Annotated in this window: 59 protein-coding genes (2 of these 59 only partly in view); 16 read left to right on the top strand and 43 right to left on the bottom strand. The window is 32.3% G+C overall.

Features of this window, described 5'->3' with window-relative positions; all coding sequences use genetic code 11:
• The 3 genes from NZD85_RS12375 to NZD85_RS12365 all read right to left on the bottom strand — a co-directional run.
• Positions 1 to 486, bottom strand: the 5' portion of a protein-coding gene (locus NZD85_RS12375) for an ExbD/TolR family protein (protein WP_260542069.1). Its footprint begins 54 nt before the window's first position; the window shows 486 of its 540 coding nt (coding positions 1–486); it begins with the start codon at positions 484 to 486; its stop codon lies beyond the left edge, outside the window.
• 19 nt (positions 487 to 505) lie between these two features.
• Complete coding sequence (locus NZD85_RS12370) at positions 506 to 1,096, bottom strand: biopolymer transporter ExbD (protein ID WP_171621920.1); 591 nt, start codon at positions 1,094 to 1,096, stop codon at positions 506 to 508.
• Between the two features lie 86 nt (positions 1,097 to 1,182).
• Entirely contained in the window at positions 1,183 to 1,995 is an 813-nt protein-coding gene (locus NZD85_RS12365; RefSeq protein ID WP_171621919.1) for a MotA/TolQ/ExbB proton channel family protein, read from the bottom strand.
• Between the two features lie 324 nt (positions 1,996 to 2,319).
• On the opposite strand from NZD85_RS12365, the gene NZD85_RS12360 reads away from it, so the two are divergent.
• Positions 2,320 to 4,461, top strand: coding sequence for a type IA DNA topoisomerase (locus NZD85_RS12360; RefSeq protein WP_225541117.1), 2,142 nt, complete (start codon positions 2,320 to 2,322; stop codon positions 4,459 to 4,461).
• A 39-nt stretch (positions 4,462 to 4,500) separates the two neighbouring features.
• On the opposite strand, the gene NZD85_RS12355 is transcribed toward NZD85_RS12360, so the two are convergent.
• From NZD85_RS12355 to NZD85_RS12330, 6 genes are all read right to left on the bottom strand, one after another.
• Positions 4,501 to 5,415: a helix-turn-helix transcriptional regulator gene (locus NZD85_RS12355; RefSeq protein ID WP_188319173.1), complete on the bottom strand. Its 915-nt coding sequence runs from the start codon at positions 5,413 to 5,415 to the stop codon at positions 4,501 to 4,503.
• A 149-nt stretch (positions 5,416 to 5,564) separates the two neighbouring features.
• The gene (locus tag NZD85_RS12350) at positions 5,565 to 6,215 is read right to left on the bottom strand and encodes an N-acetylmuramoyl-L-alanine amidase (protein WP_171621916.1); all 651 of its coding nucleotides are present in this window, start codon (positions 6,213 to 6,215) and stop codon (positions 5,565 to 5,567) included.
• Positions 6,216 to 6,423: 208 nt separating this feature from the next.
• Entirely contained in the window at positions 6,424 to 7,182 is a 759-nt protein-coding gene (tpiA, locus tag NZD85_RS12345; protein WP_171621915.1) for a triose-phosphate isomerase, read from the bottom strand.
• Positions 7,183 to 7,253: 71 nt separating this feature from the next.
• Complete coding sequence (locus NZD85_RS12340) at positions 7,254 to 8,336, bottom strand: ABC transporter permease (RefSeq protein WP_260542067.1); 1,083 nt, start codon at positions 8,334 to 8,336, stop codon at positions 7,254 to 7,256.
• 3 nt (positions 8,337 to 8,339) lie between these two features.
• A complete protein-coding gene (locus tag NZD85_RS12335; protein ID WP_225541113.1) occupies positions 8,340 to 9,464 on the bottom strand; it encodes a BT_3928 family protein in 1,125 nt (374 codons plus the stop codon).
• Positions 9,461 to 10,009 (bottom strand): DUF1599 domain-containing protein, encoded by a 549-nt coding sequence (locus tag NZD85_RS12330; RefSeq protein WP_188319176.1) that lies wholly within the window; start codon positions 10,007 to 10,009, stop codon positions 9,461 to 9,463. The genes NZD85_RS12335 and NZD85_RS12330 overlap by 4 nt, the downstream gene beginning before the upstream one ends.
• Positions 10,010 to 10,062: 53 nt before the next feature.
• Here NZD85_RS12330 and folP point away from each other — a divergent pair, with 53 nt between their 5' ends.
• Entirely contained in the window at positions 10,063 to 10,890 is an 828-nt protein-coding gene (gene folP, locus NZD85_RS12325) for a dihydropteroate synthase (RefSeq protein ID WP_260542063.1), read from the top strand.
• Positions 10,891 to 10,922: 32 nt separating this feature from the next.
• On the opposite strand, the gene NZD85_RS12320 is transcribed toward folP, so the two are convergent.
• From NZD85_RS12320 to NZD85_RS12310, 3 genes are all read right to left on the bottom strand, one after another.
• Complete coding sequence (locus tag NZD85_RS12320; RefSeq protein WP_188319178.1) at positions 10,923 to 11,351, bottom strand: hypothetical protein; 429 nt, start codon at positions 11,349 to 11,351, stop codon at positions 10,923 to 10,925.
• Positions 11,352 to 11,404: 53 nt separating this feature from the next.
• The gene (locus tag NZD85_RS12315; protein WP_188319179.1) at positions 11,405 to 12,427 is read right to left on the bottom strand and encodes a DUF4407 domain-containing protein; all 1,023 of its coding nucleotides are present in this window, start codon (positions 12,425 to 12,427) and stop codon (positions 11,405 to 11,407) included.
• Between the two features lie 107 nt (positions 12,428 to 12,534).
• On the bottom strand, positions 12,535 to 13,596 hold the full coding sequence (locus NZD85_RS12310) for a branched-chain amino acid aminotransferase (protein ID WP_260542060.1): 1,062 nt from the start codon (positions 13,594 to 13,596) through the stop codon (positions 12,535 to 12,537).
• Positions 13,597 to 13,676: 80 nt separating this feature from the next.
• Between NZD85_RS12310 and mnmD the strand changes: the two genes are divergently transcribed.
• From mnmD to NZD85_RS12295, 3 genes are all read left to right on the top strand, one after another.
• Positions 13,677 to 14,393 carry a tRNA (5-methylaminomethyl-2-thiouridine)(34)-methyltransferase MnmD gene (mnmD, locus tag NZD85_RS12305; protein WP_171621908.1) on the top strand — a complete coding sequence of 239 codons (717 nt, stop codon included), beginning with the start codon at positions 13,677 to 13,679 and terminating at the stop codon, positions 14,391 to 14,393.
• 72 nt (positions 14,394 to 14,465) lie between these two features.
• Positions 14,466 to 15,293 (top strand): 50S ribosomal protein L11 methyltransferase, encoded by an 828-nt coding sequence (prmA, locus tag NZD85_RS12300; protein WP_188319180.1) that lies wholly within the window; start codon positions 14,466 to 14,468, stop codon positions 15,291 to 15,293.
• Positions 15,294 to 15,299: 6 nt separating this feature from the next.
• Positions 15,300 to 15,596: an ATP-dependent Clp protease adaptor ClpS gene (locus tag NZD85_RS12295; protein WP_171621907.1), complete on the top strand. Its 297-nt coding sequence runs from the start codon at positions 15,300 to 15,302 to the stop codon at positions 15,594 to 15,596.
• Positions 15,597 to 15,603: 7 nt separating this feature from the next.
• Here NZD85_RS12295 and NZD85_RS12290 read toward each other — a convergent pair whose 3' ends face one another.
• The 17 genes from NZD85_RS12290 to mraZ form a co-directional block, all read right to left on the bottom strand.
• Positions 15,604 to 16,008: a hypothetical protein gene (locus NZD85_RS12290; RefSeq protein WP_260542057.1), complete on the bottom strand. Its 405-nt coding sequence runs from the start codon at positions 16,006 to 16,008 to the stop codon at positions 15,604 to 15,606.
• Positions 16,009 to 16,041: 33 nt separating this feature from the next.
• Positions 16,042 to 16,578 (bottom strand): RNA polymerase sigma factor, encoded by a 537-nt coding sequence (locus NZD85_RS12285; RefSeq protein ID WP_260542055.1) that lies wholly within the window; start codon positions 16,576 to 16,578, stop codon positions 16,042 to 16,044.
• A gap of 174 nt (positions 16,579 to 16,752) precedes the next feature.
• Positions 16,753 to 17,274 (bottom strand): septal ring lytic transglycosylase RlpA family protein, encoded by a 522-nt coding sequence (locus NZD85_RS12280; RefSeq protein WP_171621904.1) that lies wholly within the window; start codon positions 17,272 to 17,274, stop codon positions 16,753 to 16,755.
• 323 nt (positions 17,275 to 17,597) lie between these two features.
• Complete coding sequence (locus tag NZD85_RS12275) at positions 17,598 to 18,050, bottom strand: GatB/YqeY domain-containing protein (RefSeq protein WP_260542053.1); 453 nt, start codon at positions 18,048 to 18,050, stop codon at positions 17,598 to 17,600.
• Between the two features lie 101 nt (positions 18,051 to 18,151).
• Positions 18,152 to 19,972: a cell division protein FtsZ gene (ftsZ, locus tag NZD85_RS12270; protein WP_260544581.1), complete on the bottom strand. Its 1,821-nt coding sequence runs from the start codon at positions 19,970 to 19,972 to the stop codon at positions 18,152 to 18,154.
• Positions 19,973 to 20,028: 56 nt separating this feature from the next.
• Positions 20,029 to 21,471 carry a cell division protein FtsA gene (gene ftsA, locus NZD85_RS12265; RefSeq protein WP_171621902.1) on the bottom strand — a complete coding sequence of 481 codons (1,443 nt, stop codon included), beginning with the start codon at positions 21,469 to 21,471 and terminating at the stop codon, positions 20,029 to 20,031.
• On the bottom strand, positions 21,458 to 22,189 hold the full coding sequence (locus NZD85_RS12260; protein ID WP_225541109.1) for a cell division protein FtsQ/DivIB: 732 nt from the start codon (positions 22,187 to 22,189) through the stop codon (positions 21,458 to 21,460). Before NZD85_RS12260 ends, ftsA begins: the two co-directional genes overlap by 14 nt.
• Position 22,190: 1 nt before the next feature.
• Positions 22,191 to 23,531, bottom strand: coding sequence for a UDP-N-acetylmuramate--L-alanine ligase (gene murC, locus NZD85_RS12255; RefSeq protein ID WP_260542049.1), 1,341 nt, complete (start codon positions 23,529 to 23,531; stop codon positions 22,191 to 22,193).
• Entirely contained in the window at positions 23,531 to 24,637 is a 1,107-nt protein-coding gene (gene murG / locus NZD85_RS12250) for an undecaprenyldiphospho-muramoylpentapeptide beta-N-acetylglucosaminyltransferase (RefSeq protein ID WP_171621899.1), read from the bottom strand. The genes murC and murG overlap by 1 nt, the downstream gene beginning before the upstream one ends.
• Positions 24,609 to 25,808, bottom strand: coding sequence for an FtsW/RodA/SpoVE family cell cycle protein (locus NZD85_RS12245; RefSeq protein ID WP_225539373.1), 1,200 nt, complete (start codon positions 25,806 to 25,808; stop codon positions 24,609 to 24,611). The genes murG and NZD85_RS12245 overlap by 29 nt, the downstream gene beginning before the upstream one ends.
• Before the next feature lie 14 nt (positions 25,809 to 25,822).
• Positions 25,823 to 27,157, bottom strand: a complete 1,335-nt coding sequence (murD, locus tag NZD85_RS12240) for a UDP-N-acetylmuramoyl-L-alanine--D-glutamate ligase (RefSeq protein ID WP_225539372.1) — start codon at positions 27,155 to 27,157, stop codon at positions 25,823 to 25,825.
• Between the two features lie 2 nt (positions 27,158 to 27,159).
• Entirely contained in the window at positions 27,160 to 28,401 is a 1,242-nt protein-coding gene (mraY, locus tag NZD85_RS12235; protein WP_171621896.1) for a phospho-N-acetylmuramoyl-pentapeptide-transferase, read from the bottom strand.
• Between the two features lie 3 nt (positions 28,402 to 28,404).
• Positions 28,405 to 29,868 carry a UDP-N-acetylmuramoyl-L-alanyl-D-glutamate--2,6-diaminopimelate ligase gene (locus tag NZD85_RS12230; protein WP_260542045.1) on the bottom strand — a complete coding sequence of 488 codons (1,464 nt, stop codon included), beginning with the start codon at positions 29,866 to 29,868 and terminating at the stop codon, positions 28,405 to 28,407.
• Positions 29,865 to 31,847, bottom strand: coding sequence for a penicillin-binding protein (locus tag NZD85_RS12225; RefSeq protein WP_260542043.1), 1,983 nt, complete (start codon positions 31,845 to 31,847; stop codon positions 29,865 to 29,867). Before NZD85_RS12225 ends, NZD85_RS12230 begins: the two co-directional genes overlap by 4 nt.
• Entirely contained in the window at positions 31,825 to 32,184 is a 360-nt protein-coding gene (locus NZD85_RS12220; RefSeq protein WP_171621893.1) for an FtsL-like putative cell division protein, read from the bottom strand. Before NZD85_RS12220 ends, NZD85_RS12225 begins: the two co-directional genes overlap by 23 nt.
• 10 nt (positions 32,185 to 32,194) lie before the next feature.
• Positions 32,195 to 33,100: a 16S rRNA (cytosine(1402)-N(4))-methyltransferase RsmH gene (gene rsmH, locus NZD85_RS12215; protein ID WP_171621892.1), complete on the bottom strand. Its 906-nt coding sequence runs from the start codon at positions 33,098 to 33,100 to the stop codon at positions 32,195 to 32,197.
• Positions 33,093 to 33,554: a division/cell wall cluster transcriptional repressor MraZ gene (gene mraZ / locus NZD85_RS12210; RefSeq protein ID WP_225539369.1), complete on the bottom strand. Its 462-nt coding sequence runs from the start codon at positions 33,552 to 33,554 to the stop codon at positions 33,093 to 33,095. The genes rsmH and mraZ overlap by 8 nt, the downstream gene beginning before the upstream one ends.
• A 261-nt stretch (positions 33,555 to 33,815) precedes the next feature.
• On the opposite strand from mraZ, the gene NZD85_RS12205 reads away from it, so the two are divergent.
• Complete coding sequence (locus tag NZD85_RS12205) at positions 33,816 to 34,598, top strand: alpha/beta fold hydrolase (RefSeq protein WP_171621890.1); 783 nt, start codon at positions 33,816 to 33,818, stop codon at positions 34,596 to 34,598.
• A 2-nt stretch (positions 34,599 to 34,600) separates the two neighbouring features.
• Positions 34,601 to 35,233 carry a ribosome biogenesis GTP-binding protein YihA/YsxC gene (yihA, locus tag NZD85_RS12200; RefSeq protein WP_171621889.1) on the top strand — a complete coding sequence of 211 codons (633 nt, stop codon included), beginning with the start codon at positions 34,601 to 34,603 and terminating at the stop codon, positions 35,231 to 35,233.
• A gap of 32 nt (positions 35,234 to 35,265) precedes the next feature.
• Here yihA and NZD85_RS12195 read toward each other — a convergent pair whose 3' ends face one another.
• The 3 genes from NZD85_RS12195 to NZD85_RS12185 form a co-directional block, all read right to left on the bottom strand.
• A complete protein-coding gene (locus tag NZD85_RS12195; protein WP_171621888.1) occupies positions 35,266 to 35,589 on the bottom strand; it encodes a hypothetical protein in 324 nt (107 codons plus the stop codon).
• A gap of 31 nt (positions 35,590 to 35,620) precedes the next feature.
• Entirely contained in the window at positions 35,621 to 36,040 is a 420-nt protein-coding gene (locus NZD85_RS12190; protein WP_260542035.1) for a type II 3-dehydroquinate dehydratase, read from the bottom strand.
• Between the two features lie 155 nt (positions 36,041 to 36,195).
• The gene (locus tag NZD85_RS12185) at positions 36,196 to 37,476 is read right to left on the bottom strand and encodes a replication-associated recombination protein A (RefSeq protein ID WP_171621886.1); all 1,281 of its coding nucleotides are present in this window, start codon (positions 37,474 to 37,476) and stop codon (positions 36,196 to 36,198) included.
• Between the two features lie 114 nt (positions 37,477 to 37,590).
• Here NZD85_RS12185 and NZD85_RS12180 point away from each other — a divergent pair, with 114 nt between their 5' ends.
• From NZD85_RS12180 to mscL, 5 genes are all read left to right on the top strand, one after another.
• Entirely contained in the window at positions 37,591 to 37,995 is a 405-nt protein-coding gene (locus tag NZD85_RS12180; RefSeq protein ID WP_225539857.1) for a hypothetical protein, read from the top strand.
• Between the two features lie 58 nt (positions 37,996 to 38,053).
• The gene (locus NZD85_RS12175; protein ID WP_171621884.1) at positions 38,054 to 38,560 is read left to right on the top strand and encodes a thioredoxin family protein; all 507 of its coding nucleotides are present in this window, start codon (positions 38,054 to 38,056) and stop codon (positions 38,558 to 38,560) included.
• 98 nt (positions 38,561 to 38,658) lie between these two features.
• Positions 38,659 to 38,892 carry a membrane protein insertion efficiency factor YidD gene (yidD, locus tag NZD85_RS12170; RefSeq protein ID WP_171621883.1) on the top strand — a complete coding sequence of 78 codons (234 nt, stop codon included), beginning with the start codon at positions 38,659 to 38,661 and terminating at the stop codon, positions 38,890 to 38,892.
• On the top strand, positions 38,892 to 39,788 hold the full coding sequence (lgt, locus tag NZD85_RS12165) for a prolipoprotein diacylglyceryl transferase (protein ID WP_260542030.1): 897 nt from the start codon (positions 38,892 to 38,894) through the stop codon (positions 39,786 to 39,788). Before yidD ends, lgt begins: the two co-directional genes overlap by 1 nt.
• Positions 39,789 to 39,820: 32 nt before the next feature.
• Positions 39,821 to 40,207, top strand: coding sequence for a large-conductance mechanosensitive channel protein MscL (gene mscL, locus NZD85_RS12160; RefSeq protein WP_171621881.1), 387 nt, complete (start codon positions 39,821 to 39,823; stop codon positions 40,205 to 40,207).
• Between the two features lie 76 nt (positions 40,208 to 40,283).
• On the opposite strand, the gene NZD85_RS12155 is transcribed toward mscL, so the two are convergent.
• Entirely contained in the window at positions 40,284 to 42,791 is a 2,508-nt protein-coding gene (locus tag NZD85_RS12155; RefSeq protein WP_171621880.1) for an outer membrane beta-barrel family protein, read from the bottom strand.
• Positions 42,792 to 43,028: 237 nt separating this feature from the next.
• On the opposite strand from NZD85_RS12155, the gene NZD85_RS12150 reads away from it, so the two are divergent.
• On the top strand, positions 43,029 to 43,355 hold the full coding sequence (locus NZD85_RS12150; protein WP_171621879.1) for a Spy/CpxP family protein refolding chaperone: 327 nt from the start codon (positions 43,029 to 43,031) through the stop codon (positions 43,353 to 43,355).
• A 696-nt stretch (positions 43,356 to 44,051) separates the two neighbouring features.
• On the opposite strand, the gene NZD85_RS12145 is transcribed toward NZD85_RS12150, so the two are convergent.
• The 8 genes from NZD85_RS12145 to NZD85_RS12110 all read right to left on the bottom strand — a co-directional run bounded on the left by NZD85_RS12145 (position 44,052) and on the right by NZD85_RS12110 (position 50,436).
• Positions 44,052 to 44,777 (bottom strand): hypothetical protein, encoded by a 726-nt coding sequence (locus tag NZD85_RS12145; RefSeq protein ID WP_260542027.1) that lies wholly within the window; start codon positions 44,775 to 44,777, stop codon positions 44,052 to 44,054.
• A 107-nt stretch (positions 44,778 to 44,884) separates the two neighbouring features.
• On the bottom strand, positions 44,885 to 45,604 hold the full coding sequence (locus NZD85_RS12140) for a hypothetical protein (protein WP_260542025.1): 720 nt from the start codon (positions 45,602 to 45,604) through the stop codon (positions 44,885 to 44,887).
• A 121-nt stretch (positions 45,605 to 45,725) separates the two neighbouring features.
• Positions 45,726 to 46,631: a hypothetical protein gene (locus NZD85_RS12135; protein ID WP_260542023.1), complete on the bottom strand. Its 906-nt coding sequence runs from the start codon at positions 46,629 to 46,631 to the stop codon at positions 45,726 to 45,728.
• Between the two features lie 638 nt (positions 46,632 to 47,269).
• Positions 47,270 to 47,554 (bottom strand): addiction module antidote protein, encoded by a 285-nt coding sequence (locus tag NZD85_RS12130; protein WP_171621877.1) that lies wholly within the window; start codon positions 47,552 to 47,554, stop codon positions 47,270 to 47,272.
• A 147-nt stretch (positions 47,555 to 47,701) separates the two neighbouring features.
• Entirely contained in the window at positions 47,702 to 47,860 is a 159-nt protein-coding gene (locus NZD85_RS12125) for a type II toxin-antitoxin system RelE/ParE family toxin (RefSeq protein ID WP_260542021.1), read from the bottom strand.
• A 205-nt stretch (positions 47,861 to 48,065) separates the two neighbouring features.
• The gene (locus NZD85_RS12120; protein ID WP_260542019.1) at positions 48,066 to 48,758 is read right to left on the bottom strand and encodes an IS1 family transposase; all 693 of its coding nucleotides are present in this window, start codon (positions 48,756 to 48,758) and stop codon (positions 48,066 to 48,068) included.
• 322 nt (positions 48,759 to 49,080) lie between these two features.
• Complete coding sequence (locus NZD85_RS12115) at positions 49,081 to 49,503, bottom strand: hypothetical protein (protein WP_188319200.1); 423 nt, start codon at positions 49,501 to 49,503, stop codon at positions 49,081 to 49,083.
• A 3-nt stretch (positions 49,504 to 49,506) separates the two neighbouring features.
• Positions 49,507 to 50,436, bottom strand: coding sequence for an RHS repeat domain-containing protein (locus tag NZD85_RS12110; RefSeq protein WP_260542015.1), 930 nt, complete (start codon positions 50,434 to 50,436; stop codon positions 49,507 to 49,509).
• A 1,002-nt stretch (positions 50,437 to 51,438) separates the two neighbouring features.
• On the opposite strand from NZD85_RS12110, the gene NZD85_RS14805 reads away from it, so the two are divergent.
• A protein-coding gene (locus NZD85_RS14805; RefSeq protein ID WP_396127064.1) for an IS3 family transposase occupies positions 51,439 to 52,805 on the top strand; the annotation gives its coding sequence in 2 pieces (ribosomal slippage) (positions 51,439 to 51,898 and positions 51,898 to 52,805; 1,368 coding nt in all).
• A gap of 70 nt (positions 52,806 to 52,875) precedes the next feature.
• Here NZD85_RS14805 and proS read toward each other — a convergent pair.
• Positions 52,876 to 54,354, bottom strand: a complete 1,479-nt coding sequence (gene proS, locus NZD85_RS12095) for a proline--tRNA ligase (protein ID WP_171621871.1) — start codon at positions 54,352 to 54,354, stop codon at positions 52,876 to 52,878.
• A 103-nt stretch (positions 54,355 to 54,457) separates the two neighbouring features.
• On the opposite strand from proS, the gene NZD85_RS12090 reads away from it, so the two are divergent.
• Both NZD85_RS12090 and NZD85_RS12085 read left to right on the top strand, forming a co-directional pair.
• Complete coding sequence (locus NZD85_RS12090; RefSeq protein ID WP_260542010.1) at positions 54,458 to 55,708, top strand: hypothetical protein; 1,251 nt, start codon at positions 54,458 to 54,460, stop codon at positions 55,706 to 55,708.
• A gap of 20 nt (positions 55,709 to 55,728) precedes the next feature.
• Entirely contained in the window at positions 55,729 to 57,120 is a 1,392-nt protein-coding gene (locus NZD85_RS12085) for an OmpP1/FadL family transporter (RefSeq protein WP_225539847.1), read from the top strand.
• An 81-nt stretch (positions 57,121 to 57,201) separates the two neighbouring features.
• Here the strand turns inward: NZD85_RS12085 and NZD85_RS12080 are convergent, their stop codons facing one another.
• Positions 57,202 to 57,671, bottom strand: the 3' portion of a protein-coding gene (locus NZD85_RS12080) for a head GIN domain-containing protein (RefSeq protein ID WP_260542007.1). 283 nt of this gene lie beyond the right edge of the window; the window shows 470 of its 753 coding nt (coding positions 284–753); the start codon falls outside the window, past its right edge; its stop codon occupies positions 57,202 to 57,204.

The following is a 57,671-nucleotide window of genomic DNA, read 5'->3' as shown; positions in this document are numbered from 1 at the left end:
GATACCGTATCGTGTAGATTTCGTAATCTCCATTTCGTCTAACACTGTTACTAAATTATCATAAGATGCATCATCCATTGGTTTGATAATTACAGTAAACTTCTCTTTATCTATAGCTCCAGCATTAGCATCCGTAATAACTTTACGAATTCCTTCTGCAGAGTAATCAGTCTCCATTAAGTTACCAGCATTTAATTTCCCAGCCTCTTGTTGATACCAAAATAATTTATTATCCTTCGCTACTAAAATAGTAATCGAATTTTTAATATTGATATCATCTTGAACATCTTTCTTAGTTTTATCTTCAATTTTTGGAGGCATATTCAAGTTCATTACGTTTGGTTTGATCGAAGTCGCTGCAAACATAAAGAAAGTAATTAATAAGAAACCTAAATCTACTAACGGAGCCATATCGACCGCAGTCGAATTCTTTTTGGAACGGACTTTTTTTCCGTTGCCGCCATTATCTGTTTGTATTTGCGCCATTGGGTTAAATTTCTTTTAATTATTCTTGAGATGTAATTAACTGGAACTTATTCATGTTCTTTTCTTGTAATTGTTGGATCAAAGTTTTGAATTGTTTGTATTCAGATTTTTGATCACCTTTAATTGCTAAGAAAATATCAGGGTTCACTTCTTTTGCTTCAAATACCCAATCAATCAATTCTTGATTTTTATTCGGTATCGTATCTAATGGAATACCTGGATGATATGATTGTTGTTTATCAGCAGGCTGATTCAAATAATTTCTCATTTCATTCATTGGTACACCAAACTCTACTATGCTTTTGAATGCATTCTTTTCAGCATCTGTAAACTTCACTCCGTACTTATCACCCATTCTTTCTAATGTAGGAATACGATCTTTTTCTTCTAATCCGAATAAGAATTTTCCTTTATCATCAATTTTAATGATCATCATGTTTTCTGTAGCCATTTTTTGGTTCGAAACAGATGTCGGTGTTACGACAGGAACAACTTCAGGTTCTCTAAAGTTAGATGTCAAAATAAAGAAAGTTAACAAAAGCCAAGCCATGTCAGACATAGCTGTTAAGTCCATCGAAGGACCTCTTCTTTTTGGTTTTACTCTTGCCATTTTCTCTGTATTATTAATTAATATTCTAAATTGTTTGTTGTTTGATTTTTCCTTATACTATCCTTCTAAGGCTTCGTCAATGAATATTAATTGTGAGCAGAGAAAGATTGTTGAATACTCATTCCTACTTCGTCAATTTTGAATGTTAAATCATCAATTTTAGAAGTTAAGAAAGCATACATAATAATAGCGAATGCAGAAGCACCAATCCCCATACCTGTATTAATTAAGGCCTCAGCAATACCTACTGATAATTGTGCAGCATCTGGAGATCCTCCTCCTTCACCTAATGCGAAGAATGCTTTAATCATCCCGATTACAGTACCCATTAAGGCAATTAACGTACCAACAGAAGCAATTGTAGAAATAATTGTCATGTTTTTCTCTAACGTTGGCATTTCTAATGTAGTCGCTTCTTCTAACGTTTTACCTAATTGAGCTAATTTTTGCTCTTTGTTTAAAGTTGTGTCGTTTTCTAACGCTTTGTAAGTTGTTAAACCTTCTTTCACTACGTTTCCTACGGCACCTTTTTGTTTGTCACATAATTCGATTGCTTTGTTAATTTCATTTTTGTTTAATAAAGCACGAATGTCGTTTACAAATTTCTCAGCAGATCCTGTTCCTTTTGCTTTGTTTAAAGCGATAACACGGTCGATAGAGAATACCAATACCATAAAGAAAAACGAGATTAAGAATGGAATAATTACCCCTCCTTTAAAAATAATTCCTAAAAAGTTTAAAGGATTTCCTCTTTCTGTATCTCCTCCTTCAAAGTTACTTGGTTGACCAAAAACACCATAAAAGATCCCCATTGCGATAGCAATTAAAATGATCATAGTAATCACAGGGTTAAGACCTCCCTTTTTAGTTTTAGCTGGTACTGTTACATTCTTTTCCATTTACTAATTCTTTTAAATATTATGATTTTTATTAATGTGGGTGTAAATTAAGTGAAAATTTTTTAAATCTTCTAAATTTTTTATGTTGTTATGACGTTAAATTTCGAATTTATTTGAAATCAATAGTATTTTTCACCGAAATGATAATTTATTTTTTATCTCATCAGTTCTAATAAAACCTCAAAACTTTATAAATTTTGAAAAATATTCAATCTTCACAAAAATTAACCTATCGCAAATTTATTCAATATTTATACATATTTATATTTTTTTTTAAGAATTAAATTATTATTTTGACTTTTGCACTTCAATATTATAATTGCTATGAAAGTTTGTATTGCCGAAAAACCAAGTGTTGCTAAAGATATCGCCAAAGTAATTGGTGCTAATCAGAAGCATGATGGATACTATGAAGGAAACGGATTTCAAGTTACTTGGACTTTTGGTCACCTATGTACATTAAAGGAACCGCAAGATTATACTCCCGAATGGAAAAGTTGGGATCTGAATTATTTACCTATGATTCCGTCAAGCTTTGGAATAAAATTAATCGCTGACAAAGGAGTTTCGAAACAATTTAATATTATCAAAAGACTTGTAACAGCTAGTCAAGTTGAAGAGATTATAAACTGTGGTGATGCTGGTCAAGAAGGAGAATTGATACAACGATGGGTTTTATTGAAAGCCAAAGCGAAAGCTCCAATGAAGCGCCTTTGGATTTCATCTTTGACAGAAGAAGCTATAAAAGAAGGTTTCGAGAATTTGAAAGATGGAGAAAAATATTTCAATTTATTTTCTGCTGGACAAGCGCGTGCAATTGGTGATTGGCTTTTAGGAATGAATGCAACTCGTTTATTCACCAAAAAATTTGCTCCACCCAAAACTGTTCTATCTATTGGACGTGTGCAAACGCCAACTCTTGCTATGATTGTGCAACGACAAAAAGAAATCAACGCTTTTGTTATAGAAGAATATTGGGAACTGAAAACAGTATTTAAAGAAGTTGAGTTTAATGCAACAATTCCTCGTTTAAAATCTGAAGAAAAAGCCAAACAAGGTTTAGATTTTATTAAAGACAAAGAGTTTGAAATTATTGATTTTGAAATAAAAGAAGGTCGCGAAAAAAATCCACGATTATTTGATTTGACTGCTTTACAAGTAGAAGCCAATAAGAAATATGCATTCTCTGCAGAAAATACATTGAAATATATCCAAAGTCTTTACGAGAAAAAGTTTGTGACATATCCTCGTGTTGATACAACGTATTTATCCGAAGATATTTATCCAAAAGTTCCAGGAATTCTAACTAAACTTACAGCCTATCAAAATTTAGTTGCACCATTAATGACGCAACCAATTCCGATGTCAAAAACTGTTTTTGATAACACAAAAGTAACCGATCACCACGCTATTATTCCGACAGAAATCTTTCCTCAAGGTTTATCAAACGAAGAAAAGCGTATTTATGATTTGGTTGCTCGACGTTTTATCGCAGTTTTTTATCCTGAATGTAAAGTTGCCAACACAACGGTAGAAGGAAAAGTAGAAAATATTGGTAAAGATGGTCAACTTTCTGCAATTAATTTTAAAGCAACTGGAAAGCAAATTCTCGAAATGGGATGGCGCGAAGTATATGTAAAAGATAAAAAGGAGGACGAAAAAGACGAAGAAAAAATAATGCCAATTTTCGAAATTGGTGAAAAAGGACCTCACGAACCTTATATCCACAAAGGAAAAACAACTCCTCCAAAAAATTATACAGAAGCAACTTTATTGCGTGGAATGGAAACTGCAGGTCGTCAAGTGGACGATGAAGAAATGCGAGAACTGATGAAAGAAAACGGCATTGGCCGTCCATCTACGCGTGCTAATATTATCGAAACATTGTTCCGAAGAAAATATATCGAAAAGAAAAAACGAAACATTGTGGCAACACAAACGGGAATTGATTTGATAGATACGATTCAAGATGAATTATTAAAATCTCCAGAATTGACAGGAGTTTGGGAACGAAAACTTCGTTTAATTGAAAAAGGTGAATATGAATTAGAACAATTCAAACAAGAATTAATTGAAATGGTTTCAAAATTAACATTTGAGGTAAAAAACAGTTATTTCAGACCAATTTCATCGCACCAAAATTCTGCTCAAATAGAAGATAAACCCAAAAAAGAGCGTAAACCAAAAGAAGAAATTAATCTGGAAGATGCTACTTGTCCGAAATGTAAAACACATAAATTAGTAAAAGGAAAAGCCGCTTATGGTTGTTCTAATTTCAGAGAATGTGGTTTCAAAGTTCCGTTCGAGTTTATGGGTAAAAAATTAACTAACAAACAAATTTTAGATTTAGTTACGAAGCAGAAAACGGGAAAAATGACGGGATTAATCAATCCTGAAAATGGAGAAAAAATTGCTGGGAAAGCTATTTTGGGAATGAATTTCGATTTAGAGTTTGAACAGATGTAAAATAAACAAATTTCGAAAGACAACTATTCGAAATTCATTCTATTTATATTTCTCCAATGTTTCCTTCAAAATTGTTTTTACTTTTTCTTTCAGTTTTTTAGGTTCGATAATGGTTACAGAACGGCTCAACGAAAGAATTTCGCTGATAAAATCTTCGGTTAAAAATAATTCTAAACCAATTAAAACCTCATCATTTTTAGTTTCTAAAATTTGTTGCGATTCGTGCAAAGGCAAAGATTCTAAATAAGCTGCTTGTTTTTTAGTTACAGAAAGCACAATTTTTTCTGGTTTTTCAGAACTTGGAACAATTATTCCGAATGAATATTTATACTTATCTATGTAATTAAATTCAATATTATTGTCTATTTTATCATTTAAAATTGAAACTTTATTCATTCGTTCCAAACCAAAATTTTTCACAATTCCCTTATCATCTGCAATCAAATACCAACGATTATTGTGCTCTCTAATTGCAATTGGCGAAACTTTTCGAATCGTTTCTTTTTCTTCACCAAATTTTTGATAATGAAATTCAATTTTCTTTTTTTGTTGAATAGCTTGTACAATATCAGGCAAAAATTCAGCACGTTTGGGTTTTCTTTTTTCCAAATACACGATAGATTCGAGCGAATTGGTCAATTTCAAGGCAGAAAAACTGTTGATTTCTTCTAATGTTTTCAGAAATAGATCAGAACTATAATCATCTTGAAAAATATAATATCCACGCTGACTTCGACTATACATAATGTCAATTCCCAAGATATTACGAATTTCTCGAATATCACGTTGCAATGTTCGTTTAGAAAAGTTAAATTCTAATGTATCATCTTGTAGTTGTAACATTTCAAATTCTCGTTCCAAAAAACGTTCTAAATCTTCGTAAGAACAGTATTTTTGTTGCGAAAGTTTACGAACAATATTAAAGTAACGCGCGATATAACCTTGTTTTGACATTGTATTGTAAGTGTTTGAACAAACTTAAGTGTTCTACAACTAAAAACAAAAAAAAGTAACATTTCCTTACAAAATGTTACTTTTTATTCATTCCTAAAAATGAATGATACGAAAAAACGGATTTTTATGTTTTTATCTTACAGCTTTATTTATTGAATTGCTGTATCAACTTCAGCCACTTCATCCACTACTACAGTAGGTTGATTTACTTCAGCAGTTTCAATAAAATTAGAAATTTTGTCGATAATTTCTGTATTTGAAGTTGGTTCGTTTTTCACTTTTAAACTTAAAAAGATTGAAGGCGCTAAATTATCTTGTATATAATTTGAATCATTTTGATATACACCATCATTTTTAACTGTTGTTGAATTTAAGTTTTCTGCCAATTCTTTTGCTACTTTGAATGTATCTTCAAAAGCAACATTCTGTTTAGACACTACAGCTGCAACCTTGTTTGTATTATCATCAGATTTATCAAAACTTAATGTCATGATCAATTCAGGTTTTAAACTATCAATAATTGCTCTTTTCTCTTCTTCTTGCAGTCCTTTCGTTAAATCTTTCCAAAGAAGAACATTTACATTTTCTTTATTTAAAGTTTCTATTTTAGACTTAAGTTCTGTGGCAATATTTGCTCCAGATTCTGCTGCGATATTATCTACAATATCCAAAATAACAACCTTTGGTGCATCTTGGTTAATTGTATATGAAGTTGAGACTGGAACTTCATTTTTCGTTGTGAAAGAGAAAGAAACTAACCCTATTGCTACAACTCCTAATATTTGCGTCAATTTTTTCATAATAAATGTGTTTTGCTTAAAAATGATACTTTTTTTTAATAGTTAGTACGTGTTACAATTTTGCAGAGATTGTTCCGAAAAATCTTAATTAATCCTAAGAAATGTTATATTTTTCTTAAAGATAGGTTTAACGTAAATTTGAACCCTACATAAATAAAGGAATTGAAGGAAAACAAAAAACTCAATCTTGCGATTGAGTTTCTTTATATTATTTACATGCAGCTATTATCTGCACAAAGTCGTCAAATTTTAGTGAAGCACCTCCTACGAGACCACCATCAATATCTGGTTGAGCAAAAATTTCGTTTGCATTCTGTGCATTCACACTTCCTCCGTATAAAATACTTGTATCATTTGCCACTTCTACTCCGAACTCATCATTCAACACTTTTCGAATAAATGCATGAATTTCTTGTGCCTGCTCTGGTGTAGCTGTTTTACCTGTTCCAATTGCCCATACTGGTTCGTATGCAATAATCAAACGAGAAAGATCATCATGGTTTTGTGAAGTTAAAGCATTCATGATTTGTGATTTTACTACATCAAAATGTTTATCCGCTTCGCGTTCTTCTAACTTTTCGCCAACACAAAGGATTGGATTAATTTGATAGTTGAATGCTTGTTTCAATTTTGCAGCAATAACCTCATCTGTTTCTCCTTGATATTCTCTACGTTCAGAATGTCCAATAATAGCAAAGTCTAACCCAATACTATCCAATTGTTCTGCTGAAATATCACCTGTATAAGCTCCTTTATCGTGAGCTGAAATATCTTGAGAAGAAACCTTAACATATTGTTCGTCTATAGCTTCTAATAAAGTTTGTAAATAAATAGAAGAAGGCGCAATAATCACTTGAGCTATTGGCTGATTGTCTGCCACCCAAGCATTCAGATTTGTTGCTAAATGAATTGCTTCTTCATAGTTTAAGTTCATTTTCCAGTTTCCTGCTACTATTCTATCTCGCATAAAAAAGTGTATTTTATATTGGTTTTAATATTTACTGCAAGATAATTATTTCTCGTGATATTCTACCTGATTTATTTTATGCGAACGCGTGGATCAAGAATTCCATAAAGAATATCAACCAAAATATTAATCACAATGAACATGACTGCAATCACTAAAACAGCTCCCATAACAATTGGTAAGTCTAATGTATTCAAAGCATTTACAATTTCCTTTCCTAATCCATTCCATCCAAAAACAAATTCTACGAAAACCGAACCTGCCAACATCGATGCAAACCAACCAGAAATAGCTGTAATCACTGGATTTAATGCATTGCGTAAAGCATGTTTTGTAATCACTGTTTTACGGGACAAACCTTTTGCAAAAGCAGTTCGAATATAATCTTGGTTCAGAACTTCTAACAACGAATTTCGTGTTAATTGTGTAAAAACTGCTAATGGTCGCGATCCTAATGTAATGGCAGGAAGAATTAAATTTTTCAACATCAAATGTTTCCCTTCTCCCAAATCATCTACCTCATATAAACTACCAATCATATTAAGACCCGTAATATCGTGCATCAAAAATGCAAAAATGTATGCAATTATAATCGCCGAAAAGAACGAAGGAATACTCATACCAAAACTTGTAATGACCAATAACATGCGATCAAGCCACGTATCTTTCATTAAAGCAGAAACAATTCCCAACGCAACACCAATTATAGTTGCAATAATAATAGCAGCAATAGCTAAAACCATTGTATTGGGCAGCGTTTCTCCAATAATTGTACTGACATTCTTTCCTTGTTTTTGGAAAGATTCTCGCAAATAGGGCGCTTTCAACACCATTTCATTTGTTCCAAACTCAACTAATTTGGTGTACTTGTATTTATCTGAACTTAACGATGTGTAGGTTGTATTCGTTTCATCAATATTGTGAAACGAAACCGGCGAAAGATCATTCAAATAAAACGCATATTGTTTCCATAAAGGTTGATCTAAACCTAAATTCTTACGAATTTGAGCCAATTGCTCTGGATCTTCTTTTTGATCAAGCATCATACGAGCAGGATCCCCAGGAAGTACTGAAAACATTAAAAAAACAACGGTAACAACTCCGAAAAGTGTCAAAAATCCGTAGAAAATTTTATTTAAAATATAATTAATCACTTGTTAAAATAAATCTTCTAATTGATTAAGCGAAGGAAAATCATTGTCATGATATTTCGCTTTCACCGTTCCTTTTTCTAAAATCATTACACCTGGATTAGAGCGAATAATTGTTTTCATTGTTGTTTGATCCATAAAACAATTTTCAAGTTCCAAACCTTTAATCGGATTATTTGAAACCGTAACAACTCTATATCCTTTATATTTAGAAGCTTCTTTTCCTAAAATATTCAATTTTTCAATTTGCTTCTCATTTACCTTTTCAACAAAAGGAACTACAAAAACAATCACTTTCGGTGCATTTAGAATCTCAGAAGTTTTATCAATGCCATTACAATCAAAACTAAAATCGTGAATTGGAGGTTCGTACCCTTTTTTCTCGACAATAGTTCGTGTTTTATCCGCTTCAATTATCCAAGGCGTTCCGTGTTTGTACCATTTGTCATCAGCAATATATTGCGCATCATCAATTTCGACTACTTTACCATCAACATTGTTTTTCATCGTGTAAATAGTTTTATATGTTGTTGGTTTCAGACCTAATTCTTGTGGAGATTTCATTCCTTCAATCAAGTCTTTTCCAACTGCATAAGGTCTAAAATCAATTATTGGCAAATGATTAATTCCAATATAAGCGATAATTGCAGAAGCTAAAATTGTCATAAAATTGATTGCATAATTTGCTTTTTCAACAAATAACGGCTTGATATATTGTTGTCCGACAACCAAAATAATAATCAACACCAATAACACAACGTCTTTATAAAACGATGTCCAAGGTTCTAATTTTAAAGCATCACCAAAACATCCACAATCGGTTACTTTATTGAAATAAGCCGAATAAAATGTTAAAAATGTAAAGAAAATTATCGTCAATAATAAAGAAATCGTTGTAAATCTTTTCCAAACACCAAGCAATAACAATACACCTAAAACAATTTCAAAAATTGAGAAAAATGTTGCCAAAGGCAAACTCAAACTTTCTAAAAAAGGAATATTAAGAACGGTAGGCGAAAAATATTCTTCTAATTTGAAACTTAATCCGATTGGATCTACATTTTTTACAAATCCAGAAATAATAAAAATGACACCAACTATAATTCGTGCAAATTGAACAAGATATTTCATGACGTTTTATTTTCGTTAATTAAAATCATTGCAAAAATCGAATAATTAATCATATCCAAATAATTTGCATCTAAACCTTCAGAAACAATCGTTTTTCCTTTATTATCTTCGATACTTTTTGTGCGTAGGACTTTCTGATAAATTAAATCCGTTATCGAACTTACACGCATATCTCGCCAAGCTTCACCATAATCATGATTTTTTTTCATCATCAAATCGTGCGCAATAATCGCATATTTATCGTACAAATCAATTGCTTGTTCATCTGTTAAATCAGGTTGATCTGCAAATCCAAGCTCTAACTGAATCAATGCCATAATCGAATAATTGACGATTGCAATAAACTCACCTTCTTCGTCTTCATCTACCAAACGTTCTGTTGCTTCTTGTAGCGTACGGATACGATTTATTTTGATAAAAATTTGATCTGTTAACGACGGCAAACGCAGCACACGCCAAGCTGGACCATAATCTTGTGATTTCTTCGTATATAAATCTCGACAAACTGAGATGATTTCTTTAAATTGAATTGAGGTATTTTTCATAATTTCGTTTCGATTTCAAAAATAATTGAAATTGCTTAAAGAACTTCTAAGATATGACAATTAATTGTAATGGGCGTTTGATTGATTTCAACGAGCCAAAAATTATGGGAATTTTGAATACAACGCCAAATTCTTTTTATGATGGAGGGCGTCATCATTCGATCGATTTAATTTTAGAAAAAGTTGAGAAACATTTGTCCGAAGGTGCCGATATAATAGACATTGGTGGATATTCGACAAAAGCTGGAGCTGAAAATATTTCGGAGCAAGAGGAAATAGATAGAATTGCACCTATTATCGAAAAAATTATTGAAGAATATCCTGAACTCATTGTTTCGATTGATACATTTCGTGGAAATGTGGCGCGCGTAGCTGTAAAAGCTGGCGCTTCAATTATCAATGATGTTTCGGGATGGGAATTGGACGAAAATATGTTTGATGCCATCAAGGAATTAAATGTACCATACATTTTGATGCACATGAAAGGAACGCCACAAACAATGCAAAAAAATCCAGAATACAACGACATCACACTTGAAGTTAACGAATATTTTTCACAGAAAATCGCGCAATTAAAAGCTGCAAAAGTGAATGATATTATTTTGGATCCTGGGTTTGGATTTGCCAAAACATTGAATCATAATTACGAATTATTCAGTAAAATAGAAACGTTGGGATTCGGCGAATTTCCATTATTAGTTGGTATTTCAAGAAAATCGATGATTTATAATTTGTTCAACTCAACTCCTCAAGAAGCGCTCAACGGAACTTCTATTTTGAATATGGTTGCATTACAAAAAGGTGCAAAAATTTTGCGTGTGCATGATGTGAAAGAAGCAAAAGAAACCTTACAAATATTTCAAAAATTAAATCAAAAATAAACAATAAAGCCACTAAAAAGTGGCTTTTATTTTTAATCAATTATTTTACTATTCGGAAAGAAAACCTTGTACGTATCAACCACATTGATATCAGAAGTCAAAATTTGCCAATGCGAATCTTTCACAAATTCAAATACAACTTCGTTGTCGTATAAATTTTCGTCCTCAATATTTACATGTAAATTATTTTCTTTTCGATCACCAATAATCAAGGCTTCCGTTACATGTTCCATTTTGTAACACAAACTTTCTAATTGGTCATATTCGACAAAAATTCCTTCTTGTTGATCGATCACTTCTTGCAATTCGAAAACAGAATATTCATCCGTCTCACTTTCGCCATCAATCCAAAGTAATTTCCAAAAATAATCTTGTATATCTTTTATAGGAGCGATTACCTCTTCCATTCGTTGAATTTGGTTTTCGTCTTCTCCGTAAATTTCTATTTTATAACTTTCCATATATCATGCAAAATTAAAAAAGTAACTTCAAATGGAAGTTACTTTTTTTGATTTTATACTTTTTCTAATTCGTGTTTTAATCGTTTTTCAGATTTGATATCCATAATCTGAATTGATTCTTGACTAAAAATCTTAAAACTGTATTCGTGTTTTTCTAATAAAAAGTCATATGGACCTTTTGGTGCGATTAATTTCACTAAAACAGGAGCTGTTTCTAATGAAATAAAAACAAGAGCAATAAAAATAGCGGCAGTTCCTAAAATAGCGTTTGTTGTAGATAATTCATCTAAAGCCTGCATACGAGCTGCAAATCCGTTGTAATTTTCTTCCGTTGGTTTAGCCGCATCAATTTCTTTCTCTTTTGCAACATTCAATCGATCTAATTCTTTGTTAATCTCTGCTAAACGAGGCGAAGATTGTTGAATATAGGTTTCGATTTCGGCAGCTTTTTGTTTTTTCAATTCTGCCTTTCGTTTGGCATTTGGCCCATAACCTTCACGACCTGTTGTTGTTTCTGTTTGTGTTCCTACAACTTCTTTTTCCAATTCTGTAGAAGCTGTATTATATTCAGCTCTTAATTGATCAATTTGAGCGTAAATTTCTTTTCTTTCATTCAAAAAAGGAGTTCCTAATTCTGCATAACGTGCATCAATTCCTTTTTGTAATTCAGCTTTATTTCGATTGACAATAACATTTAATTGCTTGTTAATTTCTTTCTCGAAGATTTTTAATTCTAACGGTTTCGAAATGACAATACCTAACAAAATGGCAACCAAAATACGTGGTAAAGCAATAAAAAACTGACGGAAAAGGCTCCCTGATTTCTTCATCGAGGTTACAATATAACGGTCAAGATTAAAAATCATCAATCCCCACAATAATCCAAATCCAGTTGCTGCATATATATTATCAAAAACTGTATTTAAGGCATAACCCGCTGACAAAGCAGCCAAAATCCCCGTAAATAAGATGACACCCCCGATACCTATATGTTTGTTTATATCAGTAGGTGTTTTTTTCAAGAGTTCAAAGCTACTCCCCGAACAGATGATTAAAAATTTTTGTAGTCCATTCATTTTACAAATATAGTACTTTGTATAACATAATATTAAATATCGTGCCAAAAAAAGCTGACAATCAAATTGTCAGCTTAAATTTTTAAAAAAAATTACTTAAAAATAAATTAAGCTTGTTTTTCTATTTTAATTCTCCATCCGTAAGGATCATTCGCTAATCCGTACTGAATATCTTTTAATTTCTTTTTCAATTGTAAAGCAAAAGAATCTTCTTCCGCTAAAGTAGGTAATTGCGCACGCTCTTCTCCAAATCCTACTGCATCATACTGCGTAATAACAACAGCAGTTCCACAACCAAATACTTCTTTTAATTCTCCGGATTTGTATGCATCATATAACTCTCGTACTTCGACAGGGCGTACTTCAACTTCATATCCATTATCTTTAGCTAACGTCAAAACTGAATCACGCGTTACACCATTCAAAATACGCTCTGAAGTTGGCGCAGTTAAAATTTTGTTTCCGATACGTACCATTACATTCATTGTTCCTGCTTCTTCGATGTATTTATGCTCGATAGAATCTGTCCAAATTACCTGATCATATCCATCTTTTTGTGCTTCTGAAGTTGGGAAGAAAGATCCCGCATAATTTCCACCACATTTTGCAAAACCAACACCTCCTTGGGCAGAACGGCTGTAGTAATCAGCAATTTTAACTGATAAAGGTTTGTCGTAATAATTAGGAGCATAAGCCAATAAAATAGCAAAGATGAATTCATTAGATGCTCTTGCAGAAACCGCTTCTTCTGTCGCAAACATTACAGGACGAATGTATAAAGACGTTCCGTAATCTTTTGGTACCCATTGACGATCTAAATCAATAATAGTTTTTAAACCATCAATAAAAATTTCTTTTGGAATTTGAGGCATATTAAGACGAGCAGCAGAAAGATTAAAACGCTCAAAATTTTTCTCAGGACGGAAGATAAACACTTCTTCTTCATCATTCTTGTAAGCTTTCATTCCTTCAAAAATTGTTTGTCCATAATGGAAAGACATCGCTGCTGGAGTCATCGAAATTGGACCATAAGGTACAATTTTAGGCTCATCCCACTTACCATCTTTGTAGTGCGCGATTAACATATGGTCTGTAAACTCTTTACCAAAAACAGTAGAGTCGAAAACTGAATCATTGAATTTAGATTCAGCAATTTTTTCTATAATCATTTTACGATATATTTTGTTTGTGCTTATCAAAGGTACATTTTATTTGCACTTTTTCATAATAAATATCATAACTTTAGACGATGAAAAGAATTATTCAAGAAACTGAAGACGGTTCAAAAACCATCTATATTGAAGATTGGGATGAATCTTATCATTCCAAACATGGCGCTGTACAAGAGGCTTTTCATGTATTTATTCAAAATGGATTACATCATTTTAAAGAAACAAAAGATTTTATTAAAATTTTAGAAATTGGATTAGGAACGGGATTAAATTCGTTTATCACTTTAATAGAAGCAGAGAAAAATAAAATTTCTGTGCAATATGTTGGAATCGAAAAGTTTCCGGTTTCTAAGGAGGAATTTGAGTTGGTTAATTATTTTGAAAATGTGTTTAAACTTTATCCTGAATTAGAAGATCGTAAAACAGAGTTTTTAGAATATTATCAGCTATTATTTGATTCTAATTGGGAAAAATGGCACAAGATTTCACCTTATTTTGAATTCAAAAAAGTGGAAGAAGATTTTTTCAATCTCAAAAATATTCAAGAAAAAAACGTCGATTTAGTTTATTTCGATGCTTTTGGTTCGCGTGTTCAACCCGAATTATGGGAAAAAGAATTATTAGAAATCGTAGATTCTGTCACTAAAAACTCTGCTATTTTCACTACTTATGCTGCAAAAGGGAGTATTAAAAGAGGGTTAAAAGATTTGGGTTATATCGTGCAAAAACGTCCAGGACCTCCTGGAAAACGGGAAATGATGGTTGGTCTAAAGAACTTTTCTATTACGAAATAATCTCATTGACAAGTTAATTTTAAAAATCGTAAATTTGCATCGGAAAATAATTTGATGTTTTCCATATTTTTTATGACAAATTATATCGAATATAAATTTAAAGTTGCGGTAGTAGAGCCTTTTAATGAAATTATTATTGCAATGATTTCTGAATTACCTTTTGAAAGTTTTGTTGAAAACGAGGAAGGTTTTGATGCTTACATGCCAAAAACAGAAGAAAATATTGATGATGTAAAAGAAGTAATCGATTCTATAGAGAACATTGATTTTTCCTATACGCGTCAAGAAATCGAACAACAAAATTGGAATGCAACGTGGGAAGAAAATTTCACACCAATTTTAGTAAATGATCAATGTTTAATTCGTGCCGAATTCCACGAAACAGTAGAAAATATTCCGTACGAAATTATCATTCAACCAAAAATGTCGTTTGGAACAGGGCACCATTCTACAACACATTTGATGGTAGAATATATCTTGGAAACTGAATTTACAGGAAAAGATATTTTGGACATGGGCTGTGGAACTTCTATTCTTGCAATTTTAGGAATGAAGCGTGGTGCAAACTATGCAGAATGCATTGATATTGATGAATGGGCTGTTGAAAACTCTATCGAAAATGGAAAACGAAATGGTGTAAGTTTGGATGCCAAAATGGGAGATAATTCATTGTTGGGAAGCAAACAATTTGACGTTATTTTAGCCAATATCAACAAAAATATTTTAATCAGCCAAATTCCTTCTTATATTAATGTATTGAACGAAAATGGTGATTTATTCTTAAGTGGTTTAATGGAACAAGATTTTGATGACATCTTGGCTTTCTGTACCGAAAATGGTTTAAAATTTGTATCTAAAAAACAACGAAATGAGTGGATTGCACTGCATTTCAAAAAATAAAATGATATGATAAAATACGCAACGCAACCTCTATGGGAAACGGAAAAAGATTCGGCTGTTGATGTATTGGAGCAAGAATCGCACAAGTATCAAATTATCGTTTACAATGATGATGTGAATACATTTGATTGGGTAATCGAATCGTTAATTGATGTTTGTGAACATACACCAGAACAAGCAGAACAATGTTCGATTTTAATTCATTACAAAGGTAAATGCGAAGTATTGACTGGTGAATTAGAAGATTTAAAACCTCGATGCACAGAGTTATTGAACCGAGGTTTGAGCGCAGAAATTATTTAAAAATTTCTTAATAATTATACAAAACAAAATCAGAATCGTCTAATGTTTCATTGGACGATTTTTTATTTTGATCACTTACTATATACGAATCATAAATTTTTTCATAAACCTGAATCTCCGTTTTTGTATCAACAACTTCTTGTGATTTTTGAGAAGAATTAATCATAAAAGGAAGAGCAATTAAAGCAATAAAAATTAAACAAGCAACTGCCCACCACTTAGTAAAATGGATAACTTTTGTTTCTTTTTTATTGATTGTTTTAGCAATTATATTCTCTTCCAAATCATTAAAATATTGATTCGGTACAGTTAAATTTTCTTTTTGTTTGAAAGAATTCAGATATAGTTCATTCTGCAAATCATCGAAATAATGATCAGGAACTTTAAAATTATTTTTTAAATCATTCTTCATATCACCACTTAGACAATAAAATTAAAAAAAGGTTTAATCTTCAAGTTCTAAAAATTCTTTAATCTTTGTCACTGCATGGTAATAGGATGCTTTGAGTGCTCCTACCGATGTTCCTAAGATTTCAGAAATTTGTTCATACTTCAATTCTTCGTAATATTTCATCAAAAAAACTGTACGTTGTTTTTCTGGCAAACTTGCAATTGCTTCTTGTAACTTTTGTTGAATTTCATCACCTGTAAAATATACATCAGAAGACAAATTATTGGCGACATTCATCGAATAATCATCGTACGAAACATTTCTTTCTTTTGCATTTTTATGAATAAAATTTATGGTTTCATTATACGCAATTCTAAAAATCCATGTCGAAAATTTTGACTCATTTTTAAAAGAATCCAAGTTTTGATAAACCTTTATAAATACATTCTGCGACACATCGTCCGCATCTTCATGAATCAAAACCATGCGACGTATCTGCCAATAAACCTTCTGGTGATATTCTTTCACAATTAATTTAAAAGCTTCTTCTAATTTTTTATCTCGTATAAAAGTTGATATGTCCTGATCCAATCGTAAAGTAAATTAAGATGTAAAGCTATTAAAATTAGAAGTATAAAAAAGTATATTTTATATATATTTAAGTTAAAATCTTCAGTAGCATTTTTTTACATATGAACATAATAAAAAAGGTTTGAGAAATATTTCTCAAACCTTTTTATTTTTTCTGAACATCTTAGCCTTTTTTTAGTCTTCGCTTTTGATAATTTCATATTCAACTTTCATCACTCCTGTATTGGTGTGACCGATTTCGCTGAATGCAGCTTGACTTAAGTCTAAAACTCTAGATTTAGCGTATGGACCTCTGTCGTTGATTTCTACAACCACAGATTTACCATTTCTGATATTCGTAACTTTTACTTTCGTACCAAATGGTAAAGACTTATGGGCAGCTGTAAGTTCGTGTTTGTCATACTTTTCACCACTAGCTGTCTTGCGTCCGTGGAATTTGTCTCCATACCAAGAAACAACTCCTGTCGAGATTTTTCGAGCACTACTCTCGATAAGTTCTCCAACCAACTTTTCATCTTCAATTGATAATGTATCTTGTTTGATGGTATCATTATCAACATCATTACTAAATCTTTTCTCAGAAGCTGGTACAATAATTGCCTCATTAATACCCGATTCCTTAAAAATTTTACCATCAGCATTTGCTATTGGAAAAATCATTAACATTGCTATAAACGCTGTAATGCTTTTCGTCATCCTTTAGATTTTTCTGATTTACTTTGCAAATTTAAGGGTATAAACACCTTCTTATTTAGAATTATTCTAATCCATTGATTTTTAATTCTGAAATCTCTTGTGCTTTGCGAATTTAGATGCTTACAGCGATTTGTTAATTTAATGTTAAAATAAACCTATAATCCTAATTTTTTTGGGAATTATTCACTTAAATCGTATATACTATTGATTATCAATAAATAATAGTTTTGTATAATTTGAAGAAATTTATCTAATAAAGAAATAAAAAAGGTAAAGTTTATAATACTTTACCTTTTCTTAATTTTTAAATCTTTAAAAATCAATTATAAACTAGCTAAAATGTCTTTTACTTTAGCTGAAATTAATTTTCCTTCCGCTTTACCAGCTAATTTAGATGAAGCAGCTCCCATTACTTTTCCCATATCTTTTGGAGAAGTAGCGCCAACCTCTGCAACAATTTCTGTAATTGCAGCTGTTAATTCTTCGTCTGATAATTGAGCAGGTAAAAATTGTTGAATAACTTCTGCTTGTGCCAATTCTTTTTCAGCTAATTCTGCACGTCCATTTACTTCGAATTGTTCAGCAGCTTCTTTACGTTGTTTTACTAATTTTTGTAATAAAGCAATTTCTTGATCTTCTGATAATTCTCCGTTAGCACCTGATGTTTTTGCTAATAATAATTCAGATTTTACAGCTCTTAAAGCTTCTAAAGCAACAGTATTTTTAGCTTTCATCGCTTCTTTTAACTGTGCCATTATTTGAGTTTCTAAATTCATTTGTTTTGCTTTTAGACTACAAATTTAAGACAAAAAAAGGCTCATCGCAAAAGCAATGAACCTTTTCTATAATAAGAATATTTTTTACGAGTGATCGTTTATTAATCTACGTTATCGTGTAGAAAATTGTTTGGACGAATTTGCGTTTCGTTGTTACGATTAGTTCCTACAGAAAAATCAGAAGATTGATTATCATTACGATCAGATAAATTCAATCCCTGACGCTTGTAAGCAGGAATTGCTTCGTATTCGTCTACTTGAGAATTTGTCATCGTGTTGTTGAATTTAAAATTAAATTGTTTCAAACGATTTCTTCTCTCTTCAATCATGCTATTCAATTCAGGGTCATTAGACTGTTCGATTGGTTGATTAAATGGATCTACAGCAACTTGAACATGTTCTGTTTGCGATACATTTGATTGAATCAGTTCTACATTTCCATATCCATTATTTTGAGGAGCTTGGTACCCAGCATAATTATTTTGAGGATAATTAGATTGTTCTGAAGCTACAGGATTTGTATATGAATTATATGTTTGATTATTATTTGCATTATTCGATGACTCTTGCGTACGATTAAAATCAGATTTCAAACGTGGTTCAAAGTCGTCGTAAGAACGTTTTTCTTGTACTGGCTCATCCTCAACATCATCTAAAACATATCGTTTTGGAGAGTTATTTTCTTCAAAAGATTCAGCTGTAGTATTGTGATAAGTTTGTTGTTGAAAACTTTGATTAACATCTACATTACGATAGTTGTTTTGAGGCGTTTCTGGCTTTTTATTTTGTTGTAGCGATTGTTGAGAAGCATTAGAACGACCAAAGTCTAACGTCATCGGTTTTACTCGATTTACAAAAGGTTGTTCTACAGATAACGTCTTATTGATCGGTTGTTCTTCCTCTAAAGTGTGAATAATTTTTTGTTCTTCTTTTCCTGTATATGCCTGATCTTCTGTAGGAAAACCAGTTGCAACAACAGTTACAGAGATAGAATCGCCTAAATCTAAATCTTCGCCAATACCCATGATGATATTTGCGCTATTACCTGCTTCTTGTTGAATGTAATCATTGATTACTCCAATTTCGTCCATTGTAATTTCATTATTACCAGATAAAATTAATAACAACACATTTCGTGCTCCTGTAATTTTGTTATTATTCAACAATGGAGAGTCTAAAGCAGAAGAAATTGCGTCTTTTGCTTTGTTTTCACCAGAACCTTGTGCAGATCCCATGATTGCTGTACCAGAGTTTTTAAGAACTGTACGTGCATCACGTAAATCGATGTTCATTGCGTAGTGTTGTGTAATAACTTCTGCAATCCCTTTTGCCGCTGTTGTTAAAACTTCATCAGCTTTAGAGAAACCATTTTTAAAACCTAAGTTTCCGTATAACTCACGTAATTTATCATTATTGATTACAATTAATGAATCTACGTTTTGTCTTAATTTTTCGATACCTTTTTCAGCTTGTTCCAACCTCATTCTTCCTTCGAAAAAGAATGGCGCTGTTACAATACCTACAGTCAAGATATCCATTTCTTTTGCAATACCAGCAATTACTGGCGCTGCTCCGGTTCCTGTACCACCACCCATTCCAGCAGTAATAAAAACCATTTTAGTTCCTTCGTCTAAGACAGCTTTCACATCATCCATACTCTCGATAGCAGATTGCTCTCCTACCTCAGGATTTGCACCAGCACCTAAACCTTCAGTTATTGCTTGTCCTAATTGAATTCTTGTTGGAACTGGACTGTTAGCTAAAGCCTGAGAATCTGTGTTACAGATCACAAACTCTACTCCCGCGATTCCTTGTTCAAACATGTAGTTTACGGCGTTACTACCTCCACCACCTACTCCGATTACTTTGATAGCTTGAGATCGGCTCTTTGGTAAATTGAACACAATATCTCCTGATAACATATCACTCATATTCTTCTTATTAAATTGGTTCGTAATTTATTCTTAATTTATTCTTATTATTCGGTTTCGTTAATCATTTGGATAAATTTATCCGTCCATTTCGAAAAGAAATTCTTCTTTTCTGGTTTAGATTTAGTTTCTTTCTTATCTCCAATTTCTTGATCCAAGAATTCATCAACAACTTCTTCCCTTTTTGGTATTTTTACATTTTCAACATCAGTAGCAACATTTGTTGATTTTGATTGTGAGGAATATCCACCTATTTCTAGTTCTTCTTGATTGTTTAGGTTATCAATTACTGGTTTTTCATAAATTTCGTGCTGATAATTTGCCGCTAACTCTTCTAACCCTTTCATCAATAATCCAACAGATGTTGCATATTCAGGACCGCTGATTTCTTCTGCTTTAGCACCTACAATATGCTCGTTGGAGTATCCAATTCTCACATCCATACCTGTAACATATTCTGTTAATTGACGAATGTGTTTTAATTTTGACCCCCCACCTGTTAAAACGATTCCTGCAATCAATTTTTTGTTTTGATCTTCGCAACCGTAGTTTTTCAATTCTAAATAAACTTGTTCTAAAATTTCCTGCACGCGTGCATGGATAATTTGTGACAATCTTTTTAATGATATTTCTTTTGCTTCGCGGCCTTTTAATCCAGGAATCGAGACAATTTCTGTTTCTTTATTTTCACCTGGCCAAGCAGAGCCAAATTTTTCTTTTAAAGCTTCGGCTTGTTTACCGATAATAGAGCATCCAACTTTAATGTCTTCTGTAATCACATTTCCACCGAATGGAATAACCGATGTGTGACGAATGATACTATCTTTAAAAATTGCAATATCTGTTGTACCACCACCTATGTCAATCAATGCTACACCTGCTTCTTTTTCCTCTTCGCTAAGTGCTGCACTTGAAGATGCAATAGGCTCTAAAGTGATACTTGCCAAGCGTAAACCTGCGGCTTTTACACAACGTGCAATATTTCGGATAGAAGAAACTTGTCCTACAACCACATGGAAATTGGCTTCTAAACGACTTCCGTACATACCGATTGGTTCTCGAATTTCTCCTTCGTTATCAACCTTAAATTCTTGCGGAAGAACATGGATAATTTCTTCTCCTGGTAACATCACCAATTTATAGACCTGATTTGTTAATAATTTTAAATCATTATCATCTATCACATCTTCTGAATTGGTACGTGTAATGTAATCGCTATGTTGTAAACTACGAATATGTTGTCCTGCAATACCAACGGTTACATCAGTAATCTTGACACCTGAAGACCTTTCTGCCTTATCAATTGCTTCTTTTATCGAATTGATAGTTTGCGTAATATTATTCACGACTCCTCTGTGTACACCCAAACTTTTTGCTTGTCCGTGTCCAAGAATTTCAATTTTTCCGTTTTCATTTTTTCGTCCGACAAGTGCTACAATTTTTGTAGTTCCTATGTCTAAGCCAACTGCAATCTTACTATTGTTCTCCATTTTTTATTCGTTTGGTTGCTACAACTTGGTTTACAAATTTCAAGCTCAATTTTTCATAATCTTCTGTTCCTATAAAATCGATGTATTGATAATAGTACAATTTCAGATTATGTAACTTTTGTTCAAAATTATTTAAAGTACCTAATTCTATATAATAGTTTCCACTATTTACAATTAAATTAAATGAACGTTGTCCTACTTTCTGAATGGCTATGATGTGATTTTTTAATAATTCATCTGCTTTCAAAGCTTGAACAAATTTACTCAAATCCTCATACTCATTCGGTTTTACATCACCAGAAACCAAAATTACATCCGCTGAACTTAATTTAGATAAAGGCATTTTTTCGCCTTTGGTTGTCAAATAAAACTCATTTGTCAGCGTTTTCACTCGAGCAACTGCTGTATTTGCTTTTATATCAAGTCGTAAATGTCCATTAATGTTTTTACTCACTTGTACAGAATCTACAAAGGGACTCTTATTTATTTTTTGTTCGATATCTTTTACATTTACCTCTCTCAAGGTTTGTTTCATAATGTCTTTTCCATCTTTGTTGATTATATCTTTTATCGATTCGTCATTGATAAAATAATTTTCAACGGGCTGAACAAATGCCACATCAATTTTTTCCACAGTACGCGAAGCATTCTTAATTACCGTAAAACTAATCAAACCGATTAGCAAGATAACTCCAAAAATCACTTGTATGATTTTCAATTTATGCTTCACTTAACCATTCTTTTATTGGTTTAACAATTGTATCAATATTTCCTGCTCCTACAGTTAATAACACATCAAAATCTCGTTTTTTGATGTTCGCTAAACTATCTTCTAATGAAGATACTATTTTTTCTTGTAATTCTACCTTTTCTAACAACCAATTTGATGATACACCTTCGATTGGAAGCTCTCTTGCCGGATAAATATCTAATAAAATAAGGCTATCTAATTGGCTTAAACTTGCTCCAAACTCATCAGCAAAATCACGTGTTCGTGTAAATAAATGAGGTTGAAATACTCCTAACACTTTTTTACCCGGATATAATTCACGAACTGAACGAATTGCAGCATTCAATTCTGTTGGATGATGTGCATAATCGTCGATATAAATTTTTCCATTTGCTTCGAAACGATTAAAGCGTCTTTTCACTCCCACAAAGCTTGCTAAAGCTTCTTTTATTTTATCAAGAGAAATCCCTAAATATTCTGCTACAGCTAATGCTGCAAGAGCATTTTCCATATTATGATGACCTGGCAATAAAATTCCGATGTTTTGCATTTCTCCATGAGGAGTCGTTACATCAAAAACATAATGCCCGTCAATAATTCTTACATTATGCGCATTATAATCAGCATCTTCTTCAACTCCGTAAGTAAAAGCATTTTCAAAATTTAAACCTTTGCGAACAAATAGTTTTTCTTCTACAATTGCTGCAAATTCTTGAAATGATTTTTTTACTTCTTCACGCTCTCCATAAATATCCAAATGATCAGGATCATCACTTGTAATAATGGCTAATTTCGGAGAAAGGCGTAAAAAAGAACGGTCAAATTCATCGGCTTCAGCAACCGTATATTTAGAGCCATTTAGAATGATATTTGAATCGTAATTTTCTGCAATACCACCTAAAAATGCTGTACTTTCTACATCTGCTACTTTTAGGATATGCCCTAAAATAGACGAAGTTGTTGTTTTCCCGTGCGTTCCCGCAACGCCAATATTGTAGGTATGTTTGGTAATTTCACCTAACACTTCAGAACGTTTCATGACTTTAAAATCATTCACTAAAAAATAATTTAGTTCAGAATGATCTTTTGGTACTGCTGGTGTATAAATCACCAATGTATTTTCTGGTTTAATTCCTGCCGGAATTAACTCGATATTATCTTCGAAATGAATATCAATTCCTTCAGTAATCAATTCAGTTGTCAGTTCGGTTTGTGTTTTGTCATAACCTGCAACTTCTTTTCCGATTGATTTGAAGAAACGTTCCAACGCACTCATTCCGATTCCTCCTGCACCGATGAAATAATAATATGTTTTATCTAAAATATTCATTATAATAAATTCAATAATATATCTACAATCTCTTTTGTCGCATTCGGTTTCCCTAATTGCTTGATGTTTTGAGATAATTTATTTTTTAATTTTTCATTGTTTGCCAAAGCAATTACCTCTTTGACTAAATTTTGTTTTGCATCTGCATCTTTTACCATAATCGCAGCCTCTCTCTCAACCAACGCTTGCGCATTTTTAGTTTGATGATCTTCTGCCGCTGTTGGTAAAGGAAGCAAAATTGTTGCTTTACCAACTATACACAATTCCGAAATTGCCATAGCTCCTGCACGAGAAACAATCATATCCGAAGCTGCATACGCATCTTTCATGTTGTAAATAAATTCGGTTACATGAATGGTTGGATATTTATCTCCAACCAAGTTTTTGATTTTTTGATAATCTAACTTTCCTGTTTGCCAAATTAACTGAACACCACTTGCAACAAATTCCTCAAGGTTTTCTAACCATGCATTATTCATTGCTCTTGATCCTTGCGAACCTCCAACAGATAAAATAGTTGGTTTTTCTGGATCTAATCCAAAAACAGAAATTGCTTCTGATTTGGATGGTAAGTTTTGAAAAATTTCGGCACGAATTGGATTTCCTGTGTAATGCACTTTTTCTTGTGGAAATTGTGAAATTCCTTCGTAAGCTGTACAAATAGCCTTTGCTTTATTTTTCAAAATTTTGTTGGTAACACCCGGAAACGAATTTTGTTCTTGTAATAAAATCGGAACATTTTTGCTTCCCGCTATCCACAACATTGGTCCACTTGCATAACCTCCTGTACCAATAGCTAAGTCTGGTTGAAAATCAGTATAGATTTTCTTTGCAAGACTTAAACTTTTTATCAATTTGAAAGGAAATTTTAAATTCGCTTTCATATTACTTCTATCAAATCCAGAAATTGGTAAGCCTTTTATAGCATAACCAACTTTTGGTACTTTTTCCATTTCCATTCTTCCTTCTGCTCCTACAAACAGAATTTGAGCATCTGGCAAACGACGTTTTATTTCATCTGCGATTGCTATAGCTGGATATATATGTCCACCTGTTCCTCCGCCACTTATCAAAACTTTAGGCGATGTCTTCGATGTATTCTTCACTTAATACTTTTCTATCTTGTTCTAATTCTTCTTTCGATTTAATTTGAGTACTAACACTCAAAATTATTCCGAACGAAATACATGTCATCCAAATGGATGTTCCACCATAACTAATCATTGGTAATGGTTGTCCTGTTACTGGAATTAAATTTACAGCAACCGCCATATTCACCATTGCTTGAACGATAATTGGTAGGCCGACTGCAAATACAAGTAGCGTACCAAAAATGGTATGAATTTTAGATGCGATGATACAAATTCGAATTAATATCAAAAGAAAAATTCCAATTAATAAAATTGCACCAATGGCACCGTACTCTTCTACAATAATTGCGAAGATAAAATCGGAAGAAGACTGAGGTAAAGTCTGTTTAAAAACACTTTTTCCTGGTCCTGCCATTTCATTTAAACCTCTTGCAATTGCTGCTTTTGCGTGTAGAACTTGGTAGCTTTCTAAACCCGAATCATCATTAAATTTCTCTATACGTGACATCCATGTGTGTACACGCGAATTTGCAATTAAATCTGGTTTATTAAAAGCCAACCAAATAAATCCTCCTCCTAAAAGAATCCCTAATCCTGCAATTGTAAATAAATACTTGAATGGAAATCCACCAATAATCAATAATATACCACACATTCCAGCTAACATCAACGCTGTTGATCCATTAGAAGGAAAAATTAATCCTACAATTGCAAGGATTGGTAAAAATAAAGGAATTAAGGTATTTTTCCATGTATATTCTTTGTCTCTATTTTTTGTCAAATAACGAGCTATATAGATCAACAATGCTTGTGAAGCTATCATAGATGGTTGAATACCTATCCCTGTTCCTGGAATCGTTAGCCAACGTGCTGCATTTGCCCCACCGATTGTTTGTCCTTGTACGAGCGTCAGGATCAAAACTACTGAAAGTAAAAGAACTGCACTTAAAGCAAATAGGCCAAACCAACGATAATCCACACGCTGTAATCCATAAATGAAAAATAAACCAATTAAAAGAATTACGGCATGTTTACCTAAATGTCCAAAAATAGTTCCTGAACCTACTGTATACACCAAGTTAGAACTTGCCGAATAAACTGGTAAGAACGAAAATAGTGCTAACAATAAAATGAAAGCCCAAAGCGGTTTATCGCCTTTAAAATATTTTTGTACGATGGTAGACATTGGTTAATTTGTTATTATAATTTGCGTACGTTTTCTTTAAATTGATCGCCACGATCTTCGTAACCGTTGAACAAATCGAAACTTGCACAAGCTGGTGATAATAAAACCGTTTCTCCTTTTGTTGCCAATTGATAGGATTGAGCAACACAATCTTTCATATTATTCGTTTCGACAATTGTATCGATGTATGGACTGAAAAAATCAATAATTTTGGCATTATCTACACCCAAACAAACGATTGCTTTTACTTTCTTTTTAACGAAAGGTAAAACTTCGCTATAGTCGTTTCCTTTATCAGTTCCACCAACAATCCAAACGATTGGTTTCGTCATACTTTCTAACGCATAATAAGTTGCATTAACATTTGTTGCTTTAGAATCGTTGACAAAATCAATTCCGCCAATTGTCAAAACAGGTTCTAAACGATGTTCAACAGATTTAAAATCCGACAAACTCTTTTTTAGATCCTCATTATTGATTTCAATAATTTTTGCAGCTACAGCCGCAGCCAATGAATTAGAAACATTGTGTTTTCCAATTAATCCTAAATCATTCACTAACATTGTAAAATCACCATTCGAATCGCTCACACGGAACAATTCATTATTTGCGTATGCTTCATTTGTTGCATCCATCATTGTGAACGGTTTACGATGAGCGCGAATATTCATCTGATCTATCATCTCCATTGTTTTTGGATCATCCAAATTGTAGATAAAATAATCGTTTTCATCTTGGTTTTCAGTTATTCTGAATTTAGCCTTTGCATACAAATCAAACTGATAGTTGTATTGGTCTAAATGATCTGGTGTAATGTTTAATAAAATTGCAACATACGGTTTGAAATCTGTTTTAATATCGTCTAACTGAAAACTACTCACTTCTAACACATAATAGTCGAAGTTATCTTCAGCTACAGATTTTGCAAAACTTTTTCCGATGTTACCACCTAATCCTACATTTAATCCAGCTTGCTTTAGGATATGGAACATCAAACTTGTTGTTGTTGTTTTTCCATTAGATCCTGTAATCGCAATAATTTTTGCATCTGTGTAACGAGATGCAAATTCAATTTCAGAAATAATTGAAACGCCTTTCGCTTCTAATTTCTGAATTAGTGCTGCTTTCTTAGGAATACCTGGACTTTTCATGATTTCGTCTGCATTCAAAATTAAATCTTCTGTATGCTGTCCTTCTTCATAAGCGATTCCGTGCTCCTCCAAAAGTTGTTTATATTTATCTTTTATTTGTCCCATGTCTGAAAGAAAAACCTCAAAGTTTTCTTTCTTCGCAAGAATAGCTGTTCCTACGCCACTTTCTCCTCCTCCTAAAACGACTAATCTTTTCATTTTTATCTAATCTTTAAGGTAATAATACTAATTACCGCTAAAATGATTCCGATGATAATGGCACGAACCACGATTTTACTTTCGTGATATCCTAATTTTTGAAAATGGTGATGTAAAGGAGACATCAAAAAGATTCTACGACCTTCACCAAATTTCTTTTTCGTGTACTTGAAATAAGACACTTGCAACATCACTGACAAACTTTCTGCGAAAAATATTCCACACAAAATCGGTAGTAACAATTCTTTTCGAACGATAATTGCCAAAACTGCGATAACACCTCCAATTGTCAAACTTCCTGTATCACCCATGAATACTTGCGCCGGATAGGTATTGTACCAAATAAATCCGATCAAACCTCCAAGGAATGCACCACAGAAAATTAATACTTCTTCGGAACGAGGAATAAACATAATATTCAGATAATCTGCGAACATGATATTTCCCGAAACGAAAACAAACATAGCAATCGCCGCCATAATTACAGCTGAACTACCAGCTGCTAAACCATCGATACCGTCTGTTAAATTGGCTCCATTCGAAACTGCTGTAATGATAAAAATTACCGCAAAAATAAAAATTGCTGCAACTGCCCATGTAGGACGATCTTCTGCATCCATCCAAAATAAAATATCTGAATAGTTAAATTCATTCCCTTTAACGAAAGGCATCGTTGTTTCTAATGTTTTTTCCTCAGGACCAAATTTAATTGCTCGATTGTATTCCGTTTGTTCAGTTCCTGCTTGGACTTTCACTCTGTTTTCTTGATGTTTTACAGTAACTGTTGGACTGAAATAAAGCATTAAACCAACTACAATTCCAAGACCCACTTGTCCTAAAATTTTAAATTTACCTTGTAAACCTTCTTTGTTTTTCTTGAATACTTTGATGTAATCATCTAAAAATCCAATAACACCTAACCAAATTGTTGAAACCAACAAAATGATGATGTAAATATTATCTAATTTTGCAAAAAGTAAAGTAGGAATTAACGTTGCTAATATGATGATTAAACCACCCATAGTTGGCGTTCCTGCTTTTTCGATTTGTCCTTTCAACCCTAAATCACGAACAATTTCACCCATTTGTTCTTTACGTAAATAACTAATAATTCGTTTTCCGTAAAACAAACTGATGAACATGGCTAATAAAATTGCCATTCCCGCGCGGAAAGACGTGTATTGAAACATGCGTGCTCCAGGGAAATTGATACTCTCTAAATAATCAAATAAATAGTATAACATTCTTTATTTGTTCAATATTTTACTCAATTCTGACGCTATTTCAACATCAGAAAAATGTGTTCTTATTCCGTTAATTTCTTGATATGTCTCGTGACCTTTTCCTGCAATCAAAATAATATCTTTTGGCTCAGCCATTTTAAGTGCTGTTTTTATAGCTTCTTTACGATCTGTAATTTTCAAAGTGCGATTATAAAATTGCGGTTTCACACCAACTTCCATTTCACGTAGAATCTCTTCTGGATCTTCTGTTCTTGGATTATCTGATGTAAAAATGGCAAGATTAGATTTTTCGCTTGCGATATCAGCCATTTCAGGACGCTTTGTTTTATCGCGATCTCCACCACAACCTACAACTGTTATTAATTTTTCATTTTTGGTACGAATCCCTTCAATTGTATCCAAAACATTTTCTAAAGCATCTGGCGTATGTGCATAATCTACAATCACAATAATACCTGATTTCGTTTGAAATGTTTGAAAACGACCATCTACATTTCCAAGTGTGCTCAATGCTTTTAAGACTTCTAATTCATCTTGCCCTAAAATTGAGGCTATACCAAAAACTAATACTAAATTATAGGCATTAAATTGACCAATTAATGATGTCCAGAATTCTTTTCCATTGAATTCTAATTGCATTCCATCAAATTGATGTTCGATAATTTTTCCTTTGAAATCTGCATCAGTTTTTAGTGCGTACAATCTTTTTGTTGCCACTGTATTCTGAAGCATCACTTTTCCATTTTTATCATCTGCATTTGAAATTGCTGTTGACGTTTTTGGTAAATCGTCGAAAAATTTCTTTTTAGCTGCAAGATAATTTGCAAAAGTTTTATGGTAATCCAAATGATCGTGTGTGATATTCGTAAATCCAGCAACTTCGAAATGTAAACCTGCAATTCTATTTTGATGAATTCCGTGCGAAGAAACTTCCATAAAAGCAAATTCGCAACCTCTATCTACAGCCTCACGAAACATTTTGTTTAATGTCAAAATATCTGGCGTTGTATGCGTAGATGGAATCACTTCACCATCAATTACAATTTTAATTGTCGAAATTAATGCGCAAGCATACCCTAATTTTGTAAACAATTCGTACAACAATGTCGTTGTTGTTGTTTTCCCATTTGTTCCTGTAACTCCAACAAGTTTTAAATCCTTTGTTGGATTTCCATAAAAATTAGAAGCTAAAACACCTAATGCGATTGTCGAATTTTCAACTTTTACATATGTTATACCATCAACTATATTTTCTGGTAAAACTTCACAAACAATTGTTTTAGCACCTAAACCAATTGCTTTTTCTATATACTGATGTCCATCTACTGTAACTCCATTTACAGCAACAAAAACATCATCTTTTGATACTTTTCTTGAATCAAATTGAATAGTATTGACTTCAACTTTTGTTGAACCAATCGTTTCTAAGATGGAAACTTTAAATAATAGATCAACTAAATTTCTCATCCTTCCAACATTAAATAAATTGTCTCACCCTTCTTAAATCTTGTCCCTGCAGGAATGGATTGAGTTGTCACTTTTCCAAATCCTGAATATTGTACATCTAAACCTAAATTTTCTAATACCGGAATTGCTTTAGATCCTGTATGACCAGTAACATTTGGTACTATATTTTTAGATTCATTAGTTACAATTTTATCTTCTTTTTTAAACTCATTCACCGCGTTCTTTTTTACTAAATCGCGTGGCAAAGGTATGGGAGTTTTTGAATATACCCAATCGGCAATTTTCTTAAAAACAGGAGCTGTTACACTTCCTCCATAAAATCCTTTGGCTGTATTTGGTTTATGTACGACAACAATACAAGAATACTTTGGTTTTTCTGCCGGAAAATACCCTGCAAACGAAGCACGATATTGCATTCCTCTACCATCTTTCTTCCAATAATCTACACGAGCAGTTCCTGTTTTACCAGCGATATCGTAATTACTATTACTAATAATTTTACCTGTTCCTTGTTCAACTGCACCACGCAACATTTCTTGCATTTGTTTTACATTTTCCAAAGAAGTTAACTGGTCAACCAAAACAACTGGTTCAAAAACTTTATCAGGTTCACCTTTACGTGTAATTTTATCCATAAATAATGGTTTCAGCATTTTACCATTATTTGCAACTGCATTATAAAAAGTTACTATTTGTATCGGAGTTAATTGTAACCCATAGCCGTATCCCATAACTGGCAGTGTAATATTACTCCATGATTTACTATCTGGCGTATGCATAATTGGTTTTCCTTCTCCCAAAATATCTACACCAAGAGGAGAAGTCATATGCCATTTATCCATTTTTTCGAAGAAAGCTTTTGGGTTTTCTCCGTAATATTGATTAATAATTTTAGCTGTTCCAATATTCGATGATTTTTTCATCACACCATCTACCGTTAATGTTCCGTAACCATGTGAATCTGTAATTGTACGGCCATAAAATTTATAACTTCCGTTACCCGTTTCTACAGTTGAATTTTTATTGATATAACCATCATCCATTGCGGCAAGCAACGAAACTGTTTTAAAAGTAGATCCTGGTTCTGCAGCTTCTCCAACTGCATAGTTATAATCATCTATATATGTACCATCTTTTTTACGAGATAAATTAACAATCGCACGAACTTTTCCAGTTTTCACTTCCATAACAACAATACTTCCATGTTCTGCTTCGAATTCTGAAAGTTGTTTGTATAGCGCATCGTATGCAACCATTTGTAAATCGGCATCAATTGTCGTGTAAACAGAAGAACCTGATTGTGGTTCTTGTTCCCAACTTTTCATTGGTTTCCATTTTCCACGTCCCATGAATTGTTCCCAACGACGGCCTTCAACACCACTTAATAAATCAGAATAAGCACCTTCTAAGCCTACTTTACCACGACGATCATCGTAACCGATTGTACGAACGCCGATATCTTGAACTATTAATTCTCGTTTTGATTCTGTTTCATGGATAAATCCACCTCTATTTTGACCTTTATTAAAGATTGGGAATTTTCTGATTCGTTGATATTCTTCATAATCCAAATCCTTCACTAACATCATGTAGCGATTTTTCTTATTACGTTCTGTAGAAAATTTATCGTAAAAATAAGAAGGCGATTTTGTAAACATCTTACCTAAAGAATCGGCAAGATTATGCATTTCTGTCTTAAATAACTCATCTTTGATCACAGTTAAATCGACATAAATATTATGTTTTGTAACTGTAGTGGCCATTAAAGCACCATTTGAGGCGTACAAGTTTCCACGTTCAGCTGCAACTGTATCTAATCTAAAGTTGTTTTTTTCTGCAAACCGCTCTAATTCAACCCCTTCTATTATATTAATTCGAAACATAAAAACAATAATAAAGATGGCCCAGATCGCAAGTGCGCCGGCAAAAACCCATCCTTTGATGACCATATTGTTTTTATTTTTCGTCGATTGTGTCATACACTTTATCTACTATATAATAAGGTTGTTTATCTGGAATCTTCAAACCATACACTGCTGTACGCTCTAAGATTTCTGTTTCTAATTGCATACGCATCAAATCGCGATGCTTATCTGTATATTGAGATTTTAAATCTTCAACTTTATCTTGCAATTCAGCAATTCGAACTACTTTTCGATCCACTAAATGCGAGCTCGAAATACTCAAAAAAGCTAAACCTACCAAATACAACATAAACTTCCAGTTTTGTTCTGAGCCTGTTTTAATTAAAAACTCACCTCTCAACAAACCTGTAAACGTTTTTTTCTCTGGTAATATTTTTTTCTTTTTTGCCATTTCTTATCTATTAATCCTCATTTCGAACTGCAATACGCATTTTTGCACTACGCGCTCTCGGATTTTCATTTATTTCTTCTTGTGTTGGAACAATTACTTTGGATTGCAATGGTTTAAATGGCGCTGACCAATTTCCATACATATCACGTTCTGGTTCTCCTTCGAACATTCCATTTTTCATGTATCGTTTTGTTAAACGATCTTCTAAGGAATGATAAGAAATAATAACCAAACGCCCTCCTGGCTTAATAACTTCTCCACATTGTGTCAACATATCTTTTAACGCAGCCATTTCATCATTCACTTCGATTCGTAAAGCTTGAAACATTTGAGCAAAAAATTTATTTTCTTTCATTTTAGGAATAAACGAAAATACTTGCTTCAACTCTTCAATCGTTTCGATTTGCTTATCCGCTCTTGCTTTGACAACTTCTCTCGCTAAACGATATGAACCTTGCAATTCTCCAAAATCATAAAAAATACGCGCCAATTCTTCCTCTTCGTATTCATTAATAATTGTTTTTGCAGAAAGCGCTGCATTTTGATTCATTCGCATATCCAACTCTCCATCAAAGCGAGTTGAAAAACCACGTTCTGGTGTATCAAATTGATGAGAAGAAACCCCTAAATCACCTAAAACACCATCCACTTGTTTTACTCCACGAAATCTTAAATTATTTTTTAAGAATCGAAAGTTTTGTTCAACTAACTCAAATCGATCATCATCAATTTTATTACGAATTGCATCAACATCTTGATCAAACGAAAACAATTTTCCGTTTTGATCCAAACGATTTAATATTTCACGCGAGTGTCCTCCACCCCCGAACGTACAATCTACATATATTCCCGACTCATTAATAATTAATGCATCGACACTATCTTTTAATAACACTGGATTATGATACTCACTCATCTTCACTTAAATTTCCCATTACTTCTTCTGCCAAAGTAGCAAAATCCAAATCATCTACATTGATCGACTCTTCGTATTTGTCTTTATCCCAAATTTCGATCATATTTACAGAAGAATTCAGCACTACTTCTTTATTAATTTCTGCAAATTTCACCAAATCTTTTGAGATTTGTAACCTTCCATTCGCATCAACTTCGACAATTTTTAATCCAGCCGTAAAAATTCGAATGAAATCATTATTTTTTTTCACAAATCGATTCAATTTGTTCAAATCATTCATCACTTTTTCCCATTCTTTCATCGGATGAAGCTCTAAACAATTTTGAAACACAGATCTCTTCAACACAAAGCCATCCTCCAAACAATCAGCAAGTTGTTTCTTCAAACCCGCTGGTATTGGGAGTCTACCCTTTGTATCTACCTTACACTCATATGTTCCAATTAATGAATTCATGATAGAATTTTTTCAAAAATAAAAAAAATATTACCACTTATTACCATTTTTTACCACTTTTATTGAAATAGTTATTAACAATTTGAAATTTAGTATCAAACAGTTAGAGTTTTTATCACGTAAAACCCTTATTTATTTTGAATTTTAACATTTATATAGACCTTGTTTTAGATCAGACAAAACACAGTTATTAAAGTTTTTTAGATAAAGCACTATTTAAAAAATATAATTAATTAAATTTGTCGACTTAATATCGAGTAAATGTTTTTTAGCTTAAAGAAAAAAGATAAGTTCTCTTACATAGAAGAAGGAGAAGGACAACCAATTGTTTTACTTCACGGTTTGATGGGTGAACTTAGCAATTTCAGCTCACTTACAAATTATTATGCGCAAAGAGGGTATAAAGTTTTCGCACCAGAATTACCTTTATATTCTTTATCTGTTCTTAATACAAACATCAAGAATATTGCAAAACATGTTGCAAATTTCATTGAAGAAGTCGTTAAAGAACCTGCTATTTTAGTAGGAAATTCTTTAGGAGGACATATTGGTTTGATGGTGTGTCATAGACATCCAGAATATGTAAAAGCTCTTTGTTTGACAGGAAGTTCTGGTTTGTATGAGAAATCATTTGGTGAAACCTATCCAAAACGTGGTAACTACGAATATGTAGAACGTAAAACACGCGAAGTTTTTTATGATCCAATGATTGCTACAAAGGAAATTGTTGATGATGTTTTTAACACTGTAAACGATAGAAATAAAGCAATCAAAACGTTGTACATTGCCAGAGATGCGATTAAATCTAACATGAAAGAAGACTTAAAAGACATCAAAATTCCTGTTTGTTTAATTTGGGGGAAACAAGACAATGTTACACCACCAGAAGTTGCGGTAGAATTTAACGAAGAATTGCCTGATGCTTCTCTTTATTGGATTGATAAGTGTGGACATGCTCCGATGATGGAACATCCTGAGATGTTTAACGAAATTTTATACAAATGGCTGATCGAAAAACAATTGGATCCAGCTACTAAAGCATAAATATGATTAAAAAAGCTGAATTCGTAAAAAGTTCGCAAAAATATACAGATTGCCCTCCTCCATTCAAGCCAGAATATGCTTTTATTGGACGATCTAACGTAGGTAAATCATCATTAATTAATATGTTGTCAGACAAAAAAGCATTAGCTAAAACATCTGCAACACCAGGAAAAACACAACTTATCAATACATTCGAAATGGATGACACTTGGTATTTAGCTGATTTACCTGGTTATGGTTTTGCAAAAGCACCAAAAGGTGTTCGTGGAGGATTTAATAAAATGATTTACGATTACATTGAGTTTCGTAAAAACTTAGTCAATGTTTTTTTATTAATTGACTCGCGTCATTCACCTCAAAAAATAGATTTACAGTTTATGGAATGGCTTGGAAACAAACAAATTCCTTTCGCTATAGTGTTTACAAAATTAGACAAACTAACCAGTACACAAATGCAAAAAAACTTAACTCATTATAAAAATGAATTGCTAAAAACTTGGGAAGAATTACCCAAAGTATTTACAAGTTCTTCTTCGAGTAAGATTGGTAAATTAGAAATTTTGGGATACATCGACAGCTTAAACGAGCATCTGGTAGATGAATTCAAAAAAGAACAATATAAAAAAGAATATTAAAAAAGTCGGAACTGTGTTCCGACTTTTTGTATTTAATCTCCTAATTCATCAGATTTCGTTTTCAAATCTTGCAAGCAAGGTTTTACAAATTCCATCAATCGATCTTGTAACTCTTTGGATGGATTATTCATTTGCATCATTTCTGCATAGGTAAATTCTTCTAACATTTTATCTGTAGCACAACTACAATACTCTTTAACTAATTCTTTCTTTTTTGGAGACATTTCAGAAGTTATCGCTTCTGTTTCGCAAGCTAACAAAGCTTGATTTCTCATTCCATCATCATTTTTATCAGATTTAGAATCACAACTAATCATTGATAATCCTATGGTTAAACCTACAATAAATCTTTTCATAATTAAATAGCCTTTATACAAATTAAAGTCATTATTTCACAAAACAGTTAACCGCTTCATTGTATCCTTCTAATCCTTTTCCAGAAATAATTTTTTCACAATTTTCACCCGTTACACTATTTTTTCTAAAATCTTCACGCGCATAAATATCCGAAATATGAACTTCGATTACTTTTGTTTTAATTGCTTTTATTGCATCTGCAATTGCATAAGAATAATGGGTGTACGCACCCGCATTTAAAATAATTCCATCATAGACAAAGCCCACTTCATGCAATTTATCGATAATATCACCCTCGTGATTTGATTGATAATAATGCAATGAAACGTCAGGAAATTGTTTTTTCATTTCAATAAAAAAATCTTCAAATGTTTGTGTGCCGTAAATTTCTGGTTCACGTATACCAAGTAAATTTAAATTAGGCCCGTTTATAATTTGTATTTGTTTCATTATCTTTATTTTACAACTTATTAAGTTTTTATTTAATTTTCATTAACTCTTTGGCATAGTAATTGCAAAATACAGTGCAACCAACCTAATACTATAGATTGTAACCAATCTAAATCTTAAAAATCTCAGTTAATCATAATTAACTGAGATTTTTTTTAATAGCCATACTTTCCTTTCCACTTCTGATTAAGTGATTGTTTATCTATATATTCTCTCTTATTATTCCCTGGTTCGTAAAGTGTTGTTCCAGAAATTTCATCAGGTAAAAATTCTTGTTCAGCAAAATTACCTGGAAAATCGTGCGAATATTTGTATTCTTTTCCATAATCCAAGTCTTTCATCAACTTAGTTGGTGCATTTCTCAAATGTAAAGGTACAGGTAAATCGCCCGTTTGTTTTACAATTTGTTGCGCTTTACCAATTGCTAAATACGTTGCATTACTTTTAGGTGAATTGGCTAAATAGATTGCACATTGACTCAATAAAATACGAGATTCAGGGTAACCAATTACCGATACAGCCTGAAATGTGTTATTTGCTAAAATCATCGCAGTTGGATTTGCATTTCCTACATCTTCCGAAGCAGAAATCAACATTCTTCGTGCAATAAATTTTAAATCTTCTCCACCTTCTATCATTCTTGCTAACCAATAAACCGCTCCATTTGGATCAGAACCTCGAATTGATTTTATAAAAGCCGAAATAATATCATAATGTTGCTCACCTGTTTTATCGTAACGAGCCAGATTTTGCTGAATACGTTCGTGAACAATTTCATCGTTAATGATGATTTTCTCAGTTGAAGAAAAACTATTGATCACGAGTTCTAACCCATTCAATAATTTTCTTGCATCTCCTCCCGAATAACGCAACAATGCATTTGCTTCAACTAATTCTATATCTAATTGCGATAAAACACTATCTTTTTTTATAGCTCGTTCTATTAAATCAATTAAATCTTCCTTTTCAAGATGCTTCAAAACATAAACTTGCGCCCGAGAAAGCAAAGCTGGTACCACTTCGAAACTTGGGTTCTCTGTCGTAGCGCCAATCAATGTCACCAATCCCGTTTCTACAGCACCTAATAAACTATCTTGTTGCGATTTATTAAAACGATGAATTTCATCAATAAATAGAATTGGATTTTTTGTTCCTGAGAATAAATTTTGACTCTTCGCCTTTTCGATCACTTCGCGCACTTCTTTCACGCCAGAATTTATCGCACTTAATGTATAAAAAGGACGATCTGTTAATTCAGAAATTAATTGAGCAAGTGTTGTTTTTCCAGTTCCTGGAGGGCCCCAAAAAATCATCGAAGCAATCATATTATGTTGCAACATCATTTTAATTGGACCATTATTTCCTACCAAATGTTTCTGATTAATGTATTCCTCGAGCGTTTTGGGACGCATTCTTTCGGCTAAAGGCGTATTCATAAAATCCTATTTAGACTTCAAAGTTAACGAATGTTTTGCCAAATTGAATGATTTTTTAAGCGACATATTTTGGCTTTTGAATCTATTTTCTTTGTCATAGAATAAAAATTAAACATGATGAAGAAAGCGTTAGAATGTGCTTTGATTTTAACAAGAAAGCACCAACTTTTGGGTGATAAAATTGCTTTATCAACTGATTATTTAAAGAAAATTGAACTAAATGATAAGCAAACTGAAATCAACAAGCAAATGGTTGATTTTTTGATTGAATTACAAGAGTTCGTAGAATTTATCAAAGTGAATCAAGAGCTTAAATTAATGTACACGGAGTTGGTAAATTACTATTTTAAGCAAATTCATCATCAAATTAATTTTTATGAGATCGAATTAGATCGATTAGAATTTGAATCTAAATTCTCTATCAATTTGATTAATCAAATTAAACGAAATGAAAAAAATGGTGAAATAAATTCGGTTCAAGAAAAACTAAATTCATGCTACAATATCATTAATTCGTAGAAAAAATATTTCGGCATAATTTTTTATTGTAAATTCGAATTAATATTTAGAATTTGAAATGAAAAAATTAACCATGTTTTTTAGCTTAATGATGCTATCGTTGAGCTTTGTATTTGGTCAACAAACAGAAAAGCCAAAAATTTATAATGAAGAAGCGAATCCTAAAGTAGATATTGCGAATGCTGTACAGAAGGCTTCTGCTGAAAAGAAACATATTTTGTTACAAGTTGGTGGAAATTGGTGTGCTTGGTGTATCATGTTTGATAAGTTGACAAAAGAAAATGAAGAAGTAAAAAATTATATCGCGAATAATTACGAAGTCGTTCATGTGAATTATTCGAAAAATAATAAAAATGAAGAAACATTAGCTGCTTTGAAACATCCAGAGCGTTTTGGTTTTCCTGTTTTTGTAATCTTAGATGAGAAAGGAAACTTGATTCATACGCAAAACTCTGCTTATTTAGAAAGCAAAGAAGCAAAAGGTCATGATCCGAAAGTGGTTTTAGAGTTTTTACAAAACTGGTCGTACAAAGCTTTAGATCCTGCAAGCTATATTAAAAAATAGTTTTTATAATACGATTATTGTTTTTAAGAATCAATCTGCAAAGTATAAATCTTTTGGATTGATTCTTTTTTATTTCTGTTATTGATTAACTTTGCGAGATGAACAATTTTTTGGTAAAACCATTTATTTTATTGGTTCGATTTTATCAGTTAGCAATTTCTCCGTGGATGGGAAGTAATTGTAGGTATCAACCAACTTGCTCATCGTATATGATTGAAGCATTAAAAGAACATGGCTTATTAAAAGGTTTGTGGCTCGGAACTAAAAGAATTGGTCGTTGTCACCCTTGGGGAGGACATGGATATGACCCTGTACCTAAAAAGAAAAATTAATGCTTAACTTAATTTCGTTTATCAATTGGGATCCAACACCTTATTTATTTGAAGTAGGTGGATTCAAAGTACATATTTACAGCTTGTGCTGGATATTAGCCTTTGTTGTAGGTTGGTATTTGATGTCAAACATTTTCAAAAAAGAAAATCAGAAAAAAGAATTACTTGATCCTTTATTCTTATATACTTTTATCGGAGCAATTGCGGGAGCAAGATTGGGAGAATATTTATTTTATGATCCTTCTGCTTTTATAGAAAAACCTATCGAGGTCTTTTTACCTGTACAACACGCTCCAGGAGAAAGTGCTTTTTTTGGTTTATTACAAAATTACGAATTTGTAGGATTTAGCGGATTAGCAAGTCATGGTGCTGCATTGGGAGTAATCTTAACTTCGTATTTATTTAGTCGAAAATATTTGCATCGTAATGTCTTATGGTTGTTAGATAGAATGGCAGTTGTTGTTCCATTTGGCGGAGCAGCTGTTCGAATTGGAAACTTTTATAATTCTGAAATCGTTGGAAAAGCATCCGATTTACCATGGGCAGTAAAGTTTCATCAACAAAGTTTAGGATATGGAGAAATTATTCCTCGTCATCCAGCTCAAATTTATGAAGCAATTGGCTATTTTATATTAGGCTTTATCATGCTTTATATGTATCATAAAACAGATAAAAGAAAATATCTTGGCGCTATGTTAGGTGTGTTCTTATTTTTATTATTTTTAGTCCGATTTGTTGTTGAGTTTTTCAAAGAAAACCAAGGCGAAGAAGCTGTTGCCGAAGCTATAAACATTGGACTAAACAATGGTCAAATTTTAAGTATTCCATTTATGTTAATCGGTCTTTACTTATTCATCTCTTCTAAAAATAGATTAGATACCAATCAACCAAATTAAATATTATAAACTTTTGAAATAAATTTAAACTTATGGGATTTTTTAAAGAATTTAAAGAGTTTGCTGTAAAAGGCAACGTAGTAGATTTAGCTGTCGGTGTTGTGATCGGTGGTGCTTTTGGTAAAATTGTAACTTCTTTAGTAGAAGACATTATTACTCCAGCAATCTTAACTCCAACATTAGAAAAATTACAATTAAACAATTTAGCTGAATTAGTAATTCCGGGTACTGCAATTAAATACGGTATGTTCATATCAGCTTCAATATCGTTCATAATTGTTGCTTTCGCTTTATTTGTAATGATTAAAGGAATCAATAAATTAAAAAGAGAAGAAGCGCCTGCAGAAGAAGCGCCTGCTGGTCCAACACAAGAAGAATTATTGGCTGAAATTCGTGATTTGTTGAAAAACAAATCTTAATTTTCGCTTGATTTTATAAAAAAAGGTTCGCAAATGCGAACCTTTTTTTATGATCTATAACAACCTAAGAAGCTGCCTACATTTGCATTTCTTCTCCCATCTCTTCTGCTTCAGGACGTTGTCTATTTCTATCTTTTTCATTTGTGTTCTTGAAACGATAAGTAAACGATAAATTAATCGAACGTTTCATCCAACGCATACTTTGATAATTAATATAATCCGATCCGTATTGTGTCATTTCACGTTTTCTTGAATTAAAAACGTCACGTACATTTAAAGATAAAGTAGCTTGTTTATTAAATAAATCTTTTGATAAAGAAAAATCCATTGACAAGTTATCTTCAATTTTTTGTTGCGCGGTTTTCATACTTCCCATGTAATTTCCAGCAACTTGAATTTTGAAATCTGCTGGTAAAGTAAAGTTAGATGATAAGCGTCCTCGAGAACTAAATCCGTCACCAGAAAAATCTTGTGCGTCTACTTGAGTAGAAACAATTCCTGTTTCAGGATCTTTTATTTCATTCGTTTCTTCGTAATATCCTGTTCTTTTGTATCCAAATAAATTCACATTCAACATCAAATTCCACCATCTTGCAGGTTTATAAGTTGCTGTTAAATCTAATCCATAACGATCTTCTTCACCTGCATTTATAGGCTTTGTAATGAATACATCTTCTCCGCTATCGTTGATATTTTTACGTTGAAACTGGTTAATCATATCTGTTGTTCTTTGGTAAAATAAACTTGGTGTAACCATTAATTTACCCACAGAAGCAATATAAGATAACTCTAAAGAGTTTGTATAGGTAGGATTAAGATCTGGATTTCCGTTTCTTACATTTCTATCGTCTGTAGCAGAGAAGAAAGGCATTAACATGAATCCCATTGGACGACGAACACGACGAGAATAACTTAATTGCATCTCGTTTTTATCCGTAAACTTATAGTTTAACGTTAACGTTGGAAATAAATCTGTGTATTTTTTAGAGATGTTTTCTCCTGTCGTATAATTCTTAATTTTCATATCAGAACTTTCCACGCGTAAACCTGCAAAATATTGGAACTTTTCTCCAATCGCATTTCCGTATTGTGTATAAGCGGCTAATACATTTTGTTGGTTATCTACATTTGCAAAAAACCTATCGTCTTCCACATAATTGCCATTATCTTCTAAGAAATAAGTTCTATTATTTGTTTTTGTATCACTAAAATCTGCACGAGCTCCCAATTCGAACTTCCCTTTTTCTCCAATTGGACGTACATAATCTGCTGTTATGACAACATTTTTCTGATCTTCTAAATTATCTGTAATACGATTTGAAAACTCATCAACATACGAATTTGTTGTATTGTCAAATCTTTTTGTTAATCCTTTAACCAAACCATCTTCATCTTCTTTTTGACTTGAGAATCGACCTGTGAAAACAAACTCGTGTCCTTTTTTATCAAACTCATGTTTGTAGTTTAAATCAAAATCAAAGTTATTCTCGATTTCTTTTTCATCTTGAAGATTGTACTCATTTTTCAAGAAAGTCATCGCATTATCAAAATAATTATAATCAACCAACGCGTTATTATTTCCATTATTATAACGATAACCAGCCGATAAACCTACTGTGTTTTTATCATCTAAATAATATTCACCACCTAAACGAATATTATAATTTCTTCTAATTCTATTGTTATCTCGATCCGTTGATCTGTATTGTTTTACGACATCAGTACCTTTATTAAAACTTGTCATAAAAGCCGAACCTTCTCCTTCTCGATCCGCATAACGAGATCCTAAAGTTGTGTAGATATTGTATTTTTTCGTTTTATAATTTAAGTTCACATTTCCTCCAATCATGGTTGGAATCCCTCCATTCAAAGTTACAGAACCATTAAAACCAGCATTCGATCCTTTTTTCAAGACAATATTAATAATCCCTGCCGAACCAGAAGCTTCATAACGCGCCGATGGATTTGTCACCAACTCGATACGTTCTACATTTTCTGCCGGAATATTCTTTAAAGCATCTGCTACACTCGAAACACCTAACATACCTGATGGTTTACCATCAATCAAAAATTTGACATTATCATTTCCACGAAGCGAAACGTTACCTTCGGCGTCAACTTGTACAGATGGCACATTCGCTAAAGCGTCTGACAACGATTGACCTTGTGACATCGGGTCGTTTGCCATGTCATAAACTTTCTTATCTAATTCTACTTTGTAGATTGGTTTTTCTGCCGTTACAACAGCGGCATCTAAAGAAACAGTTTGAGAACCTTTCACAGAAAAAGTTCCTAAATCTAAAGCTGATGTTAAGCTAAGTTGCTTTTCTATCACATCATACCCCATTGGTTCTATGACCAAAATATATTCTCCTGCTTGTGCTTCTACCACAAAATCACCTTTTGCATCTGTAGCACCTTCGGCTACAACCCCTTCTTCAGTACTTTCAAGCGATATTGTAGTGTACTCTACAGGTTTGTTGTCGCTCGACAAGACTTTACCTCTAATTTTTAAAAGTTCTTGTGCATTCAAACTTGCACAAACACAAATAAACATTAGAGCAAATAAATTTCTTAACCTCATTTGTTCAATTTTTCTTTTACGTAGTTCTAAATTTTACAACTTATTAGACAAACCTTTTTCAAAAAGGTTTAATTCATAATAAAAAATATTCAAAAAAATTTGTCGTAATTCAACTATTGTTGTTACAATCTTTTATAAGTTATTGTATTATTCGATTAAAAATTTAACAAAACTTAGATTAAACCTTTTTTGTTATTTGATGTCTTAAGAGAGAATAAACAGTAAAAGTTGATAATTATGAGAACAGCATTTTATAAATATTTAGGTTTGGGATTAATTGCTTTCACTTTAACAACTGCATCAGCGCAAGATAGAAAAGAAGGTTCGAGAGAGCAAAAACTACAACAATTAAAAAAAGATTTGAATTTGACAGATGCACAAGTCATCAAAATAAAACAAATTGAAGACAGTTATGTTGATGAAAAACTTGAATTGAAAAAGAAAATGAGAGAAGTTCGTCAAAAAGAATTTAATGAAATCGATAATGTTTTTACGCCAGAACAGCGCGCCACATTAAAAGAGTTACACAACAAAAGACATCAAAATAGAAAAGGAGCTAATTAATAGCTCCTTTTCTATTGACCTATTGATTATTATTGGCGACAAATTACAGTTTATGCAATAAGGTATACGTCCTGTTTTATCCTCTATTTTTTTGAATGATAAAATAGTCTATTTCTTCGAACAAGTGTCGAAGAATATTGTTTAAAAAAAGCATATTAGTTGGTCTATTATTTTTGCATGAAATTCTATAATTTGGTACCACTTTATAAAATAACAAAAGGCAAACAAACGTTTGCCTTTTGTGTTATTGTGAATTAATACGTTGTGTAAATAACAACACATCTGATACACAAGGTTATCAAATGAATTGACTTTAGCTGTTTTAAACGCATAAAAATACCCAATAGTAGAGATTAGTCCACTATTGAGTAAAATTATTTTATAGTTAATTAATTGTTTTTGTGAGTATTGTGTAAAAACAACACATTTGGAACACTACCCCATTATAGATTCCTTGACTTTCTCCTCCTTGTACATAACACACGACTTCACCTTTGGTGAATTATTCCCTATTGCTACATTTCAGTCACATTTTGTACCAAAAAAATAAGCTGTTGTACTTTATGCAACATTGGTTATATTTCTTAAAGGATAAACATGTAAAATTTCTCTTTGTTGTTTTATTCCAACTCCCTCTTGTGTATTTATAGTTGCAGAAAAAATAAAAAAAGTATTATAGTCAGTTTAAGTTTATAATTAAAATAGTTTTTCTATGCTTATGAATGTCTGATCTTCAGGTTCTACTGTATAAACATCTGCAACAGTAAGTATAGCTACACCTGCTGATACTTGTATTTTAAATTTGTCACCTTTGTTAAACATCCCTACAAATTCCATTGAACCTGTTCTGTTTGCACCTGCTGTAATTAAAATAACTTCGTTGAGTTCAATATCATTTCGAGCAAGTATATAATCATTTTTTATTCCTTGAAAAGAAATAACAGGAGGAGTAACATGTAACCCAGATGTTTTTACTTTCAGACTGACAAGAATACGATAGAAGCCAGATTCTTTGATGGTAAAATTATTAAAGTTATCATTTACTATTCCACTTGTATCCAAAATACCTAATTCATCGTAATCATCTTGACTATTATATAAACCAAAAGGGACATCATTTCTTCCACACCCAACTAAAACGCATGCTATTTTTGGACGATATGGATCCGAAGCATTCATACTAAGTCGAGTAGATTTGTTACGATTTTTTTCGTAAAGCATAGATTTCCATTTTTCACCATCGTAAACGACTACACGCTGTATATCTTTTTGATACATTACCATACCTTCCATAGTATGGTCATCTGTAAAGAGATCTACTTCTGATGTGTTATACAAAGGTAATTCGGTTTCGTTCTCTACTGTGGGAATCATCATTCCTTTAGATTTTGCAGCATTATTTTCGATATTAATAAGGTTCAAAATTCCTTTATCACTGATAGCTGTTTCTCTTCCAATATTAACCTGGGCATTTGTAACTAATGTAGTTAAAAATATTACTAAATTAAATAATATATGTTTTTTCATTATCAGTCTATTTTTTCGATGTATAAATATGAATCTATGTCACTTGGTACAAAGGTAACGCCAGCTCCTAAAGATATTCCGGAACCTGCTGTAATACCAGCTTTTACTCTAATTTTATCACCTGACTTTAAATATTTTATTACATTAAAAGAATTTACTGTTCCAAAATTCCCAACAGTTATAACTAATCCATCGAGTAAGTAACTGTTTTCATTAATTTTTTGCCAACCATCATTTATTGCTCCAACATACAATGCCTGCAATGACAGAATAATAGAAACATTACCAACAGCTAAACCTCCGGCTCCAGTAGCTTTCAGAGAAGGGTTTATTTTATAATATCCATCTTTTATAATCGTTACCTCTCCATTAGGGTTAACAATAAGTCCAAGGTTATTTATAATATTTCTATCTGGATTATGTGATATCGTATATTTTATAATTGGACGTCCTGTAATTCCCAAAACACTTGCTACCACTTCATTCGGAGCATCAGACCCCAAGATGGTCAAATTACGATAATTTCGGATACTTTTTTCGTTACTCGACAACCATTTGTATCCATCGTATTTCATTACTTCTTTGGTCGCTTTATTATACATTAACAAACCATTGTCTATTTCTACATTTGTATAATTATCAGGTTGCGCTAAGTCATAGTGAGGTAATTCCGTTTCGTTATTAACACTTGGTAAAATCACACCTTGTGTATTACTATCCACTTGTAAAAGTGCTTTAGGATGTACAATTCCATCCCCATTAGCCGATATTTTGACTTGCCCATTAGCACTATATAAAATACATAAGCCTACACTTATTAATAATGGTATATTTATTCTCATCTTAATCGCTTATTTTAGTAAATAATATTTCTCTTGCATAATTAGCTGCTATTGTTGGATTATCTTTAGCTGTAAGACTATTTCCTAATCCTACTCCTGCTAAAGGAGAGTGTATTCTTAAAACAAGAGAATCTCCTGCTTGTAATCGAACCGTAGTTGTAGCAAACGCTGCTGTATTAGAATCTCCTCCAATTCCAAGAACAGAATACGCGTCTGGTAAAAAAGTTAATAATTTTGTTTCATTAGTCGTATTAATTGAAGAGTTATTCTTATAGAGATAAAGCTGATATTGAGGATCTCCTGTTAAAGATAAAACTCCTACTGTTTTCGACGGAATATTAATAGCTATTTCATAAACACCATCTTGTGTAATAGCAAATTCTGAATCAGCACGCTCTCTGTTACCAGAAGAACTTGTAGTTCGTCCAGGTCGTTTTATAATCCCTAAATTATTGTAAACTTCTTTAGGAAAATCTAAGGGTTCGTGACGACCACAAACAATAACAACTACAACTGAACCACATGTAACAGCTCTTTCTTCATTACCATTTGTTGTAAAACGAGCTCTATTTGCTTCGAAACTAGTATTATCTTTAGCTTCATTCAACCATTCCTGTCCATTATAGCTATGAAAAGTAGAATAAGTGGTATTATGCATAATGTTTCCTATCATTGTAGGATCATCTTCATAATTATCTGGTTCGGAAGAATTATATAGAGGTAAATACTCTTCTTTTGTAATTGCAGGAAGCATTACTCCATAATTATCTCCATTATATTGTCCGTCTATTTGTAAGATGGCATGTTCATGTATGTCGATCGTATTTTTTTTTGTAATCCCTACTTGGGAATAACTAAAAATACACGACATAAAAATAAAAAATAATTGAAATTTATTATAATTCATATTCTTAATTGTATTTGTTTAACTATTTATTTAGGGTAGTTTTTGAATGTTATAGCGTTTCATAATTTTGTTTTTGTCATTTATCAAGGTGAAATTTGTTCAATGTACGTTGTTGAAATAAATTATAAACTATTCATTTTAAATTAATTATATTGTTAGATTAACGTTCTCTTTAAATTGATTACTAAAATGTAAAAACTAGCTTTTCTTAAGAAAAAGCTAGTTGGTTTAGCTAATTATGTCCTTATCCTGTATTACAGGTTTTACATAGTTTAATTGAGTTGCTAATTTACTAATTTATTGATATATAACATTAAATAGGAGTGAGTAAATATAATTTAGTCATTAATTATTTGTTTAATAAATGGATAAATTATTATTTATATGATTGTTAGGTTTTAAAAATTTTATGTTTATTATTTTAATTATTAATTAAAATTTAATACGTTAATATAATATTGACTTATTATTTTACTCATTATACCCGAAAAAAGTGATATTAGAATGGAGATAGAGGAGTATGAAAAATACTTGTCACTTCTAAAATAGAGATTGGTTTTAATGAGAACACCTACTAAACATAATTGATATTATAGGGCATTAAAAAAACCTCCAATTAGGAGGTCTATATTTATCTATTAAGCTTGAACAGGATTTACTTGTATTTGTCCTCCCACAGCTTTTAAAACTTTCATTATAGTTCCAAATTGAGGTTTTGAACCATCAGATAAAGCTTTATATAAACTTGGACGACTAAGACCTGTTTCTTCTGCTATTTTAGTCATTCCAATTGCTTTTGCAATGTTTCCAATAGCAGTGATGATTTCATTTTCATTACCATCTTCTAAGACTGCATTTAAGTATTCAGCAATCATTTCATTACTATCTAAATAATCGGCTATATCAAATTTTGATGTTTCCATGTTTCTTTATTTTTTTAATTTATCCCATATTTCTTTAGCTTTCTCAATATCTTTTTGTTGAGTAGATTTATCTCCTCCGATAAGCAGAATTACTATTTTACCATCCATTTCTTTGAAATACACTCTATATCCTTTAGCATAGTTGATCTATAATTCTCGAATTCCATTGCCAACAGGTTCACAATCTCCAAAGTGTTCTTCTTTTTCTAATTTTTGAATTCTAACTAAAATTTTAGCCTTTGCTCGTAAGTCTTTTAACTTACGAAACCATTTATCAAAATCAGTAGTTTTTTCAATAAAGTACATTTCTTTTTGTATTCACTTGGATACAAATTTAATGATTTTTAAGGATATAAAAAATTGTATTTTAAACAATATACCTACTAAACATAATCTTAAATTACAAATCATAAAAAAAACCTCCATTTGGAGGTTTTATATTTCTGTTTTACATAAAAGGTGTTATAAAATTTTAGTAAGATTGATTTATTTGGATAAATAGTCTGGTAGTTCAGCTCCAAAAATAAATGGTTAGGATAGCGGATAGTATGTCCATGTTTTTTGTGTAGCAAATGGTTTTTCGGTTTAATCGTTTCAGATGAGTGCGTAGATTAAGGTGATTTCTTTCGATATGATTGGTAGATCGAAACCTGGTTGAATGAAGTGCAGAAGGAATAACTAACCGATAAGTATTGAGTTTATCGGTATAAATCTTTGTTGGTTTTGTTTGAATGATAGGGTTAAGGAGTTTTTTGAAGATCTCTATTGTTCGATAACCGACATGAAAAGTATGTATTTTTCGAGTGTGAAGTGAAAAAGTATAGGTAATCCAAATAGGTTTTAGGCGTTTTTTATGAAAGGTTCTGAGTTCATCGACTTGAAATTCCCTATCTTCTATGGTTAGTTTGGGTGGAATTATTTTTGAAGCGATTTCTAAAAGCCGTTTGAGTAGTGTGGTTGGAGATATTTGTAAATAACGAGCTGTACTTCTAATCCCTAATCCTTCTTTGGTTAATTGGATAATATTGAAATTTATGGTGGAAAGATAAGCCTTATAACTATAAAATTCTACTTTGGTATGATGACAAAATTTACATTTATAACGTTGTTTTCCGTTCTTCGTTTTTCCATATTTGATTAATTTATCAGAACAATTGGAACACATTTTTGCTTGATTTTCTATCATAAAAGTTGATTTTGTCATACATTGTTAATGATAAATTGTGTTAAAATTTTCTACCAACACATCTGATACACAAACTTATCAAATGAATTGATTTTAGTTGTTTTAAGTGAATAAAAATACCCAATAATAGAGATTAGTCCACCATTGGGTAAAGTTATTTTATAATTAAAATATTGTTTGTGTGTCTTTTACGAGTCAACAACACATCTGATACACTACCGAAATTAAAGCTTTATTAAAACTGATAAAATAACAAAAGACAAACCTTGGTTTGCCTTTTGTGGCATTGTTAAATATGTTTGTATTCTACCAACACATCTGGAACACTACCATGTTCCTCTTAATAATTCTCTAAAAATTTTTTTATTTCATTTTTATCTATAGGAATTGGTGGTTCTTGCCAACCTTTTGCGGGTACTTCTGTTATGGTATCTGGCACAAATAAAAATGGTATTAGCATTGAATTTTCAGGATTTCCTTCTTCAAATACAACAAAATAGCGTTTACCTACAAAAAGATTATTAGATTTATTGAATGCTATTTCTCTTTTATATTCTATATTATTAATTTTAAAAGAATATAGAAATTGATCGTCCCTTCTTGGATTTTTTTTAAAATCAAAAATCGTTCCTATAGTATATTCGGAACTAATCATAAGTTTTGAAAATTTTCTTTTTTGATTTAGAAGTAAAACTGAACCTATTACTGCTACAATTAATATTCCTAAAAAATACTGTTGAGTTTTGGATAATTTAAATTTCATTTACTAAGGTTTTATATATTTTTCAACTTTTTCATCAATACTATTTCCGCCAATTTTATTTATAACTGCTCCAGTAACTTCTGCGGCGACGTCACCTCCTCCTGTATTTTTTATTACACCAGTAAAAATATTACTTTGAAACGGTAATAAAGTTGATTTTAGTATTGCTTTAGTTACATCTTGTGAAGTAAGCTCTTTTTCTGGATCTAAAGCTATTTGTCCTAATTGAGTAGTCTCAGAGGCTGCTCCAGAAAATGCAGACGGAACAACAGCTCCTGCAACAGCAGAAACTATATTAACATCTTCAGGTTTATCACTAAAAATAGTTTGTGTATATACATCAGTAGCTGTTTTAATAACAACTATAATAAATTTTGATTCTCCAACAATTGATCCATAAGCGACTAATTCGGGTAAAATAATTGGAGATAATAAAAAGGCAGAACCTTTAACTAATCCCCATTCAGCTTCTCTTTTAGCATTTTGCATTATTAAATATCTATCTATATTTTTAGGAGAAAGTACATTTCTGTAGGCTCTATCTACATGATTACCAAAAAAGGCAGATTTAAGATCAGGTGTAGGTATATTAATATTAATTCCTGAAAATCCAGAATTATTAGATTTTGAAGCATAAACTACCACTGTTTGAAGTTCAATAGGGTCATCTTCATCTCCTGGTCCTGCTACTTGCATTCCATCAGGATCAATAAAATAAATAGGATTATTAAGAGTATAAGTATAAGGGCTATGAGAAAAATATTTAGGAGCCATAGCATCCACATTAAACCAACGTCCTATAGCAGGATCGTAGTTTCTTGCGCCGTAGTCGTACAGATTTAGGTTTAATTCATCTTGTAACTCTTTACCATTGTATTTGTACTTATAATTCGCAGAACCAGAACTTGTTCCTAATCCAATGCCTATTTCCACACTTCCAATACCTCCTGTAATATCTTTCGGTGGTTTATTATACCCCTGGTGTTGTAAGCCAAACGGATAATAATGGTCTTCGTTTACGGTTTTTAATTTACTGTTTACATTGTCCCATGCATAACTTACGCGGACACTCGCTTCACTCGGGTCATTTCACGAAAAACTTTATTAAAGTTTTTCATTCATGAATCAAAATGATCAGTATAATTGTACACATAACTAAATGCTATACCATTGGTCACATTAACATATCCTTCTACTGTTGGGAAAAACTGTAATACATTGTTTTGGCACTGAAAACCACCTAAATAATCGGTTGTAGTAATGGTAGTCCCATCTGTTACGATTTTTCTTAACTTTACACCACTTGCATCGTAGGTATAATTGATCTTTTTGGATGCATTCCAAAGAACTTCTGTAGGTAAATTTAAGAAATTATAGGTAATTTTTGTTATTCCTTTGTTTAAATCTTCCCTTTCTTCGCCCTACCATAGTTAATTATAACAATTAGAACAGTTTTTGTTTGAGAATTTATTGGAAAATTTGTTCAATTAATTTTAATAAAAGATTGATAGAAATCGACCATAATATACTATATTTATCAATCAGCTTCAATGAATTAGAAACGCTTCTATTTTTTCAAGATTCTTTCAATTCGATTGCTTACATTCATCCTTCTATAACGCCTTTATACTACCTCTATAGTGCGTTTTTATCGCATCTATACCGAATAAATAGGGAGGTTTATTCGGTCTAAGTGGGAGGGTACTCACATAAAACGTTGAAGAATGAATACATATTACTCTAAAAAAAGGAAACTTCATTTCCAAAATATTTAAGAGTATCCAGATTCAAAGAATTTATTTTAAACGTGTTAAAAACTAAAAAAAATAGTTTTCCTACTACAGCAATTACATCAGAATAACATAAGACAAAATAAAAAAAGAAGCTATAAATACACTGCCCCCAAAAAGTTAGACACTTTTGGGGGCATTTTTTATGACAAGAAAAGTAAAATATGGTGTAGCATTTAAGTTACGCTGTGTGAAAGAAGTTTTAGAAAAACATCGAACAATACGTTCAATTAGTAAAAAAGAAAATATACATGCTTCTTTATTAAAGAAATGGGTTTCTGATTATCATAATCAAGGAATTTCAGGTATAGAACCTAAAAAAAACCAAACGTATAGCGTTGAATTTAAGTTGAAAGTTATTAAGACTATAACCAAACAGTTTCTTAGTTTGCGTGAAGCACGCTTGAAATTTAATATTCCAAGTGAATCGGTTATTATAAAATGGCAAAAAGATTTTGCTACCTTTGGAATAGACGGATTAAAACCCAAACCAAAAGGCCGTCCCAAGACTATGAGCACATCTAAGGGTGGACCTAAAAAATCGAAACAACCGTTAACAAGAGAAGAAGAACTATTGTTGGAGATTGAACGTTTACGTTGTGAAGTTGCACTCTTAAAAAAGTTCAATGCCTTAATTCAAGCCGAGGAAGAAAAACAAAAGAAACTTGGACGCAAGCCATAAATGAATTAAGGCCAGAATTTCATCTAAATTTACTTTTAGATTGTACACATATGGCTAGAAGCAGCTTTTACTATCATATTTCACGTAGTAAAACAGATAAATACGAGGAATTAAAACTTAAGATAAAATCCATTTATCATCAGCATAAAGGGCGATATGGCTATCGACGAATTACCGATGAATTAAGAAAATCAGGAACTATCATCAATCATAAAACTGTTCTTAAACTGATGAATAGCTTAGGATTAAAGAGTTTGATTCGAAGAAAAAAATACAAATCTTACAAAGGAGAACAAGGAAAGATTGCACCAAACATCTTGCAAAGAGCATTTAAGGCTGATAAACCCAACCAAAAATGGGTAACAGATGTTACCGAGTTTAAAGTAAAAGATAAAAAACTATATTTATCACCGATAATGGATCTGTACAATCAAGAAATTATCAGCTATGAGTTAAGCGAACGACCTGTTTTTAATCAAGTAACTCAAATGCTTAAAAAGGCATTTAAAATAACGAAAGACACTAAAGATTTGATATTACATTCAGATCAAGGATGGCAATATCAAATGAAACAATATCAGGCTTTATTAAATGAAAAAGGAATCATACAAAGTATGAGTAGAAAAGGAAATTGCTTAGATAATGCTATTATCGAGAATTTCTTCGGAATACTGAAATCGGAACTATTTTATTTACAAAAATTTAATTCTATTGAAGAGCTAAAAAAAGAAATAAAACAATACATTTACTATTACAATAACGATAGAATAAAATCGAACTTAAATAAAATGAGCCCGATACAATATCGAACTCATTTTTATAATTATTAATTTTTAATCTGTCCAAACTTTTGGGTGCAGTCTATAAATAGCTTCTTTTTTTATTAGTAAGATTTAATTTTTAGTACGCTTTCGCATATAAAACTCTGTATTTTGCAGGTTTTCCAGAGAAAATATCCACTCCTTCTGTTGGTATTTCGAACGCTTGAGGAATACAACGAATAGTTGCTTTTGTTGCATTTTTCACTGCTTCTTCCGTTTCTTCTGTTCCATCCCATAAGGCAGAAACAAAACCTCCTTTTTGCTCGATAATATCTTTAAATTCTTCGAAAGTTGAAGCTTCTGTTGTATGCGTATCGCGGAAGTCTACTGCACGTTGGAATAAATTATTTTGAATATCTTCTAATAATTTTTCTACCTCTGTTGAAACATGATCTAAAGCAATAAATTGTTTTTCTAACGTATCACGGCGCGCTACCTCAACATGACCTTTTTCTAAATCTTTTGGACCTATTGCAATTCGTACAGGAACACCTTTCAGTTCGTATTCAGCAAATTTCCATCCTGGTTTCGTTTTATCATCATCATCAAATTTGATTGAAATTCCTTTCGATTTCAATTCTGACGTAAATTTATCAACCACTTGACGAATCTCTTCTAATTGTTCTTCAGTTTTATAAATTGGAACAACCACCACTTGAATTGGTGCCAATTTCGGAGGTAAAACCAATCCTAAATCGTCAGAATGAGTCATAATTAATGCCCCCATCAAACGAGTAGAAACACCCCAAGAAGTTGCCCAAACATACTCTTGTTTACCTTCTTTACTTGCAAATTTCACATCAAATGCTTTCGCAAAATTTTGACCTAAAAAGTGAGAAGTTCCCGCTTGTAAGGCTTTACCATCTTGCATCAATGCTTCGATTGTATACGTATCATCAGCACCAGCAAAACGTTCAGAATCTGATTTTCTACCTTTTACAACTGGAATAGCCATAAAATTCTCTACCACATCAGCATACACTTCCTGCATTTGTTGTGCTTCTGCAATTGCTTCTTCTTGTGTTTCGTGAGCAGTATGTCCTTCTTGCCATAAAAATTCAGCTGTTCTTAAAAATAAGCGTGTACGCATTTCCCAACGAACAACATTTGCCCATTGATTAATTAAGATTGGTAAATCGCGATACGATTGTATCCACCCTTTGTAAGTACTCCAAATGATTGCTTCGGAAGTCGGACGAACAATTAATTCTTCTTCTAACTTTGCTTCGGGATCCACGATCAATTTTCCTTTGTTATCTGGATCATTTTTTAATCGATAATGTGTAACAACTGCACACTCTTTTGCAAAACCTTCTGCATTTTTTTCTTCGGCTTCGAATAAACTTTTAGGAACAAATAAGGGGAAATAAGCATTTTGATGACCAGTTTCTTTAAATCTTTTGTCTAGTTCTGCTTGTAGTTTTTCCCAAATAGCATATCCGTATGGTTTAATCACCATACAACCTCTAACCTTCGAATTTTCAGCTAGATTCGCTTTTACAACAAGCTCATTGTACCACTTAGAATAATCCTCAGCACGAGTTGTTAATTTTGCCATAATCTTTTATATTTGTTGATAAGTTTCGTATCTTTACTTGGCATTATTATTGCCATTAAATTTATGCAAATTTAATTATTACAAACGATGTAAATTTATAATTATGAACAAAGTTTATAAAATTTCTAATAAAATTTCTTCAACTACTCTATTACTGGTAGCCGCGTTAGGAATTTCTTCTTGTTCGACTTATCAACCAAGTGGTTACGAAAGCGACGGTGTTTATTACAACCCGAAAACAGATAAAACATATCAACAAGCTCAACCACAAGACGATAATGAACAAGATAATCTTGGAGAAATAAAAATTGGTAGTCCATACTTTGATGCCGAAGGAAATGGAGCAGAGCAATTTTATTACCAAGATGATTTGGATAGTACACAAAATGGCACTTCTGAAAAATCGACAACAAAAGTTAAAATTAACGGATACGATTTAGGTGGATACAACTATTTCGGAAACAATGATTATACGCTTTCACTAAGCGGAACTAACAGTTATAATTGGGGAAGAAATGACGGTGTAGAAATTAACATTTGGAACAACTATCCTTGGTACAGCTATGGCTGGGGTGGATTTTATAATCCATATCATTGGGGTTATTATAACCCTTGGTATGGCGGATGGTACGGAAATGGATTTGGGATCTCATTCGGTTGGGGTTGGAGCAGCCCTTGGTACAATGGTTACTACGGATGGGGTTGGAACAGACCTTACTATTCAGGATATTATGGATGGAATAATTGGTATGGATATCCTGGTTACTATGGTAATGGATATTATGGATACTATCGTCCAAGAGGGATTTATTCTCAGCCAGGATATAGAAACGGAGGTCGTTTTAATAACTCAATCAATTCAACACGTCCAATAGGAAGTTACGGAAGAGGAAATGTCTCTAACGGAATTCGACCTTCAAGAGTTAGTAATATTAACGGTTCTGCAACTCGTCCTACTCGTGAAGTGAGACCAGGAAGTACAAGTACTGTTCGAGAAACTCGTCCAACTCGTGAAGTAAGACCAACGATCAATCAAGGACAAATAAACAATACACGTCCAACAAGAGAAGTTAGACCTTCTGTTAATCAGGGACAAAATAACACAACTCGTCCAACTCGTGAAGTAAGACCAGCTCAAACACAGCAACCAACATACAACACAAGACCAACGAGAGAAGCACAACAATATCAACAACCAAGTAGAAGTTACGACAGAGGAAGTATGAATAACTCTCGTCCTTCATACTCAACTCCCGCTCCAAGTAGAGGAAGTAGCATGAGCAGCGGAAGCATGGGAGGTGGATCTCGTGGAAGCATGGGAGGCGGAGGCTCTCGTGGTGGAGGAAGAAGATAATTTGATTTAGATAATTAATAATGAAAAAAATAATTACAAGCCTTTGCACCTTAATTGGTGCATTTGCTTTTGCACAACAAGGTACAGGTTACGACACTCAGTACTCTACAAACGCAATTAATTTATACTCTCAAGATATCAATAGTGGAAATGCCAAATATATTGGTGTTGGTGGAGCTGTTGGAGCTTTAGGAAGTGATATAAACTCTGTAGAACAAAACCCTGCAGGATTAGGTGTTGCAATTAATTCTGATGTACAATTTACAGCTGGAGTTTCTACATTTAACAACACAACTACTTTTGGAACAAAAATAAAAGAATCTGATAGTAATTTTGATTTTCAACAATTCGGAGGAACATTTGTTTTCGAAAACCCTGGTTCTAAATGGAACAGGTTTTCTGTTGGAGTAGCTTTTCTTAATCAACGCTTAGACAATTATTCAACAATTGGCACGAACGAAGGGATTAAGTTTACTGATCCTGATGGAACTTTTAATGGTTACATTAAAGATATTGACGGATACAAATCTAAATTCTCGGTTAATTTAGGTACAAGTTATGATGATAAAATCTATTTAGGTGCAGGATTAAATTTTCATGAAACAAATTATTCAGGATTTGAACAATATGCCGAACGTGATGATAACAATGGTCAAACCTATGTTTATAACGCAGATGGCGCACCTTATAGTGAAATAGGACAAGGCTTTTCGTTCTCTTTAGGAGCTATTTACAAAGTGAACCACAATGTACGTTTAGGAGCAGCTTATCATTCTCCTGTTTGGTACAATGTTGCTGAAGATTATTATGCTGCAAACTTTAACAATGATGGAGCAGTTGATTCTTACTATATGTATTCTTCAGATTATGACATGACTCGTGGTGGACGTTTAGTAGGAAGTTTAGGTTTTGTTGTGGGTAAAAACTTATCAATTGGTGCTGATTATACGTACCACATGAATAACGACACAAAATTAAAACCTTCTCAATATTTCAATAATACAAACAACTTCATCAATCATTTTGTAAAGAACTCGAGCGAAGTTAGAGTTGGTGCAGAGTATCGTGTAGATCGTTTCAAAGTAAGAGCCGGATACAACTATGTCACTTCTCCTTACAAAGATTTCTCTATCGATTTAGCAAATGAAAACAATGTGGTAACAAACGCTGCTGTTTTATCTAAAGCTTTTCAAGGAGATATTAACCGTGCAAGTTTTGGTTTAGGATACGATTTTGGAGGATTCTATATTGATGCTGCTTATCAATACCAAACTCAAAAATACCAACAGTTAATAGGTGGAACAGATTATATTGACACAAGCTACAATTTTGTTTCTTTACCTAATACGTATGCCCCAAAAGTTAAATTAGACAACAATTTATTCTTGTTAACATTAGGTTGGCAGTTTTAATATAAAACATTTAAAAGCATAAAAAAATCGGATAAAATTCATCCGATTTTTTTATGCTAATATTTTACATTTATAAAAGACTTACATCTTTTTTATTGAAGACATTCCAGAAGTACTTACTTTCGTTTTCAATCCATTTTCATCTACATAGCGAACAGAACTTGCTCCAGAACTATCGGCAGTCAAGCTATTCACAGCCCAAACAGTTGTTGAACTTGCACCAGAACACTCTACTGTTACATTTGCAGCTTTAAGCTCTTTTCCAATAAACGATGATGCTCCCGAAACAGAGATGTTTAAATCCTGTACATTTCCAGTAATTTTCATGCTTGAAGCGCCAGAATTATCAACAGAAATAGAATTAGAAACTACATCTAATTTCAAATTACTTGCTCCCGATAAATCTACTGCTAATTTTTCTACTTTTTGGGTTGGAATAACGGTTACATTCGTTGCACCAGAAAGATTGAATGAACGTAATTTTTTATGTGGAAAGTTAACTTTAATCGTAGCATTTTTCAGATTAACAGTACCTTTAATTTTAATCACTA

The sequence above is a fragment of the Empedobacter stercoris genome, assembly GCF_025244765.1.
GTDB lineage: Bacteria > Bacteroidota > Bacteroidia > Flavobacteriales > Weeksellaceae > Empedobacter > Empedobacter stercoris.
Note: the sequence above shows the minus strand (reverse complement) of the source record. Positions and strands in the feature narration are given on the sequence as shown.

Excerpts from the sequence above, each read along its gene's own strand:
- NZD85_RS12370 (WP_171621920.1), bottom strand. The coding sequence starts at position 1,096 with ATGGCAAGAGTAAAACCAAAAAGAAGAGGTCCTTCGATGGACTTAACA.
- NZD85_RS12365 (WP_171621919.1), bottom strand. The coding sequence starts at position 1,995 with ATGGAAAAGAATGTAACAGTACCAGCTAAAACTAAAAAGGGAGGTCTT.
- NZD85_RS12360 (WP_225541117.1), top strand. The coding sequence starts at position 2,320 with ATGAAAGTTTGTATTGCCGAAAAACCAAGTGTTGCTAAAGATATCGCC.
- NZD85_RS12355 (WP_188319173.1), bottom strand. The coding sequence starts at position 5,415 with ATGTCAAAACAAGGTTATATCGCGCGTTACTTTAATATTGTTCGTAAA.
- NZD85_RS12350 (WP_171621916.1), bottom strand. The coding sequence starts at position 6,215 with ATGAAAAAATTGACGCAAATATTAGGAGTTGTAGCAATAGGGTTAGTT.
- tpiA (WP_171621915.1), bottom strand. The coding sequence starts at position 7,182 with ATGCGAGATAGAATAGTAGCAGGAAACTGGAAAATGAACTTAAACTAT.
- NZD85_RS12335 (WP_225541113.1), bottom strand. The coding sequence starts at position 9,464 with ATGAAATATCTTGTTCAATTTGCACGAATTATAGTTGGTGTCATTTTT.
- NZD85_RS12330 (WP_188319176.1), bottom strand. The coding sequence starts at position 10,009 with ATGAAAAATACCTCAATTCAATTTAAAGAAATCATCTCAGTTTGTCGA.
- folP (WP_260542063.1), top strand. The coding sequence starts at position 10,063 with ATGACAATTAATTGTAATGGGCGTTTGATTGATTTCAACGAGCCAAAA.
- NZD85_RS12320 (WP_188319178.1), bottom strand. The coding sequence starts at position 11,351 with ATGGAAAGTTATAAAATAGAAATTTACGGAGAAGACGAAAACCAAATT.
- NZD85_RS12315 (WP_188319179.1), bottom strand. The coding sequence starts at position 12,427 with ATGAATGGACTACAAAAATTTTTAATCATCTGTTCGGGGAGTAGCTTT.
- NZD85_RS12310 (WP_260542060.1), bottom strand. The coding sequence starts at position 13,596 with ATGATTATAGAAAAAATTGCTGAATCTAAATTCAATGATTCAGTTTTC.
- mnmD (WP_171621908.1), top strand. The coding sequence starts at position 13,677 with ATGAAAAGAATTATTCAAGAAACTGAAGACGGTTCAAAAACCATCTAT.
- prmA (WP_188319180.1), top strand. The coding sequence starts at position 14,466 with ATGACAAATTATATCGAATATAAATTTAAAGTTGCGGTAGTAGAGCCT.
- NZD85_RS12295 (WP_171621907.1), top strand. The coding sequence starts at position 15,300 with ATGATAAAATACGCAACGCAACCTCTATGGGAAACGGAAAAAGATTCG.
- NZD85_RS12290 (WP_260542057.1), bottom strand. The coding sequence starts at position 16,008 with ATGAAGAATGATTTAAAAAATAATTTTAAAGTTCCTGATCATTATTTC.
- NZD85_RS12280 (WP_171621904.1), bottom strand. The coding sequence starts at position 17,274 with ATGACGAAAAGCATTACAGCGTTTATAGCAATGTTAATGATTTTTCCA.
- NZD85_RS12275 (WP_260542053.1), bottom strand. The coding sequence starts at position 18,050 with ATGAATTTAGAAACTCAAATAATGGCACAGTTAAAAGAAGCGATGAAA.
- ftsZ (WP_260544581.1), bottom strand. The coding sequence starts at position 19,972 with ATGTTATCAGGAGATATTGTGTTCAATTTACCAAAGAGCCGATCTCAA.
- ftsA (WP_171621902.1), bottom strand. The coding sequence starts at position 21,471 with ATGGAGAACAATAGTAAGATTGCAGTTGGCTTAGACATAGGAACTACA.
- murC (WP_260542049.1), bottom strand. The coding sequence starts at position 23,531 with ATGAATATTTTAGATAAAACATATTATTATTTCATCGGTGCAGGAGGA.
- NZD85_RS12245 (WP_225539373.1), bottom strand. The coding sequence starts at position 25,808 with ATGTCTACCATCGTACAAAAATATTTTAAAGGCGATAAACCGCTTTGG.
- murD (WP_225539372.1), bottom strand. The coding sequence starts at position 27,157 with ATGAAAAGATTAGTCGTTTTAGGAGGAGGAGAAAGTGGCGTAGGAACA.
- mraY (WP_171621896.1), bottom strand. The coding sequence starts at position 28,401 with ATGTTATACTATTTATTTGATTATTTAGAGAGTATCAATTTCCCTGGA.
- NZD85_RS12230 (WP_260542045.1), bottom strand. The coding sequence starts at position 29,868 with ATGAGAAATTTAGTTGATCTATTATTTAAAGTTTCCATCTTAGAAACG.
- NZD85_RS12225 (WP_260542043.1), bottom strand. The coding sequence starts at position 31,847 with ATGACACAATCGACGAAAAATAAAAACAATATGGTCATCAAAGGATGG.
- NZD85_RS12220 (WP_171621893.1), bottom strand. The coding sequence starts at position 32,184 with ATGGCAAAAAAGAAAAAAATATTACCAGAGAAAAAAACGTTTACAGGT.
- rsmH (WP_171621892.1), bottom strand. The coding sequence starts at position 33,100 with ATGAGTGAGTATCATAATCCAGTGTTATTAAAAGATAGTGTCGATGCA.
- mraZ (WP_225539369.1), bottom strand. The coding sequence starts at position 33,554 with ATGAATTCATTAATTGGAACATATGAGTGTAAGGTAGATACAAAGGGT.
- NZD85_RS12205 (WP_171621890.1), top strand. The coding sequence starts at position 33,816 with ATGTTTTTTAGCTTAAAGAAAAAAGATAAGTTCTCTTACATAGAAGAA.
- yihA (WP_171621889.1), top strand. The coding sequence starts at position 34,601 with ATGATTAAAAAAGCTGAATTCGTAAAAAGTTCGCAAAAATATACAGAT.
- NZD85_RS12195 (WP_171621888.1), bottom strand. The coding sequence starts at position 35,589 with ATGAAAAGATTTATTGTAGGTTTAACCATAGGATTATCAATGATTAGT.
- NZD85_RS12190 (WP_260542035.1), bottom strand. The coding sequence starts at position 36,040 with ATGAAACAAATACAAATTATAAACGGGCCTAATTTAAATTTACTTGGT.
- NZD85_RS12185 (WP_171621886.1), bottom strand. The coding sequence starts at position 37,476 with ATGAATACGCCTTTAGCCGAAAGAATGCGTCCCAAAACGCTCGAGGAA.
- NZD85_RS12180 (WP_225539857.1), top strand. The coding sequence starts at position 37,591 with ATGATGAAGAAAGCGTTAGAATGTGCTTTGATTTTAACAAGAAAGCAC.
- NZD85_RS12175 (WP_171621884.1), top strand. The coding sequence starts at position 38,054 with ATGAAAAAATTAACCATGTTTTTTAGCTTAATGATGCTATCGTTGAGC.
- yidD (WP_171621883.1), top strand. The coding sequence starts at position 38,659 with ATGAACAATTTTTTGGTAAAACCATTTATTTTATTGGTTCGATTTTAT.
- lgt (WP_260542030.1), top strand. The coding sequence starts at position 38,892 with ATGCTTAACTTAATTTCGTTTATCAATTGGGATCCAACACCTTATTTA.
- mscL (WP_171621881.1), top strand. The coding sequence starts at position 39,821 with ATGGGATTTTTTAAAGAATTTAAAGAGTTTGCTGTAAAAGGCAACGTA.
- NZD85_RS12155 (WP_171621880.1), bottom strand. The coding sequence starts at position 42,791 with ATGAGGTTAAGAAATTTATTTGCTCTAATGTTTATTTGTGTTTGTGCA.
- NZD85_RS12150 (WP_171621879.1), top strand. The coding sequence starts at position 43,029 with ATGAGAACAGCATTTTATAAATATTTAGGTTTGGGATTAATTGCTTTC.
- NZD85_RS12135 (WP_260542023.1), bottom strand. The coding sequence starts at position 46,631 with ATGAATTATAATAAATTTCAATTATTTTTTATTTTTATGTCGTGTATT.
- NZD85_RS12130 (WP_171621877.1), bottom strand. The coding sequence starts at position 47,554 with ATGGAAACATCAAAATTTGATATAGCCGATTATTTAGATAGTAATGAA.
- NZD85_RS12125 (WP_260542021.1), bottom strand. The coding sequence starts at position 47,860 with ATGTACTTTATTGAAAAAACTACTGATTTTGATAAATGGTTTCGTAAG.
- NZD85_RS12120 (WP_260542019.1), bottom strand. The coding sequence starts at position 48,758 with ATGACAAAATCAACTTTTATGATAGAAAATCAAGCAAAAATGTGTTCC.
- NZD85_RS12115 (WP_188319200.1), bottom strand. The coding sequence starts at position 49,503 with ATGAAATTTAAATTATCCAAAACTCAACAGTATTTTTTAGGAATATTA.
- proS (WP_171621871.1), bottom strand. The coding sequence starts at position 54,354 with ATGGCAAAATTAACAACTCGTGCTGAGGATTATTCTAAGTGGTACAAT.
- NZD85_RS12090 (WP_260542010.1), top strand. The coding sequence starts at position 54,458 with ATGAACAAAGTTTATAAAATTTCTAATAAAATTTCTTCAACTACTCTA.
- NZD85_RS12085 (WP_225539847.1), top strand. The coding sequence starts at position 55,729 with ATGAAAAAAATAATTACAAGCCTTTGCACCTTAATTGGTGCATTTGCT.